The sequence below is a fragment of the Pseudomonas khavaziana genome (genome assembly GCF_036704165.1).
GTDB classification, from domain to species: domain Bacteria; phylum Pseudomonadota; class Gammaproteobacteria; order Pseudomonadales; family Pseudomonadaceae; genus Aquipseudomonas; species Aquipseudomonas khavaziana.
Genome location: NZ_CP129946.1, coordinates 5195706 through 5252817, shown reverse-complemented (window position 1 = coordinate 5252817; position 57112 = coordinate 5195706). Strand labels below are relative to the sequence as shown.

Here is a 57112-nt window from a genome sequence, read left to right as displayed (position 1 = left end):
GAGTCAGTTCTAGCCATGTAACACTATAACGCCCCTTATTTTCGCCACCCCTGAGCCCCGTATCTGCTTATGTTGTCCAGAACCCTGTTGTGCCTTGCTGTTTTCAGTGCTTCCACGCCCTTGCTCGCCGACACCGTGTGGTTGAAAAACGGTGACCGCCTGACCGGCAAGATCAAAGTCTTCGACGGCGGTAAATTGCTGATCCAAACCACCTACGCAGGCTCCATCCCGGTGGACTGGAAACAGGTCAAGACCCTGGAAAGCGACCAGGAACTGCTGGTCAAGCAGGACGCCTACAGCGGCGAAAAGGCCAAGTCCTTGCACGCCTCGGATGACGGCAAGGTGGTGCTGGCCAATGGCGAGGCGCCCAAGACCGTGGAGCTGGCAAGTATCCAGCAGATCATGAAGCCCAAGCCAGTGATCGAAGACTTGGTGTGGAAGGGCAACGTCGACCTGGCGCTGGACTACAAGCGTGCCGACAAAGACACCAACGACTACGACATCGACTTCAAGACCTCGGCCCGTCACGGCCAGTGGCGTCATACGGGCAAGGGCGAATACAACCGCGAGTTCCAGGATGACGTCACCACCACCGACAACTGGGCGCTGGAATACAACCTGGACCGCTTCATCACCGAGCACTGGTTCTGGCAGGGCCGCTTGACCTACAAGCGCGACAAGGTCGAAGACCTGGCTCGCCAGCGCGTTGTCGGTACCGGCCCGGGCTATCAGTTCTGGGACGATGAGCTGGGCGCCTTCTCCCTGGGTTCGCTGGTCAACCGCACCGATTATGAATATGCCGACGGCGGCAAGGACAACTTCTATTCCCTGGCCATGAAGTGGAACTACAACCGCTACCTGGTGGGCAAGACCGTCGAGTTCTTCACCAACGGTGAATTGGGCAAACCCCTGGCCGGACCGGCCGAGTATTCCCTGGATGCCGAAATGGGCCTGCGCTACAAGGTCACCGAGTGGGCTTCGCTGAACTTGAAGGCTGAGCGCAACGAGGTCAGCGGCAACTCTGACAGCAGCTTGAGCAAGACCCGCTACACCGCAGGCTTTGGTGTGGCCTGGTAAAACCTGCGTCGGCCAGCCTGGCAACCTGCGCGGATATTGATTACCTTGTGTTGAGATCCATTCCCATATGCCATGGACGGCGCAACACCCGAGGAGTCATACGTTGAGCGCGCACGTTGCCAAGAACGCCCGAGAGCTGTTGCTCAAGGAATACCGTGGGGCTCTCTCCACATTGTCCAAAGCCATGCCCGGGTTTCCCTTCGGCTCGGTCGTGCCCTACTGCCTCGACGAACAGGGGCGCCCGCTGATCCTGATCAGCCGCATCGCCCAGCACACCCACAACCTGCAAAAAGATCCCAAGTGCTCTCTGCTGGTAGGTGAGCGCGGGGCCGATGATGTGCAGGCCGTGGGGCGCCTGACCTACCTGGGCGAAGCCGAAAAGCTTGAAGACGAAGCGGCGATTGAAGCCGCTGCCGAGCGCTATTACCGCTATTTCCCCGATTCGGCCAACTACCACAAGGCCCACGATTTCGACTTCTGGGTACTCAAGCCGGTACGCCACCGTTACATCGGCGGGTTTGGCGCGATTCACTGGGTCGATCAGTTGACCTTGGCCAACCCGTTTGCCGGGAAAGCCGAGCGCAGCATGATCGAGCACATGAACAGCGATCACACCAAAGCCATTGCCCATTACGTCGAGCTCAGCGGCTTGCCCACCACCGAGCCTGCGCAATTGGCTGGCATCGACAGTGAGGGCATGCACCTGCGTATCGGCCAGTGCCTGCACTGGTTGCCTTTTGCAGAGGTTTGCAACACCCCGACACAAGTACGCGAAGCCCTGGTTTCACTGGCTCATGCCCAAGCCTGGCCGAAAAAAACCGCCGCCAATGCTTGAATTCACGAAATGGCGACGTCATCTAAGGTGAACTGGCAAGGCATTCTTGCGTTGAGGAACCATTTGATGCGCCCTTTTTTATTGCTCTTTCTGCTGTTCCCGGTGTTGGAGCTGTTCGTATTCGTTCAAGTCAGCGGTGCGATCGGGTTTTTCCCGGCATTGCTGTTGATCATCGCCGGCTCGATGCTCGGCGTCCTCGTGCTGCGCGTCGCCGGCCTGGCTACGGCGCTGCGTGCCCGTGAAAGCCTGAACCGCGGCGAGTTACCCGCCCAGACCATGCTGGAGGGCTTGATGATGGCGCTGGCAGGTGGCTTGTTGATCCTGCCGGGCTTTGTCAGCGATGTGGTCGGCTTGGTCCTGCTGCTGCCGTTCACGCGCAAGCTGCTGGCCGGCAAGATGCGCCAGCGTGCCGAAGAGGCCGCGATTCGCCAACGCGCCTTCGCCGACGACCTGCAACCCCGTGGCGGCCCGGCACCGCGCCAGCCCCTGGGACGTGAAGGCGATGTGATCGAAGGCGAATTCGAACACCGCGACAGCAAATAACCGCTTCACTGGCACGGCACCCTCGGGTGCCGTGTTGCATTCACCCTGCGGCCGACACAAAAAATTTCATCCTCGGCCCCTTGTAATAACCACAGCCGCCCTTATGTAACGGTCACCGCAAGGTTTCTGGTGGTGACATCAGACAGACTTCCGCGATTTGCCCTGCGAGTCGCGACCGGCACCGCCGGAATTTAACCCGCCGGAATTGATACCGGCCGATGAAAATCACAATTAGGAGAGATCGACAATGAAGCTTCGTCCTCTGCATGACCGCGTCGTCATCCGTCGCAGTGAAGAAGAAAAGAAAACCGCTGGCGGCATCGTCCTGCCAGGTTCGGCTGCTGAAAAAGCCAACCACGGTGTGATTCTTGCTGCGGGTCCAGGCAAGGCTCTGGAAAACGGTGAAGTACGTGCGCTGGCCGTGAAAGTGGGTGACAAGGTTGTTTTCGGCCCTTACTCCGGCAGCAACACTGTGAAAATCGACGGCGAAGACCTGTTGGTCATGAGCGAGAGCGAGATTCTCGCCGTTCTGGAAGACTGATTCCCCGTTCATTTTCCCGTTACTACAAAGTATTTAAGGAATATCGATCATGGCTGCTAAAGAAGTTAAATTCGGCGATTCCGCCCGCAAGAAAATGCTCACCGGTGTCAACGTCCTGGCTGACGCAGTAAAAGCGACCCTCGGCCCGAAAGGTCGTAACGTGATCATCGAGAAGAGCTTCGGCGCTCCGACCATCACCAAGGACGGCGTTTCCGTAGCCAAAGAGATCGAACTGGAAGACCGTTTCGAAAACATGGGCGCGCAGCTGGTCAAAGACGTTGCCTCCCGTGCCAACGATGACGCAGGCGACGGCACCACCACCGCTACCGTCCTGGCCCAGGCGATCGTCAACGAAGGCTACAAGGCCGTCGCTGCCGGCATGAACCCGATGGACCTCAAGCGCGGCATCGACAAGGCGACCATCGCCGTCGTCGCTGAGCTGAAGAACCTGTCCAAGCCATGCGCGGACACCAAGGCCATTGCCCAGGTTGGTACCATCTCTGCCAACTCCGACAGCTCCATCGGCGACATCATTGCCGAAGCCATGGAAAAAGTCGGTAAAGAAGGCGTGATCACCGTTGAAGAAGGCTCGGGCCTGGAAAACGAACTGTCGGTTGTAGAAGGCATGCAGTTCGACCGTGGCTACCTGTCCCCGTACTTCGTCAACAAGCCGGAAACCATGGTTGCCGAGCTGGACAACCCGCTGATCCTGCTGGTCGACAAGAAGATCTCCAACATCCGCGAAATGCTGCCAGTCTTGGAAGCCGTTGCCAAAGCCGGCCGCCCACTGCTGATCGTTTCCGAAGACGTTGAAGGCGAAGCCTTGGCGACCCTGGTCGTGAACAACATGCGTGGCATCGTTAAGGTCGCGGCCGTCAAGGCTCCAGGCTTCGGCGATCGTCGCAAGGCCATGCTGCAGGACATCGCCGTATTGACCGGCGGTACCGTTATCTCCGAAGAGATCGGCCTGAGCCTGGAAAGCGCCACCCTGGAAAACCTGGGTAGCGCCAAGCGCGTGACCATCTCCAAGGAAAACACCATCATCGTTGACGGTGCTGGCGTTGAAGGCGACATCGAGTCCCGTATCGCCCAGATCCGTGCACAGGTTGCTGAAACCTCCTCGGACTACGATCGTGAAAAACTGCAAGAGCGCCTGGCCAAGCTGTCCGGCGGCGTTGCAGTGATCAAGGTTGGCGCTGGTTCCGAAGTCGAAATGAAAGAGAAGAAAGCCCGCGTTGAAGACGCCCTGCACGCAACCCGTGCGGCCGTTGAAGAAGGCGTGGTACCTGGCGGTGGCGTTGCCCTGATCCGCGCCCTGGAAGCGCTGACTAACCTGACCGGCGACAACGCTGACCAGAACGTCGGTATCGCGGTACTGCGTCGTGCTGTTGAAGCACCGCTGCGCCAGATCGCTGCCAACTCCGGTGACGAGCCAAGTGTTGTGGTCAACGAAGTCAAGAACGGCAAAGGTAACTACGGTTACAACGCTGCGACTGGCATCTACGGCGACATGATCGAAATGGGCATCCTGGACCCTACCAAGGTGACCCGTTCCGCGCTGCAAGCAGCAGCCTCCATCGGTGGCCTGATCCTGACCACCGAAGCCGCAATCGCTGACAAGCCGAAGGCTGAAGGCGCAGCTGGCGGTGGTATGCCAGACATGGGCGGCATGGGTGGCATGGGCGGCATGATGTAAGCCAGCCTCACCCGGCACTGAAAAACCCCGCCTGCAGTGATGCAGGCGGGTTTTTTTGTTGTCTCGGCCTGGCCGGTGATAATGCGGGTGTACTCGTTCAAAAATGTGGGAGAGGGCTTGCCCCCGATGGCCATAGGTATTTACACAACTGACCGTGCTGACTTGCTCTTGCTCTGCTTTTGATTTTAGGCGCCCCGTTAAACCACGCTGGCCGGAATTCGACAGGGATTTGGGGGGTAAACCGGCAGGGATGCCGGTTTAGCCGCCCCGCGCCATGGATGGCGCGTGGCGGCGGCCCCCCAAATCACTGGCGGATTACGGGCACACCGAGCCTGGGCGAGGTGCCGAGTGGTGGGGCAAGAGCCTTTTGGTTACTTTTGGGCTCTTTTCAAAAGTGACCCGCTGTAAAAGCGGAACCAATAGTGGCCGTAACCTAAATAACGGATATGTACTCGGTCCGATCCAGCATTCTGGTCGGCTGTCAGGCCGCCATCGGGGGCAAGCCCCCTCCCACAGGTCCAGCGGCGTAACCAAAGTTGTGTAGATACCCATGCCCCGATCGCGGTGTGTCAGTTTAATATTTATTAACTGGCCCACCCTCATCGAGAGCAAGCCCCCACCCACTTTTTTCTTCATTTAAATGTGCGACGATTTTCCCTGCGCGGCTGTAGCAAGTCTGTGAAGTTATAGTGAAAATCTCGTTCAATTCAAATATCGGTTGAAAACCAATATCAAGGGCCTTTGCAGGTCTATCCCTGAATCCCGCTTGGCCTTAAGCTGCGCGAGCCAACACGGCTGTTACCGCGTACGGAGACACTGCCCATGCGAATTCTATTGGTTGAAGACAACCGCGATATCCTCGCCAACCTGGCCGATTACCTGGGGCTCAAAGGCTACACAGTGGACTGTGCGCAGGACGGTTTGTCGGGCCTGCACCTGGCGGCCACCGAGCATTACGACCTGATCGTGCTCGATATCATGCTGCCCGGCATCGATGGCTACACCCTGTGCAAACGCCTGCGCGAAGACGCGCGCCGCGATACGCCGGTGATCATGCTCACCGCCCGTGACCAGTTGGACGACCGCCTGCAGGGCTTCAAGTCTGGCGCCGATGATTACTTGCTCAAGCCATTCGCCTTGTCGGAACTGGCCGCGCGTATCGAGGCGGTGCTGCGTCGTGCACAGGGTGGCGGGCGCCGTGCCCTGCAGGTGGGTGACCTGAACTACGATCTCGATACATTGGAAGTCACCCGCGAAGGGCGCCTGCTCAAGCTCAACCCCGTGGGCCTTAAACTGCTGGCGGTGTTGATGCAGAAGAGCCCGCACGTACTGCGCCGGGAAATACTCGAAGAAGCGCTATGGGGCGACGATTGCCCGGACAGCGACAGCCTGCGCAGCCATGTTCACCAATTACGCCAGGTGATCGATAAGCCATTCGCCAAGCCGTTGCTGCAAACGGTGCATGGCGTGGGTTACCGGTTGGCCGAGGGTCGTGATGGAGTTTAAGCAGAGCCTTGCCCAGCGGATCATCATCGCTTTTGCCTTGATGAGTGCGTTGGTGGCGGGAGCCTTCGCCATGGGGATCGTTGCGACGGTGCACCTGGTGGAAGAGAAGTTGATTTCGGCGGGCCTGGGCGGTGACCTGCAACGCCTGCTGTTGATGGACAGCATGGAAGACTGGCGACATCGACCGGAGCCGGACCAGCTGTTTTACTTCAGCGGCGGGCGCGGCGATTTCGAACTGCCCAAGGACCTGCGCCACCTGGAGCCGGGCTTTCACGAAGTGTTTCGCGAATCGCTGTCGTACCACGCCATGGTCGAAGTGATCGACGGTCGGCGTTATGTGCTGCTGCAAGACCAAAGCGATTTCGAAGAGCGTGAGCGTGTGCTGTTTGCCGTGGTGTTGGTGGGGTTCGTGCTCAGTCTGGCACTGGCAGTGTTCCTCGGTTGGGTGCTGGCCCGCAAGGTAATGGCTCCAGTGGTGCGGCTGGCTCGCCAGGTGCGTCACCGTGACCAACTGCTGGGCCTGGCCCCGCCCCTGGCTCCGGATTATGCCGCCGATGAAGTGGGCGAGCTGGCGGTGGCGTTCGACGCTACCTTGGGCCGCTTGCGCCAGGCGCTGTCCCGCGAGCAGCTGTTTACCAGCGATGTAAGTCACGAGTTGCGCACGCCCTTGATGGTATTGGCCAGTTCCTGCGAACTGCTGCTGGAAAACCCCGCCATCGATGAGCGTGGCCGCCGCCAGGTGGAGCGCATCGCCCGTGCCTGTGAAGAAATGCGCGAGCTGGTGCAGACCTTCCTGATGCTGGCTCGCGCCAAACACGACGATGCGGCCGCATCGCCCCAAGGCAGCCTGACCCAAGTCGCCGAAGACCTGCTCGGTATCTGGCGCGAGCCTATCGAGAAAAAAGGTCTGGAGTTGATCTACCGGCCAGGCAATCCCCTGGACACCCGCTACAACACCACCTTCTTGCACGCGGTGATGGGCAATCTTCTGCGCAATGCCCTGCACTACACCGAGCACGGGTTTATCCGCCTCACGTTGGAGCCCAGTGGCTTCGTAGTGGAGGACACCGGTGTCGGCATCCCCGAAGAAAAGCGCGAAGCGATGTTCGAGCCGTTTGTACGCGGCAGCGAGAACCGCGGCGAGGGCCTGGGACTCGGATTGTCACTGGTGCAGCGGATCTGCGAGAGCCAAGGTTGGAACGTGAGTTTGAGCACCATGGAGCCCAATGGCTGCCGATTTCACGTGGAGTTGAGCCAGGTCAAATCTTGACCGTTCAGTCTGTCGTTTTACTAATGCAGACTGCGCGCTTTTCAGCGAAGATGGCCCCATGCTACTGAATGTTTCTGTAAAGTCTTGAAATGTATACAGTTGGACAGGACAAGATTTTCACAATGAGTTGACCTGTTGATCACAGTTCGCTGCATAAGGTTGTAGGCATCAGTTACTGGAGACGTGCGATGCCTTCCCCAATCAAGTTGGAATTTTCCGAAAAGTACGACGATCAACACGCGCAACAATATTTGCTCAAACATCAGGACAATCTGGCTCGCCGGTTGTCCCACAAACGCGACGAGCAACTGGCGCGCGGTGCGCTGGCCATGGCCGGTGAACCCGGCCTGGTGCTGGATCTGCCTTGTGGCGCTGGACGCTTCTGGCCGTTGCTGGCCGAAAAACCCAACCGTGTAATTATCGGGGCTGACAATTCGGCGTCGATGTTGAAGATCGCCACCACCGCACAACCGGCGGATGTGGTGAAACGGGTACGCCCTTTGCAGACATCTGCCTTTGATATCGATTTGCCAGATAACTCCGTCGACAGTATTTTCTGCATGCGCTTGATGCACCACATCGGTGAACCTGAGCACAGGCTGACAATATTGCGCGAGTTTCAGCGGGTTACCCGAGACAGTGTGATTATTTCGCTGTGGGTAGACGGTAATTTCAAGGCCTGGAAGCGCAAGCGCAACGAAGTACGTCGTCGCAAACGAGGTGAGCAGGAAGGTTACCAAAACCGGTTTGTGTTACCGGCTGCTACTGTCGAGGCAGAATTCGAGCAGGCCGGTTTCCGTGTTCAGGAATCCCTGGACTTCATACCGCTCTACGCCATGTGGCGAGTATATGTATTGCGCAAGAGGTAACAGGATGGCAGTTGAGTGCGTAGCAGGCAGTCATGTAGCTCCCGAAGAACGATTTGATTTTTTCTGGCGTCAGCAAGGTGAGTGGGTTGAAGAGCCCAACCGTCGACGTGGTGGCGAAAGTGGCGTGCAGCGGGTGGTAGGCCCCAATGGGCGGTTGCTCTATAGCAAGCGCCAGACTGGCCACATTTATCGCAGTTGGCTGCACCCCTTCGGTCGCCCGACCGTGCTGCGTGAACGTGATGCCCTCAAGGGCCTGCGTTTGCTGGATGTGCGCGTGCCGGAGCTGGTGTTCTGCGAGGCGCGACGCGACCCGGAGCACCAGTGGAAAGCGTTGCTGGTCACTGCGTCCCTGGACGGTTTCGACGAGATCGAAAACTGGTACGCCGCTGGCGGCCGTGAACAGTATGGCGAGGCTGTCCACGAGCGCTTGCTGCAGGAATTGGCCGGCACCCTGGCCCGCATGCACAAAGGCCGCTGGCAGCACGGTTGCTTGTATATCAAGCACATCTTCGTGCGGGTCACCGGCGAACCCGAGGCGGCGACTGTAGAAGTGGCCCTGTTGGACTTTGAAAAATGTCGCCAGCGCTTGACCGCTTATCGGGCCGCTTCCCATGACATGCTGCAATTGCGCCGCCATTCGTCGTGGAATGATACCGACTGGAAAAAACTCAGCTACTTTTACGAGACGGCGTTTGGCAGCGCTATCAAAGGTTTAACCAGATGAAGCTAGAAATAGCACGAGGTTTGTTCCTGGTCGGGGCGTTGGGCGTTTCAGCCCTGGCCCTGGCTGTGTGGGAACAACCTCGCACACAAGTGCTCAGTGCGGTAGACGGTGGCGGGCAATGCCTGCTGCCACGCATTGCCAAGGCGAGTGTGGCGGCCAAGCCTGATCATGAATTGCTGTTATTCATGTTCGGGATGTCTCAAGCGATGAAGCCGCAGAGTTGAAACGATTGCCCCCCCAAAAAGGGCCTTGCGATGCGAGGCCCTTTTTTTACGCCTGAGGCTTTAACTGTAGGAGCGAGCTTGCTCGCGAAAAACCTGAGAACGGCGCGTATCCAAAATGGGCGCGTTATCGTTGGCGACCTTCGCGAGCAAGCTCGCTCCTACAGAGGGGAATTTCAGATCAGGTGCAGATGGTTATCCCAAAACCCCGCCGGTAGTTCCAATGGCTTGGCCATCAGTTGGTCCTGACGACAATCATAGAAGCGGCAACGCCCTTGGCCTGACGTGACGACGAATCCATCGGCCACTGCACCCACACCGGCGCAGTCGGGGAGCGGCCCATCCAGGCGCAGCTCGGCGCTGTCCATGTCCCAAATGAAGAAACGATTGCCCCGTGGCGCGGTTAATGCCACCAGGCGCAGTTCGCTGTGCACCGCCACGCTGGCGGTGTAGTGCCCCATCGCCTGCAACTGCTCATCAGCCACCGGGAACGCCACGAAAGGCTGGCCCGGGCGCTTGATCGCCAGCAACTCGGAGCGTTCCTGGGACGGCCCCATGAACTGCTGCCCGGTGAGGATAGTGCCATCGCTGGCGATACCCATATGGCGCACGCTGTTCATCTGCTGGCCCAGGGTTTCCTTGCTGATCAAGGTGCCATCGCGGTGCATCAGCACCAGGCTGGGCTCCATGGCGTTGAGGTTCATCTCTACCCGGCTTTCGGCTTCGGTACGAATGCCGCCGTTGGCCACCACCAGGGTTTCGCCGTCGGGCATCCAGGAGACCTGATGCGGGCCGATGCCGTGGGTGGAAATCTCGCCACTATGCACCAGCCGCTCGCCCTCGAACTTATACACACCCAACAGGCCGCGGCCGGGGTCGGACGTGTCGTTCTCGGTGGCGTACAGCCAGTCGCCGCTCTTATGGATGACCGCATGCCCGTAGAAATGGCGGTTGGCGTTCGAACTGATGGTTTGCAGCAGCGCGCCATCACGCAGGTCGATCAGGTAACTTTCGGTGCCCGGGCGGCGGGCGACGAACAGCGCTATCGGCAACGTCGGATGGTTGACGATGTCGTGGCAACGCTGGCCGACCTGGGTGGCAAATACCTGCTTGCCATCCAGGCGATAGCCGACGGCGTAGTGCTTGCCGTCGGCATCATCCCGCGCCGACAGCAGCAGCGGGCCTTTGTCTTTGCCTTTGAACAGCGTCCAGCCGCCCAACGTAAGGGCGCTGAGCAGCACGCTGCCCACCGCCAAAGCCTGTCGCCTGAGCATCATCAGTCACCGTCGTTGGCGTTGAAGCCCAGTTGGATTCCCAGGGCCTTGGCCAGCTCGCCTTCGTGCAGGCGGTGGACCACGTTGAGGCTGTCGTAGATGTCGTTGAGCTGCTGGCGCCCGGCGTCATCGTTCAACAGTTCGTTGAGGCTACGCTGGTTGCTGGCGAACAGTTTCAAGGACGCGGCATAGGCGGCGTCGATCTTCTCGGCCAACGGCTTCTGGTCCGCCGGCAGCAGGCCACGCAAGCCTTTGTTGTCAACGCCGACCCACACGGTCTGGGCCGCGGCGAGGCTCGCCTCCAGGCTTTGCAGTGACGACTGGCTGCGCCATGCATCGGCCTGGAACGGTTGCGCGATGCCCTTGGTCTGGCGACCCATGGGCGTGCCGAGTTTTTTCTTCAGAGTGTCCAGGGCAGTCACTTGCACGCGCAGCAGGTCGGCAATGGCCTCGTGGGAATCAGCGTAGCGCTGGTTCGGGAACTTGGTCATCTGCGCGAGCATGCCGTCGGTGCTGTTCCAGCTGGCGAGAATCTCTTCAGCCAGGACTTTCTGGCGCTCGCCGATCGCCATCAACAGTGGGCAGTAGCGGGCTTTCTGCGCTTCGTCGGCGACGTCTGGCTTGGCGTCGTAGAGGATGTATTCGTAGGCCGACAGGCCCTGCACCACAACACTGGATTTAGCCAGGGCGGCGGCATCGATCTGCGGCTGGGCGCTGACCAGTTGCTCGACCTGGCGACCGACCAGGTTCTTCTTGTCCGGCCAGAACTGCACCTGCCAGGCACGGTTGCCCTCGGCCAGCGGACCGATCAGCAGTGGTTGCAACTCGGCCCAGGCTTTTTGCGCGTGCAGGAAGTCGGCGCGGGCGGTGTCCAGGCTTTCCTTGCCCTGGCAGTAGGCCAGGGCGCTGACGGCCAGTTGGCGGTCGGCTTCAACCCAACGGCTGTAGGTCGGCAGGATCACTTGCTTAGCGATGGCCGCCGAGGTCACCGCTTGCGGGTCCTGGGGCGAGCAGGCGCCGAGCGCCAGGGCGGCCAGGCTGGTGAACAACAACTTGGGACGAAACATGTCGAGCTCCCTTCTGTAAGTGGGGCAAAGCTTATAAAGAATTCAGGAACGCCAGCAACGCGGCACGCTGCTCGGCATTGAACGACAACACATGCTGCTGCGCCGCTTGTGCTTCACCGCCATGCCACAGCACGGCCTCGAGCAGGTTGCGGGCCCGGCCGTCATGCAAGAACTGGGTGTGGCCACTCACGGCTTGCGTCAGGCCGATACCCCACAACGGCGGGGTGCGCCAATCGCGGCCAGAGGCTTTGAATTCGGTACGGTTATCGGCGAGGCCTTCGCCCATGTCGTGCAACAACAGGTCGCTGTAAGGGCGTATCACCTGATTGGCCAGCTCAGGCTCGGCAGCGTTGGCGGCCGTGGTGAATGTCGGCTTGTGGCAGCCCTGGCAACCGGCCTGGTAGAACAGGTTCTTGCCGGCCAGCACCTGCGGGGTATTGACGTCTCGGCGTGCGGGTACCGCGAGGTTGCGGGTATAGAACAGCACCAGGCGCAGGATGTTATCGCTGACTTCCGGCTCGCCATCTGGGCCATTGCCGTTGGGCGCCTGCTTGCAGGCCACTTGGGCGTCGGTGCAGTCATCGAAGGGTCTCAGGGAGGTCGTGAGGCCCATATCACCAGAAAACGCGTGAACATTTTGTTGGTTGAGGTTGGGTTGTCCGGCTTTCCAGCCGAAACGCCCGAGTACGGTTTTATGCAGGGCGTCATCCCAGACCCAATTGGCGTGGCCGACGATGGCCTCTTTGTCGGCGGTCTTGGGGTCGGTGTTGCGCAGGATATCGGCGTCGCTGATCGCTTCGAGCAGGCCCAGGCCGATCATTGGCGGTGCTACCCGGGCGGAGAAGCGTGTATCAGGATGCATCGGGCCGTAGCCGAGCTGGGTTATTTGCAGGTCGGGTTTGCGCAGCTCGACGACGGTGCCGTCCTTGAAGCTGACCTGGACAGGGCTGTAGTCGACCCGCACCTTGCCTTCCGGCACGACGCCCGGCACGGACATGTCCTGCAACTGCCCGCCATACACCGGCTCGGGGACCACGCCGAGCTGTTCGATGAGCTTGGCGTAGGGGGGCTGCTCTGTAATGGAGAGAGGGATGGAGAGGCGCACCAGCATCGACACCGCATTCGGCGCATCAGGCAGCGGCGGATGGCCCCTTCCGTCCTTGATATGGCAGTTCTGGCAGGCGTTGGTATTGAACAGCGGGCCCAGGCCATCCCGTGCCGTGGTGGTGGACGGCGCAATCACCCAAGGGCTGCGGAAGAAACTGTTACCGACGCTGAAATCCAGGCGGCGGGTGGGCGCCAGGTTGGCCGAGGGCAACGAAAAAGCGTTCTGGTCGCGCTTGTTCACCGTCGCCGCGCCACCGGACCGCGACTCACCAGGCTCGGCCTTGGTGAAGCGGGGGGCGTCGTCGCAAGCGGTCAGGCTTAAAGCCATCAACGCTGCGGACAGGCAAAAAAGCGCACGGAACATCGAGATTCCTGGAAACGGTCGGAAAATGTGGTCGCAAAGTCTAACAGGGCAGGGCGGTTTGAATAAGAGCAATTATCGTTTGGTGGCATCCGGATTCTTTCCCGCTAGAATGACCGCACATTTTTTTCTGGAGGTGGCCAATGCAGGCTCTCGACGCTTTGCTCAACCGTGTATCCGTGCCACGTTTGCTGGAACCGGCACCGACCCAGGAGCAGCGCGACCTGTTGTTCGCCGCCGCCATGCGTGCGCCCGACCACGGTCAGCTGCGCCCTTGGCGTTTCCTTACCGTAGAAGGCGCAGCCCGTGAGCAGATGGGCACGCTGTTGGCCGAGGCCGCGCGCCTGCAGGATGCCGACGCTCCCCAGGCGGTCATCGACAAGGCCCAGAACGGCCCGCTGCGTGCGCCGTTGGTGGTGGTGGTGATCGCGCGCCTGCAAGAGCACTTCAAGGTGCCCAAGTCCGAGCAATTGCTGGCGGCGGCCTGCGCAGCCCACGGCATCCTGTTGGCGGCCTATGCCCAGGGGATTGGTGCAGTGTGGCGGACCGGGGAATTGTCCTACTCGGCCCATGTGGCCAAAGGGTTGGGGCTGACGGCGGATGAAGAAGTAATTGGCTTTCTTTACCTCGGTACGCCGCAGAACCCGCCGCGTACGGCGCCGAAGGAAGACCTGACGCCGTTCGTCCAGGCCTGGACTGGCCTTTGAGACAAAAAATGCTTTAAATGTGGGAGGGGGCTTGCTCCCGATAGTGGTGTATCAGCTACAGATAAGTGACTGGCACACCGCAATCGGGAGCAAGCCCCCTCCCACATTTGACCCCAGTGTCTGTGAAATCGATTACACCCTGAACTGATCCATCAACTTCATCTGCTGGCTGGCCAGTGCATTGAGCTGGCTGCTGATCGCCGCCGACTCGGTGGCCTGGCCGGTGAGGGTTTCGGTCACGGTGCGAATCGCCGAGACGTTGCGGTTGACCTCTTCGGCCACTGCGCTCTGCTCTTCGGCGGCACTGGCGATTTGCAGGTTCATGTCGCTGATCACCGTGACCGCGTCACTGATCTTGCCCAGGGCCTGCACCGCCTGGTGGATCTGCCCGGCATTGCTCTGGGCCTGTTGCTGGCTGGAGTGCATGGTCGCCACCACGCCTCGGGTGCCGCTCTGGATACGTTCGATCACCAGGCGGATTTCCTCGACCGAATCCTGGGTGCGCTTGGCCAGGTTGCGTACTTCGTCGGCCACCACCGCAAAGCCACGCCCGCTTTCGCCGGCGCGTGCCGCTTCAATCGCGGCGTTCAATGCGAGCAGGTTGGTTTGTTCGGCGATGCTGCGGATCACCTCCAGGACCGAGCCGATCTGTTCGCTGTTGACCGCCAGGGCTTCGACTTCGCTCACCGCTTTGCTGACTTCCTCGGCAAGGGTGGTGATATCACGGGTGCTCTGCTCGATGATCGACATGCCTTCGCGGGCCGACTGATCGGCGCCGCGTGCCGCGCTGGCGGCATTCGAGGCACTGTTGGCGACGTCGTGGGCGGTGGCGCTCATTTCATTCGACGCGGTCGCCACCTGGTCGATTTCGCGGAACTGCACCTGCATGCCTTCGCTGGTCTGGCGCGCAATGGCCGAGGACTGATCCGCCGTACCACGGGCTTCGGTAATGCTTTGCTTGATCTGCGCTATGGTCGGTTGCAGCTTGTCGAGGAAGCGGTTGAACCAGTTCACCAACTCGCCCAGTTCGTCTTTCTTCGCGTACGCCAGGCGTTGGGTGAGGTCGCCGTCGCCGCTGGCGATGTCCTTGAGCATGGCGGCCACGCTGTTGATCGGCCGGGTGACGCCGGTGGCGGTCAGCCAGATCAGCAGCAAGCCCAACAGGCCGGCAGCCGCTGCTACCAGCAAGGCTTTGAGGGTACCGCTGGCCTGGGCCTCATCGAGCACCGCTTGCAGCTTGACGTTATCGGCCAGCATCACGGCTTTCGGCAGTTTGATTACCACGCCCCAGGACTTGGAATCGGCAATCGGCTTGACCGGGTATACGGCGTGAATGATGTCGTTCTGCCCGCGGATCACTGGCCGGTCATTGGCGAGCAGTTGCACAATTTCCTTGCCTTCGGCGCCGAGGCTATCGATCAGGTTCTTGCCTACCTTGGCCGGTTCACCGCTATAGGCCGCGATCAAGCCGGTGCTGGACAGAATCTCTAGGTGCGCTGCGCCGTTGAACAGATCTTTCTGCGCCGCATCGGTGGTCGCTTGCAGGGCCGTGAGGGCGATATCGATGCCGACGACGCCGATGACTTTGCCATCAACGATCAGTGGCAGGGAAATGGTGGTCATCAGCACAGGTTTGCCGGCCACTGTGTCTTCGTAGGGGTCCAGCAGACAGGTGCTGCGGGTGTCCCGTGGGCAGGTATACCAAATGTTATAGGGCGTGCCGCTGAGGTTGAGGGTGGTCTTGGTCAGGTCATCCTCGACCATGATGGTGTTGAGGCCTTCACCGCCGGCACGGCTCCAGTAGCTGGAAAAGCGGCCTTTTTCGTTGGAAACGCGCGCTTTGTCGTCGACGAATTCGCTGTCTTTGCCATCCAGCCCGTTGGGTTCGAACGACAGCCAGATGCCCAGCACCTTGGTGTTGCGTTCGAATGCGGTTTTTACGCTCTGGTTGATTTCTTCGCGCAGGGCGCCGGCTTCAAGAGAGCGCTTGGTCCCCAGCTGACGCAAGTCTTTGATCTGGTCGGCGAGGGCCGTGACCACCAGCAGATTTTCACCAAAAGTTGTTTGCAAGTGCCCGGCCTGTTCGGCTGCCTTGGCCTGCAGCAGTTGTTCCACGCTGGCGGTCAGCATTCGTGAGCTTGAGTCACTGACCAATAGGTCGTTCTGGTTGGTGTTGTAGATATTGATGCCGACCACCAGTGCAATGACCCCCAACAGGCAAAGACCGGACAGCAGCACGATTTTCAAGCGAATGGAGAGGGTGTCGAACATAGGGTCACTCACGAATGACTTGTTGGAATGCGGGCAGCAGAGCCAAGTCCATTCGGCGCCATGTCTGAAACATCGGCGTCACAAATCGATTCATGAGGAATAGGCGATGAGCGGTAGGATACCGCCTACATGGAGCCCTATATGGGGCGTGCCAGCTGCTCGGGGCGGGACCAGATCCACAGGTTGCCCAGGCTCATACCGGCAATGGCCAGATACACCGGCCAGCCGTGATCCAGCATCACCAGCATCAGGACGGCACACAGCAACATACTCACGGTGGCGCTGACCTTGGCCCGACGCGCAATGATCTTGCCGTTGCGCCAGTTGAACAGGATAGGCCCGAACAGGCGGTGGTTTTCCAGCCAGGCGCTCAGGCGTGGTGAGCTTTTGGTGGCGGCCCAGGCGGCGAGGAGGATGAATTCGGTGGTCGGCAAACCCGGTATGACAATCGCCACCAGGCCGATCCCCAGGCTGACGTAGGCCAGCAGGCCGAAGAGGAGCTGGGCGATTTTGGAGGAAGATTGGGGTTTGCCGGTCATAGGTAGGAATATCACAAAAAATCAATGTGAAATGAGTGCTCAGTGTGGGAGGGGGCTTGCTCCCGATGGCAGAGTGTCAGTCAGCTTATGTTTAGCTGGCACACTGCCATCGGGAGCAAGTCGAATCGTCGCACCGCCCCTCCCACATTTTCTGATTGCATTTCAATCTGGAGGTCAGGCCATTTCAGGGGCGCTAGCGTACGCCTGTTCCAGCAACACGGTGAAGCGCACAAACGCATCGATCGCGCCTTTTTCTACCGCAGCTTCTTCTTCGGCGCTGAATTCCAGGCTGTCGAGGGTGCGGGTGAAGCTTTTCCAGCCTTCGGCGCGACCGCCGGCCGGTTCGCCCAGGTGGCGGGCACCGAAGGTTTCACTCAGTCCCAGGCCCACGGCGCGCTTGATCAGGAACGCGGCGCCCAGCTTGGAGCCTTCGGACACGAACAGCCAGCCCAGGGCCTCGGCTTTACTCGGATTCTTCACCGCACCAGCCACCGGGGCCGGGATTTCAGTGTCCAGGTCTGCCAGGTCGAGCTTGGCGGCTTCGGCGCGGCAGCGTGCGGCCAGGTCCGGGACGATCTTGATCAGTTCGGCATCGTTGTACAGCGCTACCAGTTCTGACTGGAACAGGTACTGGGCCACTACGAAGCGGGCGAAGTTGGCTTGGGTTTCGAACGGCGCATGAGCCTTCACCAACGCATCCAGCTTGGTGTGCGGTTCATTGGTGATCTGGTTCAGGCGCTGGGAGCGCAGGCTCGGGCGTTCTGCGGTAGGAGAAGCGGTCATGTAAAAAGTCCTTGAGAAGGTAAGCGCCTGGGTGCCCTTAAAGAGAGCTGTTATCAACTAGACGAACAAGAAGACGCGGCACAGTAAAAAATCCTCACCCCGCCACTGTGGATTCCGGCGAGGTGAGGCGGGTGGGTCAGATGTCCCAGATCAGGTTGATCGCAAAGTTGCGACCTGGCTGGGTCAGGCGGTCGAGGTTGGCCGGGCCGGTTACGCCAGCTTCGCCGACGCTGTCGTAGCTGCGCACGTCATCCCAGTTCCAGTACTTCTTGTCGGTGAGGTTGTAGAGGCCACCGTTGACGGTCACGTCGTTGCTGACCTTGTAGTAGGCGGTCAGGTCGAGGATGCCGAAGCCTGGGGTCTTGAACGGGCCGTCGGTGCTGCCGTCGGGGGCGTGGAAGGTGGTGCTGTCGACGCGGTTCTGTTTCTTCACCAGGGTCCAGCTCAGCAGGCCGCCATAGTTGTCCTGGTCGTAGCCCAGGCCAAACACGCCCTTGAGCGGGTTGACGCTGTTCAATGGCTCGCCATTGTCGTCGTTGCGGCCATGGGCGTAGGCAATGGAACCCTGGGTATACAGACCTTTTGGCGCGCCGAAGGCGTCCAGGTCCAGGCGGCCCTTGGCTTCCATGCCCTTGATGGTGGCGCGCTTGATGTTCACGGCCTGGAACTGCTCCACGGTGCCACCGACCATGGCGTTGTCTTCGTCGATAAAGTCACGGTACTTGTTGTAGTACACCGCGATATCAAAGGAGCCTTGGTCAAACTTGCCGCGAATCCCGGTTTCGATGCCCTTGCTGGTTTCCGGCTTGAGGTCGGGGTTGGGTTCGACGGTGTAACCCAGGTTGAGGTTTTCGAAGCGGCCGTACAGGGCCTTGGCGGACGGCGTGCGGAAGCCCTCGGCGTATTGGCCGAACCAGGTGTAGTGATCGGTCAAGGCGTAGGTCAGGCCGAACTTGGGTGTTACGCGGTGCCAGGTCTTGTCCTTGCCGTCGACGGTATAGGCGCCGGTCGGGTTGACGGTGTTGAGGAATTCCTGGGTCAGCTTGGGCTTGAGCCGGGTGTAGTCATAACGCACGGCGGGCAGGAAGGTCCATTTGTCCCAGGTGATCTGGTCCTGGGCGAACAGCGAGTAGGTGTTGATGGTCGGGTCGGGGAAGTCACTGGCCTTTTTCACGCTATCACCGGCTGAAGGGCTGGGCGCGCCGATGGCCGTGCAACCGGCGCCAACCGCCAGGCATGAGGCCGAGCCTTCGCGGGAGCCGGTGACTTTCTGCTGTTTGAGGGTGGTGCCGTAGGTCACCTGGTGATCGGTCTCACCCAGGCTGAAAGCCTTGTCCAACTGGGCATCGAAGACCCACTGTTTTTCTTCGTAAAGGGTATCGCGAGTACGCAGGACACGACGGCCAGCCTGGTAGATCTCGGCGGTGGTCTGGTCGGTCTTGGCGATCTGGTAGTTGAGGCTGGTCTTGATGCGGTCGGCAATCGGCGACTCCAGGGCAAAGCTGTTTTCCAGCCCGAAGCGCTCGCGGGTGATGGTGTCGTTGCCTGAGCGGGCACGGTAGAGGTTCATGCCCCGACCGCCGATGAACGGGCCGCCCACGGCGTTCTTCAGGTTGACGTCGCGATCATCCTTGAACTTCTCGTAGGTCAGGCCCAGGCGGTTGTCATCGCCGTAGTTCCACCCCAGTTTGGCCAGTACGTTGGTGGTGCGCGCATCTTCCGGGTTGGCGCCGGTACGGGCCAGGCCGGTAGCGTTATTGCCATCGTAGGATTCGGTCTCGTGGCCGTTGCGCTGGCTCAGGTGCAGCAAACCGTCGAAGTTCTGTACGCGCCCGGCGAAGGTGCCGGAGGTCAGCCAGCTTTCGTCGGCGGAGCTGTAGCCGGTCTTCAGGCGGGCGCCGACGTCTTTGCCAGGCTTGATGATGTCGTCCGGGTCGAGGGTGAAATAACTTACCGCGCCGCCGATGGCGTTGCTGCCGTACAGGGCCGAGGCCGGGCCGCGCAGGATCTCCACGCGCTTGACGATTTCCGGGTCGACGTAGTTGCGACGGGTCTTGGCGTAGGGGCCGTTGAAGAAGTTGTTGGGCACTTCGACGCCGTCGACCTGGGTGAGGATGCGGTCACCGTCGATACCACGGATGTTGTAGCCCGAGTTACCCGAGCGGGTACCGGCGCCGCCGACGGAGACACCGGGCTCGTAGCGCACCAGTTCGCGGATGTTGTTGGTGTTCTGGCGGTCCAGTTCCTCGCGGTCGTGCACGCTGACGGTGCTCGGTACGCTGTTCACATCCTGTTCGTTACGGGTGGCGCTGATGGTCACCTGTTGCAGGTTGAGCGCGCCGCCCGCGGCACGTTTTTCCAGCACGATGTTGTTATTGCTCAACTTGCGGTAGCTCAGGTTGGTCCCCACCAACAGCCGGTCCAAGGCTTTTTCCGGCGGCAGCGGGCCGCGTACGCCTGGGGATAACACACCCTGGCCGAGCTCGGCCGGCAGGCCGACTTGCCAGCCTGTTACCGCAGTAAAGGCATTGAGTGCCGACACGAGCGGCTGCTGCTCGATGCTGAAATTGTAATTTGCATGGCTGCGCGGGGTCGGCTCGGCGGCGGTGGCGGCCATGACAGGCGCGCCAGCCAGCAGGATCGCGGCGGCCAGCAAGGACAAGACGGGCGAAGAACACCGGCGGTTGAAACGAGAGGACATCGAGAGCGCTCCGGGGATACGAATCTTATAGTTGCGAACCGAACCAAATAGGAATCAGTTGCATTGGCTATAACGAGACGTATTGCCGGTTAACATCGAGTAAAAATAATTCTCATTTAGTTCAGGATCACCAACGCCGGGTACTCCGACAGCTTGGCCGAGGTGATGTGGGCCAGGGAGCGCACCACATCCAGAGGCTGGTCGAGGCGATAGTTGCCGGTGACGGCGACGCTGGCCAGTTGCTCGTTGTTGTTGACGATCCAGCCTGGGTAATAGCGCCGCAGTTCGGCCAGCACTTCGCTCAGCGGGCAGTTTTCGAATACCAGGCGGCCCTGGATCCAGGCCAGGTCCTTGCCGGCATCCAGCTTGGCCGGCTGGCCGAACCCCTTAGGCCCGATGCGGATGCTTTGCCCGGCGCTCAGTCGCACGCGGGCATCGTCGAAAGTGTTGCTCAAGTCGACATCGCCACGCTGCACCTGTACCTGTGCTTCGCCATTGAGGTAGCGCACGGCGAACGCCGTGTCGCGCACGCTGGCGCGCACGGGGCCGGCGTCGATTTCCAGGGGCAGGCCACGGGTGGGGGCGATTTCGAAAAACGCTTCGCCCTGGTACAGGCGGGCAATGCGCTGGTGGTCTTTGAAGCTGCTGGAAAGCGCCGAGTTGGTGTTCAACAGCACCTTGGAGCCATCGTCCAGTTGCAGGCGCTGGCGCTCGCCGACCACGGTGAGGTGGTCAGCCTGCAGGCGCACCGGCAGGTTGCTGAAGCTGAACAGGCCGATCAGCAGCACGGCGGCGGTAGCGAGGGGTTTCCAATGCGGTTTGACCCGGCGCCAACCCCTTGGCTTGCGCGGCGCAGCGAGGGCCACGGCGGCACTGTGTACTGGCGCGCCACCCCAGGCGGCATGGGCCTTGCTGAAGGCGTGGACGTGGGCCGGATCTGCGGCCAGCCAAGCGTCGAACGCGGCCTGCTGCCCGGGTTGTGGGCACTGCAAGGCGATCAGCCAATCGAGGGCTTGATCCATGGCCGCGTCTTGCAACACCTCATGAGCCAGCTCATGGGGGGGCAGTTTATTCGGGTCCGTCACGGTGTTCCTCGGGTCTTCGCCACGTTCTATTCATCTTTCCTACAGCTTGGATCGATAGCTCTGTCGGGTGAAGCTTAAGGCTGATCCAACCGTTCGGCCACACCTACACAGATGGCCATGATCAATTTCAGTTCCTTTTGCACGGTGCTCAAGGACACGTTCAACTGATCGGCAATTTCCTGATAGCTGCAACCGTGCAGGCGGCTGAGGATGAAAATTCGTTGCTGGCGGGCGCTCAACTGGCCGAGGCTGACGCTCAGGTGTTCCAGCAGTTGTTCGGCCTGGGTGGCCTCTTCGGGCGTACTGACCGGGGCGGCCACGCTTTGCAGCACGTCCAGTGGCACATCTTCCTGCAACGTGCGGGCCTGGATCCGGCGTGAACGCAGGTGGTCCAGCGCCAGGTTGCGCGCTGTCTGGTAGACAAAAGGTTCGAGGTGGTCGATTGGCCGCTCGTTCAGGGCCCGAGTCACGCGCAGGTAGGTTTCCTGCAACAGGTCCTCGGCCGTGCTGTGGTTATTGACCATGCGCTGCAGAGTGCGAAGCAGAATCACCCGTTGGGTGAGAAAGACGTGGTTGAAGCGAGATTGGCTCACAGTGATACCAGACCGATTTGCAGTGAATGATAATGCTTATCATCAACTGAAATGGCAAGTGGCTATTTCTGTGGATTGCCGCTCGTTCCCATGCTCTGCGTGGGAACACATCCTGTGACGCTCCGCGTCACAACTTTAAGAGCAGGACGCGGAGCGTCCGGGGTGGCATTCCCACGCAGAGCGTGGGAACGATCTGGTCGATCTTGTGGAGTTACTCGGCGTTGCACAGCGCCAGGCAGTTATCCAGCATGCGGTTAGAGAAGCCCCATTCGTTGTCGTACCAGGCCAGTACCTTGAGCAGCTTGCCGCTGACCTTGGTGTGGTTGGCGTCGAAGATCGACGACAGCGGGTTATGGTTGAAGTCACTGGAAACCAGCGGCAGGGTGTTGTAGCCGAGGATCTTCGAATGCTGGCTGGCCTGTTTGAGCAGGGCATTGACCTCATCGGCCGTGGCTTCTTTCTTCAATTGCACGGTGAGGTCGACCAGGGACACGTTGATCACCGGTACACGCACCGCCATGCCGGTCAGCTTGCCCGCCAGTTCCGGCAGCACCAGGCCCACCGCTTCGGCGGCGCCGGTCTTGCTCGGGATCATGTTCTGGGTGGCCGAACGCGCGCGGTAGGGGTCGGTGTGGTAGACGTCGGTAAGGTTTTGGTCGTTGGTATAGGCGTGAATGGTGGTCATCAGGCCGCTTTCGATACCCAGCTCACGGTGCAGCACCTGGGCTACCGGTGCCAGGCAGTTGGTGGTGCAAGAAGCGTTGGAGATGATCTGGTGGGACTGACGCAAAATGTCATGGTTGACCCCGTAGACCACAGTGGCATCTGCGCCCTTGGCCGGTGCTGAGATGATCACCTTGCGTGCGCCGGCGGTAATATGGGCGGCAGCCTTGTCGCGGTCGGTGAACAGACCGGTGCATTCGAACACCACGTCGATCTTGTGTGCAGCCCACGGCAGGTCGGCGGGGTTGCGAATGGCGCTGACGGCAATCCGGTCACCATTGACGGTCAGGCTTTCCTGATCGTGGGCGACCTCTGCATCGAAAGTGCCGTGTACGGTGTCGTACTTGAGCAGGTGGGCATTGATCGAGCTGTCGCCCAGATCATTGATGGCGACGATCTGCAAATCCTGGCGATAGCCTTGGGTATACAGTGCGCGCAGGACATTACGGCCGATACGGCCAAAACCATTGATTGCGATACGTAGAGTCATTGGAAAGTGCCTGTCGTCGATTTGTTGTAAGAATTACAAGATTATTCGCATAAAAATAGAAAACAAGCCTTTTTAGTGGCAATATTTTGTTCAATCTACAACGAGTGACCTGAATCAACTGGTCCGATGATCCAAACGACCCCCTGCCATCCCGTGAGCCGTGGGCGTTTGATCAGCATAGACACTCAGGTCGCCACATCCGTTAGCCTGGAGTTCTATACATGCATCCCCGCGTCCTTGAGGTCACCGAACGGCTTATCGCCCGCAGCCGCGCCACCCGCGAGGCTTACCTTGCGCTCATTCGCGGCGCCGCCAGCGACGGGCCGATGCGCGGCAAGCTGCAATGCGCCAACTTCGCCCACGGCGTGGCCGGTTGCGGCACCGAAGATAAAAACAGCCTGCGCATGATGAATGCCGCCAACGTGGCAATTGTTTCTTCGTATAACGACATGCTCTCGGCGCACCAGCCCTACGAACATTTCCCTGAACAAATAAAGAAAGCCCTACGTGAAGTGGGCTCGGTCGGCCAGTTCGCCGGCGGCACGCCCGCCATGTGCGACGGCGTGACCCAGGGTGAGCCAGGCATGGAACTGAGCCTGCTCAGCCGTGAAGTCATCGCCATGTCCACGGCGGTAGCGCTGTCCCACAACATGTTCGACGCCGCGCTGATGCTGGGGATCTGCGACAAGATCGTCCCCGGCCTGATGATGGGCGCGCTGCGCTATGGCCACCTGCCGATGATCTTCGTGCCCGGCGGGCCGATGCCGTCGGGTATCTCCAACAAGCAGAAGGCCGATGTGCGCCAGCGCTATGCCGAAGGCAAGGCCAGCCGCGAAGAACTGCTGGAATCGGAGATGAAGTCCTATCACAGCCCCGGCACCTGCACCTTCTACGGCACCGCCAACACCAACCAGCTGCTGATGGAAGTGATGGGCCTGCACTTGCCGGGCGCGTCGTTCGTCAACCCGTACACGCCGCTGCGTGATGCGTTGACCCGCGAAGCCGCCCATCAGGTCACCCGCTTGACCAAGGCCAATGGCAACTTCACGCCGATCGGCGAGATTGTCGACGAGAAGTCCATCGTCAACTCCATCGTTGCGCTCAACGCCACGGGTGGTTCCACCAACCACACCCTGCACATGCCGGCCATCGCCATGTCGGCGGGCATCATCCTGACCTGGCAGGACATGGCCGACCTCTCCGAGGTGGTGCCGACCCTGTCCCACGTGTACCCAAACGGCAAGGCCGACATCAACCACTTCCAGGCGGCGGGCGGCATGTCGTTCCTGATCCGTGAACTGCTCGAAGCCGGCCTGCTCCACGAAGACGTCAATACCGTGGCCGGCAAGGGCTTGAGCCGGTACATCCAGGAACCGTTCCTGGTCGATGGCGAGCTGGTCTGGCGCGACGGCCCCATCGAAAGCCTCGACGAAACCATCCTGCGCCCGGTGGCTCGGGCGTTCTCGCCCGAAGGCGGCCTGCGCGTGATGGAAGGCAACCTTGGCCGTGGCGTGATGAAAGTCTCGGCGGTGGCGCCGGAGCATCAGGTTGTCGAAGCGCCGGCGGTGGTGTTCCAGGACCAACAGGACCTGGCGGACGCTTTCAAGGCCGGCCTGCTGGAAAAAGACTTCGTCGCGGTGATGCGCTTTCAGGGCCCGCGCTCCAACGGCATGCCCGAATTGCACAAAATGACGCCGTTCCTCGGCGTGTTGCAGGACCGGGGTTTCAAAGTCGCATTGGTGACAGACGGGCGTATGTCCGGCGCCTCGGGTAAGATCCCCGCCGCGATTCACGTCAACCCCGAAGCCCAGAGCGGCGGGCCGCTGGCGCGAGTGCAGGATGGCGATATCATTCGTGTGGATGGCGTTACCGGCACCTTGGAGCTTAAGGTAGACGCCGCAACCTTTGCAGCGCGCACGCCTGCCACGGGCCTGTTGGGCAATAACGTAGGCGCCGGTCGTGAGCTGTTTGCATTCATGCGCTTGGCCGCAAGCTCCGCAGAGCAGGGCGCCAGCGCCTTTACCTGTGCCTTGGAGACGCTTAAGTGAAACTTGCGCTGGTCGGTGACATCGGGGGTACCAACGCCCGCTTTGCGTTGTGGCGGGACCAGGAACTGCATTCGATCCGCGTGCATGCCACCGCAGATCACTCGAGCCCTGAGGAGGCTATCAAGGTCTACCTCAAGGAAGAGGGCCTGCAAGTCGGCGATATCGGCGCGGTGTGCCTTTCGGTAGCCGGGCCGGTGAGCGGTGATGAATTTAAATTCACCAACAATCATTGGCGCTTGAGCAAGACTGCGTTTTGCCAGGCGTTGCAGGTGGATGAACTGCTGCTGGTCAACGATTTCTCCGCCATGGCCTTGGGCATGACCCGCCTCAAGCCCGACGAATTCCGCGTGGTCTGCCAAGGCACGCCGGAACCGTTGCGCCCGGCCGTAGTGATTGGCCCGGGCACCGGCCTCGGTGTGGGGACGTTGCTGGATTTGGGCGCTGGCCGCTTCGCGGCGCTGCCGGGGGAGGGCGGGCATGTCGACCTGCCCCTGAGCAGCCCGCGGGAAACCCAGCTGTGGCAGCACATTTACAACGAGATTGGCCATGTCAGCGCCGAAACCGCGTTGAGTGGCGGTGGGTTGCCGCGTCTGTACCGCGCTATCTGTGCGGTCGACGGGCATACTCCGGTGCTGGACAGTCCCGAGGCTATTACCGCAGCGGGGTTGGCCGGTGACCCGGTGGCCATGGAAGTGTTGGACCAGTTCAGCATCTGGCTGGGCCGGGTGGCGGGCAATAACGTACTGACCACCGGTGGGCGCGGTGGCGTTTACATCGTGGGTGGGGTAATACCGAGGTTTGCCGACTTCTTTATCGCCAGCGGTTTCGCCAAGAGCTTTGCGGATAAAGGCTGCATGAGCGACTACTTCAAGGGCATTCCGGTGTGGTTGGTGACCGCGCCATATTCCGGGTTGACCGGGGCGGGTGTGGCGCTTGAGCAGGCTTTTGCGTAGGCAGTGATGGCCTCATCGGGGGCCAGCCCCCGATGAGGCCCTGAAGAGCCCCCCATAACAACAAGGAGGACCCCGTGAGCGTAATCAGTAAATCCATTCTCCTCGTCGACGACGACCAGGAAATCCGCGAATTGCTGCAAACCTACCTCAGTCGCGCCGGCTTCCAGGTGCGTGGCGTGCCGGATGGCGCGGGGTTCCGCCAGGCGATGAACGAGGCGCCGTGCGACCTGGTCATCCTCGATGTGATGCTGCCGGACGAAGACGGTTTCAGCCTTTGTCGCTGGATCCGCCAGCACCCGCGCCAGGCGCAGGTGCCGATCATCATGCTCACCGCCAGTTCCGACGAAGCCGACCGGGTGATCGGCCTGGAGCTGGGCGCCGATGACTATATCGGCAAGCCATTCAGCCCCCGCGAATTGCAGGCGCGGATCAAGGCCCTGCTGCGTCGTTGCCAGTTTGGCCAGGAGCGCGGCAGCAGTAGCGACGTGCTGGTGTTCGACGATTGGCGCCTGGATACGATCAGCCATCGGCTGTTCCACGTTGACGGTGAAGAGGTGATCCTCTCCGGCGCCGACTTCGCCTTGCTCAAATTGTTTCTCGACCACCCGCAACAGATCCTCGACCGCGATACCATCGGCAACGCCACCCGTGGCCGCGACCTGATGCCCTTGGACCGTATCGTCGACATGGCCGTCAGCCGCCTGCGTCAACGCCTGCGCGATACCGAAAAACCCCCGCGGCTGATCCGCACTGTGCGCGGCAGCGGTTATCAACTGGCAGCCAGCGTGGTTGCCGGCAATGCCCACTGACCACCCGGCCGAACGACGCCGCCGCTTTCCGGTGCCGCGCTCGCTGTTGGGGCGCATGCTGCTGCTGACCTTGCTGGTGGTGCTGTTCGCCCAGGCATTGTCCAGCGTGATCTGGGTCTCGCAGTTGCGCGCCACCCAACTTGAGGGCCTGGTCACCAGCGCCCGTAGCCTGGCGCATTCGATGACCGCCAGCGTGAGTTATTTCCGTTCGCTGCCGGTGGCCTATCGGCCCTTGGTGCTCGACCAGTTGCGCAGCATGGGCGGCACGCGTTTTGTCGTGACTCTCAATGATCGCCCGCTGGATATGGCCTTGCTGCCGCAAACTCCGCGCAAACAGGCGGTGCTGGAAGCGGTCGATGACGTGTTGCGCCAGACCCTGGGCGCCAGCGTGCTTATCTCGGTGGAGTTTGTCAGCGCCGAAGACCTGCGTATCTTCAATGCCGGCTTGAAGCTCGACGAGCTGCCGCGTTCCTGGGCGCATTACGCCTTGACCCTGGAACCGGTAAACCCGCCGGTACTGGTCACCCAGATCCAGCTTGCCCCCGGAGAATGGCTGTACATCGCCTCGCTGCTGCCCGAGCCTTATACCAGCCTTGAAGAACAGGGCCTGCCGTCCCAGCAGGTGTGGTTTATCGTGCTGACCAGCGGCTTGCTGCTGCTGTTCATCGGCTTGCTGGTGCACTGGCAAAGCCGGCCACTCAAGCGCCTGGCGCGGGCGGCGCGGGACATGTCCCTGGGCGCCGATGTGGAACCGGTGGCCGAAGGCGGCGGCAGTGAAGTGGTGGAGGTGGGCCGTGCCTTTAATGCGATGCGCGAACGCATCAGCCGTTACCTGACCGAACGCAGCCAGTTGTTCAGCGCGATTTCCCACGACTTGCGCACGCCGATTACCCGCCTGCGTCTGCGTGTGGAACTGCTTGAAGACGAAAACCTGCAAGCCAAGTTCGGCCGCGATCTGGATGAATTGGAGTTGCTGGTCAAGGGCGCGCTGCAATGCGTGAAAGACACCGACATTCACGAAAACATCCAGCCGGTAGACCTCAACCACGTACTCGAATGCCTGGTGGAGCCCTACCTGGCGCCCAATGGCAATGGTCGCGTGACTCTGGATGGTGCGGCCTTGGCGCCTTATCCGGGCAAGCCGCTGGCGCTCAAACGCTGCATCGGCAACCTGATCGACAACGCCTTGAAGTATGGGCAGAACGCGCATTTGCATATCGAGGACGATGGCGCACTGTTCACCCTGCATGTGGATGATGAAGGCCCGGGTGTGCCGGAACAGCGCCTGGAGCAAGTCTTCGAACCGCACTTTCGCCTGGCCGGCCAGCAGCAGGGGTATGGGTTGGGATTGGGGATTGCGCGCAACATCGCCCATAGCCATGGAGGGGAAGTGAGTTTGCAAAACCTGCGCGAAGGCGGCCTTCGCGTCACCCTGCAACTGCCCCGCGGACTTGACTGAACACACGCTGATTAAACGTGGGAGGGGGCAAGCCCTAATGCCAGTCAGTTAAGCGGTCATCGCCTTCTGTAGGAGCGAGCTTGCTCGCGAAAAACGTCACCGATAACGCGTGTTTGCTGAATGAGCGCGGCGCCTGTAAGTTTTTCGCGAGCAAGCTCGCTCCTACAAAAAAGCCTTAACTGACTGGCATTAGGGCAAGCCCCCTCCCACATTTTGATCTCCATCCGTTTAAATACTTTGGCGCAGCCGGGCCAGGTCTCTCAGCGGCGGCGCGCCAAACAACCGGCTGTATTCCCGGCTGAACTGCGACGGGCTTTCATACCCTACCCGATAGCCCGCCGCCGAAGCTTCCAACCCTTCGGCAATCATCAGTCGTCGGGCTTCCTGCAAACGCAGTTGTTTCTGGTATTGCAGGGGGCTCATGGCAGTGATCGCCTTGAAACGATGGTGCAAGGTCGAGACGCTCAGGTTCACTTCCTTGGCCAGGTCGTCGATGCGCAGCGGTTGTTCATAGTTGCCGTTCAGCCACTTGATGGCCTGGCTGACACGGTGGCTCTGACTATTGGCCACAGCAATCTCATACAGGCGATAACCCTGGGGGCCACGCAGCAAGCGGTAGAGAATTTCACGGTTGATCAACGGCGCGAGCATGGCGATGTCTTTGGGCGTATCCAGCAGCCGGGTCAGGCGCAGCACGGCGTCGAGCAATTGGTGGTCGATGCGGTCGACGTACATTCCGCGGGTCGACGGGCGCGAAGGCACGCCCATGGGCCCGGCCTCTGCGATCAAGGCCGTCAGTTGCGTCGGGTCGATGTTGATACGCACCGACAGGTTGGGATTCTCGGCGCTGGCATCGATAATCCGCCCGGCTACCGGCATCGCCACCGAGAACACCAGGTAGTTGAGCGGGTCGTAGGCGAAGATTTCGTCGGCCAGGCGCACTTCCTTGCTGCCGCTGGCCAGGATGCACAGCGCAGGTTCCACCAGCACCGGCATGAAATCCCGCGGTGTGTTGTGGCGGTTCAGGTACAGCGAGGTAATCGCCGTGCCGTAGGAGCCGTCTTCCCAGGTGTGGCGGTGCACGATACCGGCCAACTCGGCGCGTTGCTTTTCCATCTCGGCATCGAGGGGAGTGGACTTTGGATCGGGCGACGGCATGGGGCGTCCTCTACACGCTGCTTTGATGGGCTCAGCTTAGCGGCAGCTTTTCAAATAGTGTTACGTCGATTCTGCCTGATCCTTGCCTGATCCTGCGATCTGTCGTGAATCAGGCAAGCGCCAGGCCTGTCATCTCTCTGAAACACTGGGCGGACGCGTGGAATAAATCCTGGGGGCAAACGTCCTATCTAGGCTTTTCGCAGGATTGTGCAATAAGCCTGCAGGAATCGACTAACCGCGCCCGTACCCGCGCCGTTATCTTTGATCCTGTGGCAACACGCCCCCACAGTGCTTGCCGAGCATCACTTCTCAACGGGAGAGTCGAACATGTCCACCCCCATTCCCGCGAGCCATATGGCCTTTATCCGCGCCCGTAGCGGGTGCAGCACCGAACTCGGTGCACGCTTGAGCAGTTTGATCGAACCAGGACGCCAGGCCGAGGGTTGCCTGCAATTCTCGTTGCAGCATTCACAGGTCGACCCCGATGTGTGGCTGGTCTCGGGGTTCTGGAGCAGCGAACAGGCCATGAGCGCCTACTTCAACTCGCCGGCCCTGATGATCCTCACCGAGCTGTTGAACGACATGGTGATCCGCAGCATGGACTTCCAGACCTTCACCGATGCATCTGCCGCCCATGCCTACGGCGAGTACCTGCAACTGGCCGGTTGAGGGTTACAATGGCCGACTTTCCATTGGCCAGGACCTGCAACATGGCACGTAGACAATTTGCCCACCACGAAGCCGTTTCCGCCGTAGTACCGGGAGAAGATGGCTACAGCGCCGCCGTCGCCGTCAAGGCACTGGATGGCATGGGCGCCCCGCAGTTCCACAAGATCCTCGACGGGCAGACGTTCAAGACGGCGTCCGATGCCGATGACGCGGCGACGCTGCAACTTGAGTGCCTGATCGATGTGGATGCAGAAGGCCAACTGAGCTGGGCACCTGCTGCGAACTAAACAACGCAGATGAGCAAATGTGGGAGGGGGCTTGCTCCCGATAGCGGTGGGTCAGTCAGCTTATCTTTCGCTGACACACTGCTATCGGGGGCAAGTCGAATCGTCGCACCGCCCCTCCCACATTTTTATTGCATTTCAATCAGGGTTTTGTGGCGCCTGGGCGGTACATCTTGAATAGGGCCTCAGGGCCCAGCTGGAAGTAATCAGCGGGTCCCCCGCCACGCAAAATCGGCTCGGCGGCAGCGGTGTCGTAGATACCATCCTTGAGCAACCACTTGGCAATATGCACCGCCACCACTTCGCCCAGCACCAGCCAGCTCGGCACCAGCTCTTTGTCAGCACGTTGCAGCTGAATGATCTGCGTCACCTTGCATTCGAACGACACCGGACTCTCGCCCACCCGTGGCACGCTGACGATTTTCGAGGCCACCGGCGTCAGGCCGGATAACTCGAATTCATTCACCTCGGGCGAGACCGCCGCGCAGCTCTGGTTCATCTGCTCGGCCAGCGGGCGGGTGGCCAGGTTCCATACGAACTCGCCGGTCTGTTCGATATTGTTCAGGCTGTCTTTGCGCCCGACACTGGAAAAACCAATGATCGGCGGAATGTAGTTGAACGCATTGAAGAAACTGTAGGGCGCCAGGTTCAGGCGACCCTCGCGGTCGTGTGACGAAATCCAGCCAATCGGCCGCGGGCCGACAATCGCGTTGAACGGATCATGGGGCAGGCCGTGGCCGTTGGCGGGTTCGTAGAAGTGGATATCGTCGGACATGACCTGTTCTGCTCTCAGTTCTGAAGCCCACATCATATCCAATATGAGAAGGGGGTTGCCCCCCTCCCAGATTTTTAGTCCGTGGTAATCCGCGAATGCTTGCGCGTGTCCTTCATGGTCACGTAGACCATCAGCGACACTGCGATACACGCGGTCACGTACCAGTAGTAGCCGGTTTCCATGCCGATGCTCTTGAACCACAGGGCGATGTATTCAGCGGTACCGCCGAAGATCGACACGGTCAGGGCATAGGGCAGGCCCACGCCCAGGGCGCGAATTTCGGTAGGGAACAGTTCGGCTTTCACCACGGCGTTGATCGAGGTGTAGCCGCTGACGATGATCAGCGCCGCCATGATCAGGAAGAACGCCCCCCACCAGGACTGGATGGTGTGCAGGGTGGTGAGGATCGGCACGGTGAACAGGGTGCCGAGGATACCGAAGGCGATCAGGATCGGCCGCCGGCCAATCTTGTCCGACAGCCCGCCGACCAAGGGTTGCAGGCACATGAACAGGAACAGCGTCGCCGCCGAGATGGTGGTGGAGTCGGAGATGCTCATGCCGACCGTGTTCACCAGGTATTTCTGCATGTAGGTGGTGTAGGTGTAGAACGCCAGGGTGCCACCCATGGTCAAGCCGACCACGGTCATCAGTTCCTTGGGGTGGCGCATCAAGGTGCGCATGGCGCTTTCCTTGGCTTTTTCCTTCTTGGTGAACGATTCGGTTTCTTCCATGCCACGACGCAGGTACAGCGCGACCACTGCACACAAGGCGCCGATGGCGAACGGGATACGCCAGCCCCAGGCATACAGTTGCTCGGTGGTCAGCAGTTGTTGCAGCACGATCAGCACCGCCAACGCGATGAGCTGGCCGGAGATCAGGGTCACGTACTGGAAGCTGGAGTAAAAGCCACGGCGTTCCTTGGTCGCCATTTCGCTGAGGTACGTGGCAGAGGTGCCGTATTCGCCACCGACCGACAGGCCCTGCAGCAAGCGGGCAAACACCAGTAGGATTGGCGCGCCGATACCAATGACTTCATAGCTTGGGCTCAGGGCGATCAGCAGGGAGCCGAAGCACATCAGGTAGACCGAGGCCATCAGGGCTTTTTTACGCCCGACTTTGTCGGCATACAGGCCCATCAGCCAGCCACCGATCGGGCGCATCAGGAAGCCCACGGCGAAGATCGCGGCGGTGTTGAGCAATTGGGCGGTGGTGTCGCCCTTGGGGAAGAAGGTCTTGGCAAAGTACAGCGAGAAGGCGGCGTAGACGTACCAGTCGTACCACTCGACCATGTTGCCGACCGACCCGCTGAAGATCGATTTGATTCGGCTGGAAGTGGTGCGCTCTTTTGCCGGCGCAGTTGCCGACCCCAGAGGCAAGGTATTGGAGTTATCCATTGAAGGATCCTTCATCTAGTTGTTTTTATGGAGCGTGCTTGAGCACTGCCTGGTTCGGGCTATAGCAGGAGCTGTGCCAGGTAGATGAAGGCCCGGAATAGAAGGGTTGCAGGATTTTTTTGAGCGGAAAGTTGCCGATGATTTTTGGCTGGTAAGCGGAAATCCGCTTATGGTTGCTGACGCCATCGGGGGCAAGCCCTGATGCCGGTCAGTCAAGCGCAGATCCCCTGTGGTAGGGGGCTTGCCCCCGATGGCGATCGGAAGGTCGCTAGAGAAACATCTCCCTTGCCAACCCATGCCGCTGCATCTTTTCATTGAGGGTCCTGCGCGGCAGTTGCAGCTCGGCCAGCACTGCCTTGATATCGCCTTTATGCCGGGTTAACGCGGCTTTCAGGCAATGTGCCTCGAACGCTTCCTGTTGCGCCGCCAACGATTGCCCGGCTTCGATCCCTTCCGGTTCCGGATCGCCGAGCCCCAACACCTGGCGCTCGGCGACGTTGGCCAGTTCACGCACGTTCCCCGGCCAGTCATGACTGAGCAGGCGCCCCAACTGTGGCCCACTCAAGGGTTCGACATGACGGCCCAAACGTTCAGCAGCACTTTGCGCGAAATGGTCGTACAGCAACGGAATATCCTCGCGGCGCTCGCGCAACGGCGGCAGGCGCAGTTGCGCGACGTTCAGGCGATAGGCCAGGTCTTCACGAAAACGCCCGGCTCGGGCCTCTTCCAGAAGGTCAGGCTTGGTGGCGGCGATGATGCGCAGATCCACGTGGATGCTTTGGTTGGAACCCAGCCGCTCCAGCTTCTGTTCCTGCAACACCCGCAGCAGTTTCACCTGTTGGGCCAGGGGCATGCTTTCGATCTCATCCAGGAACAACGTGCCGCCATGGGCATATTCCAGCTTGCCGATGCGTTTGCCCTGGGCGCCGGTAAAGGCGCCGCTTTCGTGGCCGAACAACTCGGCTTCAAACAGCTGCTCGGGAATGGCGGCACAGTTGAGTGCTACAAACGGCTTTTTCGCCCTGGGGCCAAAGTCGTGCAGGCAGCGAGCAACCAACTCCTTGCCGCTGCCAGTCTCGCCGCGGATCAGCACATTGACCGGCAGGGTCGCCAGGTCCAGCACCTGACGACGTAGGTTTTGCAGGCCCTTGGACACCCCCAGCAGGCTGGATTCCAGCTGTGCGCGGTGATCGGCCTGTTGATGCAGGCGACGGTTTTCCAGGATCAGGCCACGCTTGTCCAAAGCCCGGCGCAGGCTGTTGAGCAGGGCCTCGGGGCTGAAGGGTTTCTCCAGGAAATCGTAGGCACCGTCGCGCATGGCTTCGACGGCCATCGGCACATCGCCATGGCCGGTGAGCAAAATCACCGGCAGGTCGGCATCGCGCCGCTGCACCTCGGCCAGCAGTTCAAGGCCGCTGAGCCCGGGCATGCGCACGTCGCTCAAAATCACCCCGGGAAAGTCTTTGGGCAGGTGCGCCAGGCATTCTTCGGCGCGACTGAACAATTGCACCTCAAACCCCGAAAGGCTCAGCCATTGCTCGACGGCGGTGCGAATGCTGGCTTCGTCATCGACCACAATTACGGCGTTCAACATGGCGCTGGCGTCTCCAATGCAATCGGCAAGGTCAGGGTAAACACTGCGCCGTCGCCACGGTTGCCGGCGCTCAGGCGCCCGCCCAATTCATGCACGATTGCGTAGGACACCGCCAGCCCCAAACCGAGGCCGTCGCCCACCGGCTTGGTGGTGAAGAACGGATCGAACACGCTGTTCAGGTGTGCTTCGGCGATCCCGCCGCCGCTGTCGCTGACAGTCAACTGCCACAGCTGCTGATCGGCATGCAGGCGGATTTCCAGGCGCTTGCGCGGCTTGTCGGCCATGGCGTCCAGCGCGTTGCGCAGCAGGTTGATCAATACCTGTTCCAGGCGGATCGCGTCGCCGCGTACCCAGGCCGGGCGCGTCAGGTCCAGCACGACGCCGATGGCTTCATCACGCAGGCGCGCGTCGAGCAGGTGCAAGGACTGATCGACCACGGTGGCCAGGTCCAGGCGTTCACGCAGGCCGCTGGGACTCTTGCGGGCGAAGGTCTTGAGGTGCCCGGTGAGCGCGGCCATGCGCGTGAGCATGTCATCGAGCGGCGTGAGCGCCTTGTAGGCATCGTCCACCCGGCCATGGTCGAGCAACAACCGCAGCGTCGCCAGTTGCATGCGTTGGGCCGTCAACGGTTGGTTGATTTCATGGGCAAGGGCAGCGGACATCTGCCCCAGTGCCGCCAGCTTGGCCGACTGCACCAGGCCATCCTGGGCGGTGCGCAGCGCCTGGGTGCGTTCCTCGACCAACTGTTCCAGCTCTTCGCGGCTGCGCTGACGCAAGCGGGCCAGTCGCCAGCGTTGGCTGAGGAACAGCGCCAGGAATACCAGCGCCAGCCAGGATCCCGCGGCGGCGAGACCGGCGTTGCGTTGGTCTTCAAACGGGAACTGGGGTTTGCGCAGCAGGTGCAGGGTCCAACCCTCGGCTTTCAACGGCAGGGACTCCCAGATGTAATTGGCATTACCGTCGGGGCCATTGACGCGCATCAAATGGCTGTTTTCGTCGAAGCGCTGCAGAACGCTGGTCTCCAGCGGCTGCAGGTGTTTCTTGTCGTATTGGCGGGTGGCCTTGAGTTCAGCCAGGTCGCTTTCGGACAACGGCCGCAGGTTGCGATAACGCCAGCCCGGCTGGTTGGCGATAAACACAATGCCCCGCGCATCGCTGACCAGCAGCAAGTCATTACCCTGGGCCCATTCGCGTTCAAGCTCAGGGAATTCCAGCTTGACCACCATGGCGCCGAGGAACTGCTCGTGCTCATCGACCACCGCACTGGAAAGGAAGTAACCGGGAATGCCAGTCGTCACACCCACCGCGTAAAAACGCCCGGTGCCTTGGCTCAGGGTCTGGCTGAAATACGGGCGAAATGCGTAGTTGTGGCCGACATAGCTGCTGGGCAGATTCCAGTTACTGGCGGCCACCGCCAGGCCGGTGCGGTCCATCAGCTCCAGGGTGGATGATTGGGCGGCGCCGTTGATGCGCTCGAGCTTGCGATTGAGCACGTCCTGGGTGGTGCCATCCAGCGGGCCCTTCAAGGCGCGGATCATTTCCGAGTCCAGGGCCAGCACGGCGGGCAGGGCGCGGTAGCGTTCGATCAGGGTGTGCAGGGAGTTGGCATACAGCGCAAGCTGCTGATTGGCGCGAGCGGCGTCATCCACCAGGGCCTGGCGTTCGGCATGGCGTGTGGCCAAGGCAGCGGCCAGCACCGCACCGGCGATGATCAATAACGAGTAAAAGGTCAGGCGCAGGGGGCGAGGGATCACGATCATACGATGATGAACAGGCACGGTAAGGGCGAGCACCATACCATGAGCTGTCTGGGACGTGTGTGGGAGGGGCAAGCCCCTCCCACATCGACTTACTGTACTTCTACCGCCAGGCTCTCACTGATCTTTTTCTGCCAGATGGCAGGACCGGTGATGTGCACTGACTCACCCTGGCTGTCGACCGCCACGGTGACCGGCATGTCTTTCACGTCGAACTCGTAGATGGCTTCCATGCCCAGTTCGGCGAACGCCACCACGCGCGATTTCTTGATGGCTTGCGCCACCAGGTAAGCGGCGCCGCCCACGGCCATCAGGTACACGGCCTTGTGGTCCTTGATCGCTTCGATGGCGGTCGGGCCGCGCTCGGATTTGCCGATCATGCCCAGCAGGCCGGTTTGCTCGAGGATCTGACGGGTGAACTTGTCCATCCGCGTCGCGGTGGTCGGGCCAGCCGGGCCAACCACTTCTTCGCGCACCGGATCAACCGGGCCGACGTAGTAGATAAAGCGGCCCTTGAGGTCCACCGGCAGGGTTTCGCCCTTGTTGAGCATCTCGACCATGCGCTTGTGCGCGGCGTCTCGACCGGTGAGCATCTTGCCGTTGAGCAACACGGTTTCGCCCGGCTTCCAGCTTTGCACTTCTTCCGGGGTCAGGGTGTCGAGGTTGACGCGGCGGGCCGACGGGCCGGCTTCCCAGACGATTTCCGGGTAGGCGTCCAGCGATGGCGCCTCCAGCGACGCCGGGCCGGAACCGTCGAGCACGAAGTGCGCATGACGGGTGGCGGCGCAGTTGGGGATCATGCACACCGGCAGGGAGGCGGCATGGGTCGGGTAGTCCATGATCTTCACGTCGAGCACGGTGGTCAGGCCACCCAGGCCCTGGGCACCGATGCCCAGTTGGTTGACCTTCTCGAACAGCTCCAGGCGCATCTCTTCAATACGGTTCTGCGGGCCGCGCTTTTTCAGCTCGTGGATGTCGATGGATTCCATCAACACTTCCTTGGCCATCACCGCGGCTTTCTCGGCGGTGCCGCCGATGCCGATGCCGAGCATGCCCGGTGGGCACCAGCCGGCGCCCATGGTCGGAACGGTCTTGAGCACCCAGTCGACAATGGAGTCGGACGGGTTGAGCATGGCCATTTTCGACTTGTTCTCGGAACCACCGCCCTTGGCCGCTACGTCCACTTCCACGGTGTTGCCCGGGACGATGGAGTAGTGGATCACCGCCGGGGTGTTGTCCTTGGTGTTTTTCCGCGCGCCCGCCGGGTCGGCGAGGATGGATGCACGCAGGACGTTTTCCGGCAGGTTGTAGGCGCGACGCACGCCTTCGTTGATCATGTCGTCCAGGCTCATGGTGGCGCCGTCCCAGCGTACATCCATGCCTACGCGCACGAACACGGTGACGATACCGGTGTCCTGGCAGATCGGGCGATGGCCGGTGGCGCACATGCGCGAGTTGATCAGGATCTGGGCGATGGAGTCACGGGCTGCCGGCGATTCTTCGCGCAGGTAGGCTTCGTGCATGGCCTGGATGAAGTCAACGGGGTGGTAATAGGAAATGAATTGCAGGGCGTCGGCAACGCTCTGAATCAGGTCGTCTTGCTTGATCACGGTCATGAGTCGCGCTCCTCTATAAGGGAACATTCAATAAAGGTGGCTTCAGTGTTGCGTCGGTCGGCTGAAACCATCTTTCCAAGGCACGCCAAAGTGGTGCAGGCGCGACGCTAAAAAGGCGCGGCAGTATAACCCGGCGCGGTGACCGATACACCCGACTATGGTCACGAATGCCCGGCCCAGTTATCTGTAGGAGCGAGCTTGCTCGCGAAAAGCGTGAATCTGGTGGGTTTCATCAGGTTGTCCGCGTTATCGTTAGCGATCTTCGCGAGCAAGCTCGCTCCTACCAATAGAGGTAACGGTGTTATGCCTGAACTGCACGTCGGCGAACGCCATTGGTCGGTGCCCACCGGCACTAACCTGCTGGATGCCTTGAACCAGGCGGGAGTCGCCGTGCCCTACAGTTGCCGGGCCGGCAGCTGCCATGCGTGCCTGGTGCGTTGCCAGGGCGAGGTTGAAGACCAGCAGCCCGACGCCCTGAGCCCGGCGCAACGTCAGCAAGGTTGGCGCCTGGCGTGCCAATGCCGGGTCAGCGGCGATCTCCAGGTCGAAGCCTTTGATCCGTTGCGTGACGGTGTGGCGGCCCAGGTGGTGGGGGCCGACTGGCTGAGTTCGACAGTGCTGCGCCTGCGCCTGCAACCGGAGCGTGGCTTGCGGTATCGGGCCGGGCAGCATCTGGTGTTGTGGGCGGGGCAGGTGGCGCGCCCGTATTCCCTGGCGAGCTTGCCCCAGCAGGATGCATACCTGGAGTTTCATATCGATTGCCGCCAACACGGTGAATTCAGCGATGCCGCTCGCCATTTCAAGGTTGGTGAGCCTCTGCGCCTGGGCGAGTTGCGGGGCGGGGCGCTGCACTATGACCCTGACTGGCAATCGCGGCCGTTGTGGCTGCTGGCCGCCGGTACCGGCCTGGGTCCGTTGTGGGGCGTATTGCGCGAAGCGCTGCGCCAGGATCATCAAGGTGCCATCCGCGTCATTCACCTGGCCCATGATGCCGAGGCTCATTACCTGGCCGCCCCCCTGGCGGCGCTGGCCACGCAGCATGGGAACCTGACGGTGGAGCTATGGACGGCGGCAGAGTTAAACCAGGCATTGGCGCAACTGCGGCTTGTTTCGCGGCAAACGCTGGCTTTACTCTGCGGTCACCCTGTCAGCGTCGAGGCCTTTTCCAAGCGCCTGTTCCTGGCCGGGCTGCCGCGCAACCAACTGCTGGCCGATGTGTTCCTGCCCCGTGGTTGAGCGCTGAATCCCTTTGCCGCGAGATTCGCCATGAACGACGCCATCCTGCAGCAGCGCGAACGCGGGTTGCTGACCTTGCAGCTCAATCGCCCTGACAAGAAAAACGCCCTGACCCGTGCCATGTATACGCAACTGGCCGAGGCGCTGGAACAGGCCGATGCAGATTCGGATATTTGCGCCGTACTGCTCCAGGGCAGCAGCGAGTGTTTTACCGCCGGCAATGACATCAGCGATTTTCTCGACCAACCACCCAACGATCTCGACAGCCCACCGTTTCACTTTATGAAAAGCCTGCTCAACTGCCGCAAACCGGTGATCGCCGCCGTGGCTGGAGCGGCGGTGGGCATTGGCACCACGCTGTTGCTGCATTGCGACCTGGTGTATATCAGCCGCGATGCACGCTTGCGCATGCCATTCGTTAACCTGGGTTTGTGCCCTGAGTTTGGTTCGAGCCTGATCCTGCCGCGGTTGCTGGGGCATGCGAAGGCGGCTGAACTGCTGTTGTTGGGCGAGGGTTTCACTGGCGAACAAGCCGCAGCGTGGGGGATTGCCACCGAGGCGTTGGGCAGTGGCGAGGCGGCCTTGGCCAAGGCGCGAGAAATGGCCGAACGTTTTGAAAGCCTGGCGCCGGGCGCGGTGCAGGTCACCAAGCAACTGATGAAAAGCGTGGATCGCGAGCAGTTGCGGCTGGTGATCGAGGAGGAGGGGGCGTTGTTTACCCAACGCTTGAGATCGCCGGAGGCGATTGCGGCGTTGTCGGGGTTTATCGCCCGGCGATAGAACGGTGTTGGCTGTTCTGGCGCCATCGCGGGCTAGCCCGGCTCCCACAGTTGACCGCATTCCAATGTGGGAGTCGGGCTTGTCCGCGGTGGGCATAGGTATCTGCTCCCGGCCAGGTTATAGCTATCTAACTGATGCACCGCAATCCAAATGTGGGAGGGGGCTTGCTCCCGATGGCGGCCTTCAGACCGAGTACATATCCGTTGCTGCGGTAACGGCTGCTATTGGTTCCGCCCTTACGGCGGCTCACTTTTGAAAAGCGCAAAAGTAAGCAAAACGCTCTTGCCGGTATGACTCACCCACATGGGTTACAAATCAGTTCACGCACATAGGTAACAGTTATTAACTAGCACGGTTGACTTCGAGAGGATCTGACCGTGCCCTGGAAAGAGCTGAAACCAATGGATCTTAAAGTGATGTTCATAGCCTCCTATCTGGAGGGCAAACACACCTTTAGTAAACTGTGCAGCGACTATGAAATCAGTCGAAAGACTGGCTACAAATGGGTCGAACGATACGAATCTGAGGGGCCAGGCGGGCTTGAGGAGCGCAGTCGTTGTCGACACAATCAGAGCTATGTAGTGCCCGTCGCCGTCAGGCAGGCAATCATTGAGCTTCGCTCTATCGGAGAAACGACTCCAGGACCGAAGAAAATCCAGAATGACTTGCTCAAGCGTTTTCCGGATCAGGATCCACCGTCAAAAACGACCATCTACAACATCCTCAAAGCTGCTGACCTGATTACGCCCCAACGCATTCGGCGGCGTGTAGCGGTCTACCCCAAACCCTTGAGCAAGGCGGAAACGCCCAATCAGCTTTTCAGCGCTGACTATAAAGGCCAGTTTCTGACAGGCGCGGGGGTGTGGTGCTATCCGCTGACGATCATGGATCACGCCAGCCGTTTCCTACTGGCCTGTCAGAGCATGCCCAGCACTAACCTTAAGGAAACTCAACAGACCTTTGAACGGGTTTTTCGCGAGTACGGTTTACCGGAACGCATCAGGACAGACAACGGCGTGCCATTTGCTAGTACGGGCCAGGCCGGCTTATCGCAGCTGTCGATCTGGTGGCTGCGGTTAGGGATTATTCCTGAGCGAATTGAACCCGGCAGACCAGATCAGAATGGGCGTCACGAACGCATGCACCGAACGCTGAAAAGCACCCTGCCACAACCGCCAGCGATTCCTTGGGAGGCTCAGCAGAAACACTTTAACCGTTTTATGCAGCACTACAATTACGAGCGAGGGCACGAGGCGCTTGATCAAAAAACGCCTGCTTCCTGCTATTCGCCCTCGACCCGGGCTTACCCAGAAAAGCTACCCGAAATGAGTTATCCAAGTCACATAGAGTGTTACCTGGCTGACAGCAATGGAATTATCAATCGATCAGGTCTGCGGATTTACATCGCTAATGTGCTTAAGCATCAGACCATTGGAATGGAGATGATTGGTGAGGATATATGGGAGGTGATCTTCGGTCCGGTGATCCTAGGCCGGGTCTATGCTAGAGAGGCAAAGAACGGGTACGTTTCGATAAAAGTGTCACCTATGTAGAGATACTTTTTTGTAACCCATGTGGTTGTCCCGTACATGCCCCACCACTCGGCACCTCGCCTAGGCTCGGTGTGCCCGTAATCCGCCAGGGATTTGGGGGGCCGCCGCCACGCGCCATCCATGGCGCGGGGCGGCTAAACCGGCATCCCTGCCGGTTTACCCCCCAAATCCCTGTCGAATTCCGGCCAGCGTGGTTTAACGGGGCGCCTGAGATCAAAAGCAGATCAAGATCAAGAGAGGCTCGCTGCGCATCGTGGTTACCTTCGGCTGCTACACAGTGGTGTAGAAACCCATGCCGAGATGGGCATAGGTATTTGCTCCCGGGCAGGTTATAGCTATCTAACTGATGCACCGCAATCAAGATGTGGGAGGGGGCTTGCCCCCGATGGCGGCCTTAGGGTCGACGAGGATGTGGGCTTAGATATGAGTACATATCCATGCCGCGATGAGGCCCTTATATCCAGCAGCTGACTCTGATTTGAAATGCAAAAAGCCCCGCCATTCACATGGCAGGGCTTTTGTTTTTCAGCGTGTCACTCAGACCTGCGGGTCGCCCACGTGCAGGATCTTCATGCCATTGGTGCCACCAGTGGTGTGGTAGCTGTCGCCCTTGGTGAGGATGACCCAGTCGCCTTTCTCTACCACGCCGCGCTTGACCAGCTCGTCGATAGCCTTCTGGCTGACTTCGTTCGGTGCCAGCGAAGCCGGGTCGAACGGGATGGTGTACACACCACGGAACAACGCCGCGCGGGCCTGGGCTTCGCGGTGAGGGGTAAACGCGTAGATCGGCACCGAGGAACGGATGCGCGACATGATCAACGGTGTGTAGCCACTTTCGGTCAGGGCGATGATCGCCTTCACGCCCGGGAAGTGGTTGGCGGTGTACATGGCAGCCAGGGCGATGCTCTGGTCGCAGCTTTCGAAGACCTTGCCGATGCGGTGGCTGGAGGTCTTGCTGGTCGGGTGCTTTTCAGCACCGACGCAGATGCGCGCCATGGCCTGCACGGCTTCCAGCGGGTACGGGCCGGCGGCGCTTTCAGCCGAGAGCATCACGGCGTCGGTGTAGTCGAGCACGGCGTTGGCCACGTCGGACACTTCGGCACGGGTCGGCATCGGGTTCTGGATCATCGACTCCATCATCTGGGTCGCAACGATCACGGCCTTGTTGTGGCGACGTGCGTGCAGGATGATCTTCTTCTGGATACCGATCAGTTCGGCGTCACCGATTTCCACGCCCAGGTCGCCACGGGCAACCATCACCGCGTCGGACGCCTTGATCAGGCCGTCGAGGGTTTCGTCGTCGGCCACGGCTTCGGCGCGTTCGATCTTCGCCACCAGCCAGGCGGTGCCGCCGGCTTCGTCGCGCAGTTTACGGGCGTATTCCATGTCGGCGGCGTCGCGTGGGAAGGACACGGCGAGGTAGTCGACTTCCATTTCAGCGGCGAGCTTGATGTCGGCCTTGTCTTTTTCAGTCAGGGCTGGCGCCGTCAGGCCACCGCCGCGGCGGTTGATACCTTTGTGATCGGACAGCGGGCCGCCGATGATCACGGTGCAGTGCAGCTCGGTCGGGGTCGCGGTGTCGACGCGCATGACCACGCGGCCATCGTCCAGCAGCAGTTCGTCACCGACGCCGCAATCCTTGACCAGGTCCGGGTAGTCGATACCCACGACGTCCTGGGTGCCTTCGGTCAGCGGGTGGCTGGTGGAGAAGGTGAATTTGTCACCAATCTTCAGCTCGATCCGCTTGTTGGCAAATTTGGCGATACGGATTTTCGGGCCTTGCAGGTCACCCAGCAGTGCAACGAAGCGGCCATGCTTGGCGGCCAGGTCACGCACCAGCTTGGCGCGAGCCTTGTGCTCGTCCGGGGTGCCGTGGGAGAAGTTCAGACGGGCGACGTCCAAACCAGCCAGAATCAGCTGTTCGAGGACTTCCGGCGAGTTGCTGGCCGGGCCAAGGGTGGCGACGATTTTGGTGCGACGGACGGACATGCACAGACTCCTGAGTTCAAGCGCTGGAGAAGGCTACTATGCTCTTTCGTTGTAGTCATTGTTCGTTTGCACTACTTATCGACGATTGGCTTGTTTTTGCTGCGCTTGACTGGGCAAACATCCTTGAAGATTTTCGGACAGGGGTCGATACACTGCACAAGACAGGAGAACCCCCATGCGAATTTTGCTCGTTGCTGCCCTGGCCGTCAGTGTTGTCGGCTGTACTCGCTGGTCGATGGACCACCATTTGAACAACGCTTACCGTGCCTATGGGGTGGGCGATTGCGCGCGCGTCACCCTGGAGTTGTCCCAGGTCGATCGCGAAAGCCGTACCCGCCGTTATGTGCAGCCGGAGGTGTCGATGCTGCGCGGGCAGTGCCTGGAACGGCAGAAACTGTTTGTTGATGCCGCACAAACCTATCAGTTCATCATCAGCCAATACCCTTCAAGTGAGTACGCCTATCGCGCCCGTGCGCGGCTCGATACCTTGCAACAACTGGGGCATTTCCCGAGTGCAGGTGCCGTAAAACCACGGCCGGCATCTTTATAATGAAATTTGTCATTTTGTAGCTGGCCCGTCGCCAGTCCTGGGCTATTCTTTGAATGTTCGTTTGTACAAGTTTCTATTCGAACGAATGCAGGGCCTGGATTCGGCAGCTGTCTGGTGACAAACGCTACCGGTTGTCACACCGATCTCCAGGGAGAGCGAGCGACTGCTCGTTCCGAATCACTGGCACGGCCAGACTATTGGCTATTGGATGGCGACTTCATCATGTTTACCGAGCGACGGATCGAACGGCATCAACTGCCTTATTTTTTGCAGGTGTTCAATCGTGTTACCGACAAACCGATTGGGTTCTTGGGCAATGTGTCTGAAAATGGGCTGATGCTGATCAGCCAATTACCCATGATGGTCGATGTGGATTTTCAGCTGTGTTTGAAAATTCCGGTGGCGCAAGGCGAATTCCAGACGGTTGATCTGACGGCGACCTGCTTGTGGAGCCATGAAGATGTTAACCCGCAGCATTACGACTCCGGGTTCACGGTGCATCAGCCACCCGAAGCGTATGGGCAACTGATCAACGCGCTGGTGCAGTACTTCAGCTTTGATCCCCAGCAGGCCCCCGTCTGAATGCAGGCATATTAGAACGTACCGGCTTTTTTCCACCCCAGGTAACGCGTCACCAACGTGGCGCCCAAGTCTGATGGCAGCGTATCCAATACTGCAAGCCCATGGGCGCTCAAACGATCATGGAGTTGATTGCGGGTGTTGAGGTAATCAACCGTGCCACTGTAAGCCAGGGCTTCGGGCAAGGTCTGCACGGGGGCTTGGCGTAACTGGTCGAGGACTTCCTCCCGCAGGCTCGCCACAAGTACCCGATGTTGTCGGCCAATACGTTTGACGGCCGTCATCAGCGCTTCATCATCCTCATCGCGCAGGTTGGTGACGATGATCACCAGTGCCCGGCGCTTTTGACGCACCAGTAATTGGCTGGCGGCAGCCTGGTAGTCAGCGGTTCTACGGGTGGTGTCCAGGTCGTAGACCGCATTGAGCAAGCTATTCAACTGGCCACTGCCCTTGACCGGCTTGAGGTAGCGCGGCTGGTCGCTGGCGAAGGTGCACAGCCCTACGGCATCGCCCTGGCGCAAGGCGACATAACTGAGCAGCAGGCAGGCGTTGAGGGCGTGGTCGAAATGGGACAGTTCATCGTCCTGGCTGCGCATGCGCTGGCCGCAATCGAGCATGAACACGATCTGCTGGTCGCGTTCATCCTGGTATTCACGGGCAATCGGCGTGCGTTGGCGAGCGGTGGCCTTCCAGTCGATCTGGCGCAGGCTGTCACCTTCACGAAACTCGCGCAGTTGATGAAACTCCAGGCCCAACCCTCGGCGCTGATGTTGGCGCACCCCCAGTTGGCTCAGCCAGTTATCCACCCCCAGCAACTGCGCGCCGTATAAACGGGCGAAGTCCGGGTAAACCCGGGTGGCATCATGGGTTTCGACGAATCTGCGCGCCGACCACAACCCCAATGGGCTGGGCAGCAGCAGTTCGCAGTGACTGAAGGCGAAATGCCCGCGGCGCACGGGGCGAACGCGATAGCCCAGCTCAGCGCGTGCGCCGGGGTGCAATTGGATGGATTGGGGCAGGTTATCCACACTCAAGCCGTCGGGCACGTGGTCGAACACCCCTACAGTCAGTGGTTGAGGGTAGTCATGCTCCAGGCACAGGCGCACCTCTTCCCAGCGCCCCAGCGCCAGGCTGCCGGGCAGTTTCCTGTTTACACGCGCCGAGGGCCGGCGGCGCAAGCGTGCCGCATCCAGCGTCGCCAATAGCAGCAGGGCCAGAAGCAGGCCCCAGGCGATGGAATGCAAGGTTTGAGGTAGCTTGACCTGCAGCGCCATCGAAGCGCCCAACAGGGTGTTCAGGCCAAGTAGCACACCCAGCCAGATCAGCAACAGACGGGTCGGCTTCATGGCTGCGTCATTGCCTTGGTGCAGCAATCTGGTCAAGTAGCTGCTGGAGCACCTGGTCAACTTCCAGGCCGTCGATGTCCAGTTCCGGCGCAATGCGCACCCGGTGACGCAGCACTGCCAGCGCACAGCCCTTGATGTCATCGGGCGTCACGAACTCGCCACCGCGCAATAGCGCCCGGGCGCGGGCGCCGCGTACCAGGGCGATGGAGGCCCTGGGACCGGCGCCGATGGTCAGCCCCGGCCAACTGCGTGTGGCCCGCGCCAGCCGCACCGCGTAGTCGAGTACCTGTTCATCCAGGGGCAGTGCGCTGGCAATTTCCTGCATCAGCACCACGTCCTCGGCTTGCAGCACCGTGCGCAACGGCTGTACATCCAGCATGTCGGCCCTGGACGAGCGGGTCACTTCGCGGACCATCTCCAGTTCCTGCCGGGCGTCGGGGTAGTCCATGCGCACCTTGAGCATGAACCGGTCCAGCTCGGCCTCAGGCAACGGGTAGGTACCTTCCTGCTCGATGGGGTTCTGGGTCGCCAGCACCATGAAGGGCTGGCCGATGGGCAGCGCCTCGCCCTCCAGGGTAACCTGGCGCTCCTGCATGGCTTCGAGCAGTGCCGCCTGGGTCTTGGCCGGGGCGCGATTGATTTCGTCGGCCAGCAACAGGTGGGTGAACAATGGCCCCTTGCGCAGCTTGAACTGTTCGGTCTGCAGGTCGTACACCGCATGGCCGGTGACATCGCTGGGCATCAGGTCCGGGGTGAACTGGATACGTGCGAAATCACCGCCAAAGCAACGGGCCAGGGCACGCACCAGCAAGGTCTTGCCCAGGCCTGGCACGCCTTCGAGCAGCACATGACCACCCGCTATCAAGGCGGTGAGCACGTCGTCAATCACCGGGTCCTGGCCTATCACAGCCTTGCGCAATTCCACACGCAGGGCCTGGGCCTGCTGGCTGGCACGTAGAAGGTTGTCGGCGGTCAGGGGGGTGGCCATTGGAGAGTCGCTCATAAGGCATTCCTGAGGGTTTGCAGGCACGCTACCTGTCGGCTGAAATCGGCACTGGAGAGCCGTTTCAGCGCTAGTGGTTCAAGCGCCTGGCTGATGATATGGGAAGGTTGCCGTGTCAGGTGTTCCAGCACCTGCCGTTGCTCTGCGCTGTCGAGGTGTTCAAAGCCTGGGTGGTGGCGCCGGGCGGCGCGCAGGAGGTCGAGCTGCAAGGCTCGCAGCAAGGTGCCCTGGCCGCTGCGGCGCAGCAGGAAATCGGCACTGGCCTTCAAGTGTTCCTGTAGCTGCCGACGAGCCTTGGGCGCCGGAGCCTGGGCGGGGCCGTGGCGCATGCCGGCCTGCCACAGCGCCAGGACAACCAGTGCTGCGAGGGCGACGAGGGCCTGGGGGAAATAACGCAGCAACAGGGTAAACAGATCGTCCACGTCACTGTTGAACAGCAAGGTTACCTGGGTGCCCTGGTTCAGGTACCAGAGCAGCCAGGCGTTATCGTGGTTGCCGATGCCAGGGGTTTTCCACAGGTCGCTGTCGGTCACCACCGTGACACGGCCTTGTCCCAGGTTCAGTTGCATCAGATGGCTGGACTGCGCGCTGTTGGCAGAGAACTGTGCCAGGTGCTTGGGGTCGATGAGGTTGAAGTCGGTGTCAAAACTGAAGTGCGCAGGGGCGGTTTCGTTGTCGACGTAGAGTTTGGTCAGGTCCGGTGCCGGCTTTTTACGAGGCCGTGGCGGATCGTCGAAGGTCTCGCTCAAGGTTTGACGGATATTGAGTCGATCAAGCAACAGATCGCCACTTTTGCCGGTTTCTTCGTCCCACAAGGCCTCGGCGACCAAGAGCAGGTGGCCCCCGGCCTTGGCCCACTCGAGCAGTTGCTCGACCTGGCGTGGAGTCATGTTGCTGCGATCCCCCAGCAGCAACAGACTATGGCCTTTGGCGGGCAGGTCGGCGAGGCGTTCAAGACCGTTGGCGTGCTCCACTGTGAGGCCTTGCTCGCCCAGGAAATGCTCGGCAGCCAGATAGGGGTTGGCCCGCGCATCAGGCGATGGGCCGCGATCCACCACTTCGTCGTAGGGAATTGCCTTGTGCCAGGCATACAAGCCGCCCATACCCAGCAGGCACACCAGCAGCAGTGCTACCCACACTAATGGGCGGTTCATTGGCCCGCTCCGTCACTGAACAGTCCACGCCAGTCGTTGCATAGCTTCTTCTGGGCCGAGGAGGGAGGCAGGCGATGACCATAGGCGAGGTTTTGCCAGTGCCGTGTCAGTTCGTCACTGAATGCCAGTAACTGCGGCTGCTGCAAGCGATGCACGTGCTCCAGCACCTGGCCTTCGGTGTCGGCGCTTTTCAGCGGCAGGTTGAATTCGTGCAGCAGCCGGCTGAGCAGGCCGCGATACAGCAGACCGAGGGCTTCCCGTGGCTGGGTGGGCCATAGCTGTTCGGCGGCGCCGGCAAGGTCATCGGGCAATGTGTCGGTGCCCAATTCCAAGCCGAACAGCTGGGTGGGCATGGCACTGGCTGTTTTCGGGCGAGGCCGTCGGCTGCGACTGACAAAGGTGCGCAACCATTCGCGGTAACGCCACACCACCAGCGCCAGCCCGCCAATCACCAGGCTCCATAGCAGTATTTCCAAGGCGTTAGCGACGTGCCCGAAGGCATCGCTGTTGAGGTTGTCGAGCAAGGCCTGGAGCCAGCGGGGTAGTTTTCCATCGCCATGGCCTTGGTTTCCGACCGGCGCCTTTTCTTCGCCAAACCGATAGCGTGTGACGGTTTCCGGATTCTTGAACGGTGGCTTTTCCAGCATCGCCTTGATGGATTGGCTGGCGGCCTGGGTACTGAGCGACTTGGGGCCAGGCGGTTCCTGGGCCATGGCTGATGGGCTGAGCTGCAGCAGTGCCAGGCCCACGACCAGCAACAATGCTGGCGCAACACTGCTCAGGCGCTGGCGCAAGCGCCGGAATATCAACTCCAGGTCCCAGGCCTCCAGGACCGTACGCCGATTGAGGTACAGGCTGAAACCGCAGGCGACGTAGATGGGCTCCCAGAACACCAGCGCCATGGCATAGAACGCGTTGCCCAGGTGTTCCAGCCATAGCACGTCCGAGCCCGTTGCCAAGGCCATCCGTTGCCAATCCCAGTCCAGTTCCACGTTTTGCGGGATGAACAGATAGAACAGGGCCATGGCGCCGAACCACAGGCCGATTTCCAGGTGTACACCGATGATCGTCAGCCAGCGTGCGGCTCCGGCATCGCGTTGCAGTAATACCCCCAGGCGCTGTTGGCGTGCATTACCATCGAGGCCTTCAAGTTGGCTGACCGGCAGGGTAAAGCTGCGACTCAGGCTCAGTCGCCGCCAGGTCAGGCTGGCGAACAGTTGCTCCTTCAGCAGGTGCGGCCAATGGCGAACGGCCTGTTTGAGGCTGGGTGTTTCGCCAAACAGGGCCTTGGACAGGATGTACAGCGGCAAGCGGTCAAAGGCCGGCTTGAGCCACCAGAACAGGAACATGGCCAGCGACGGGTAACGCCACAGCAGCACAGTGAGCAGCATAAACACCGGCAGGCTTACCAGTGCCCAACTGCCCATCAGCAGGAATCGGTGTTGCCTGGCCATCAACACACCCAGGTCCATGGCTTCCCAGGCGGTACGCGGGCGAATCATCACGCAGGAGTCAGTCAGGCGCATGATGAGTCCGCCCGGCGAATATCAGGTAGGCGGCCACCAGCAGCCAGAGCGCGGCGCCCACCAGGTATTTGATCCAGGGGGCAATGCTGGTGGTGGAGGACCAGTAGGCTTCGATAAACGCAGCGATGAGCAGGAGCACCATGACACCGCAGAGCATCCGCACACTTTTACGAGCCGCCAGGCGCAGGGCCTCGCCGCGTGCCAACCGGCCCGGCGCGACCAGTGACCAGCCCAATTGCAGGCCCGCGGCACCTGCCAGGGTGATGGCGGTGAGCTCGAATGCGCCATGGCCAATGGCAAATGACCAGAAGGTCTGGCCATAGCCAATCTCCGTAAGGTGCCCGGAGACCGCGCCGATGACCAAGCCGTTGAAAATCAGGAAGAACACGCTGCCCAGGCCGAACAGCAGGCCGGCCGCAAATGTCTGGAAGGCGATGCCGATGTTGTGCATCACGTAGTAGCCAAACATCATCCAGTCTTCGCTGGCGGCACGCTCGGCTGCACGGCCCAGGCGGCTGGCCTGGGGGTCGTACATGCCCTGCATTTCGGCTACTTGTTGGGGGCTGACGATGCTGTAGATAAGGTCGGGAAACAGGTAGACCAGCAGCGCTACACCCATCATGCTGCCAAAGAACAGCAGGCCGGCGATCAGCACGAAGCGCCACTGCTGGCGTACCAGGCGTGGGAAGTCGGCGAGGATGAACGCCAGCGTGTTTGCCGGCAGCTGGCTGCGATGGCGATACAGTTGTTGGTGGCCGCGCAGCGCCAGTTGTTGCAGCGGGTCTACCAGGTAACTGCTGTAGCCGCGCTCCTGGGCCAGGGCCAGGTGCTGGCACAGACGTCGGTATTGATGAGGGAAGCCCGCGACATCGGCGGCCTTGGCTTTGCCTTGCTCCAATTGCTTGAGCTGTTCGGCAAAGGCTTGCCATTGTGGCTGGTGGCGGGTTTCAAAAAGGCTCTGCTTCATGTCGGCCCCAACAAGCCACGGGCCACACCGTTGAGCTGCTCCACGGCGCGGGCCGGGGGTACTTGCAGGGGCTCGGCGAGGATCGCGGCCAGTTCATGCACCCGTTCGGCAGAGAGCTCGGCCTGACGCTCGGCGAAACCGAGGATGGCCCGCTGCTCGCTCAGTTGCAGTGCGAAGGGCAGGCGCAGGGCGGTGGCTTGAGGGATTCGCGGGCGCACCAGCGGCAGTTCGCGGTAGACCACCAGCGTGCCCGCGGCCAGGTCGCCAAGCCGCTTGAAATGCGGGTGTTGCAGGCAACTGATCGCACCGAGGAAGTAACCGAAGGGCAGCATGTCGACAAAGCGCAAAAGGTTGCGGATCAACGACCCCGACCAGCCAATCGGCGTGCCGTCGTCCTGTACCACCCGCAGGCCCATCACCTGTTTGCCTGGGGAGGAACCCTGGTTGAGGACTTCGAACAGCACCATGTACCACCAGCTCATCAGGAACAGCAGCAGCGAGCCTAGCCCGACGCCAATGTTGCCAAGCAGCGCCAGGGGCACCAGCAGGATACCCATGATGATCCCACGCACGCCCAGGTCGAAGGCAAAGGCCAATGCCCGGGGTGGCAGGCCGGCAGGACGCAAGGGCAGGTCGATCCCTTCCGGCGTCTCGATCTGGTAGTGGGTATCCAGGGGTGTTGTTGCCATTGCGATCCTTTGCACCGCGACTAAGAGACACGGATGCTAGCAGTGTCGACGGTGGAAGCAACCCTTCAAGGTTTTGCTGGGTATTTATACAGTAAAGGTATCGCTGGCCCCGAGCACCTTGCAGCGCCTAGACTTTGTCGGTCTTCAGCACAGGAATAGCCCGTGACCTCGATTTTCTGGTACGACTATGAAACCACCGGTATCAACCCGCGCAACGATCGCCCGCTCCAGGTAGCGGGTATCCGCACTGATCTGGACCTCAACGAGGTCGGTGCGCCGATCAACCTTTATTGCCAGCCCAGCGACGATATCCTGCCCCATCCGGCTGCGTGCGCGATCACCGGGATTACCCCTGGCGTCCTGATGCAACAAGGCCTTGCCGAAGCCGACTTCATGACCCGGGTGCACGCCGAACTGGCCACTCCAGGCACCTGCGGCGCCGGCTACAACACTCTGCGATTTGACGATGAAATGACGCGCTACAGCCTGTATCGCAACTTTTTCGATCCTTATGCGCGGGAGTGGCAAGGCGGCAACAGCCGTTGGGACTTGATCGATGTGATGCGTACTGCCTATGCATTGCGGCCCGAGGGCATTACCTGGCCTGAACAAGACGGGCGCGTGACGCTCAAGCTCGAGCGGTTGACCGAAGCCAACGGTATCGAGCATGGCCAGGCCCACGATGCGTTATCTGATGTGCGAGCAACTATCGCCCTGGCGCGCCTGGTCCGGGAAAAACAGCCCAAGCTATATGAATGGTTGTTTCAACTGCGCAGCAAGCAGCGGGTCATGGATCAGGTGCGGTTGCTGCAACCGATGGTGCATATCTCCGGACGCTTTTCTGCCGAGCGCCATTACCTGGGGGTGGTATTGCCACTGGCCTGGCACCCGCGCAATCGCAATGCCTTGATCGTCTGTGACCTGGGGCTCGACCCGCAGGGGTTGTTGGACCTGGATGCCGAGACCCTGCGCGAGCGCCTTTACACGCGCCGTGACGAGTTGGCCGAAGGTGAACTGCCGGTACCCCTCAAGTTGTTGCATATCAACCGCTGCCCGGTGGTCGCGCCGTTGAAGGTGCTGCGCCCGCAAGATCGCGAGCGTCTGCAATTGGATATGGATACTTTTCAGGCACGGGCGCTGCGGCTAACTGACGCACAAGCAGTTTGGCGTGACAAGTTGGCGGCCATTTACGCCGAGGAAGATTTTGCGGCGAACCAAGACCCGGAGCAGCAGCTCTACGATGGCTTTATTGGCGACCGTGACCGGCGTTTATGTGAACAAGTTCGCATGGCAGAGCCCGCGCAGTTAGCGCGTCAGCAGTGGCCGTTCGATGATCATCGTTTGCCGGAATTATTATTTCGCTACCGCGCGCGTAACTTTCCTGAAACCTTGAACAATGAGGAGCAACAGCGCTGGAAACTGTTCTGCCAGCAACGCTTGTCGGATCCGCAGTGGGGGGCACCGAATACCTTGCTGGCATTTAAGCAGGCGCGTGAGGAGTTGGCCGTTAGTGCTACATCGTTTCAGTGCAGGGTACTCGAGCAATGGCAGGACTATGCCGACTCTTTAGCCGCTCGACTGAACCTGTAGGTGGATAACTACAGAATATCCTGACAATAAAAAACGCCAGCAATCTGGCGTTTTTTAATGTGTTGCGTATCGGGCGAAGGTCCGACCAGGCTTAGCCCAGCAGGGTAGCCCAACCTTCAACGACATCACCGCCCCACTTGGCTTTCCACTCTTTCAGAGTCTTGTGGTTGCCACCTTTGGTTTCAATCACTTCACCGTTGTGCGGGTTTTTGTACTGCTTGACCTTGCGAGCACGCTTGGTGCCGGTAGTTTTTACAGCGCCGCGTGGTGCTTTAACTTTCGACTCTGGATCCAGCAGCGCGATGATGTCACGCAGGGATTTGGAGTATTCACCCATCAGGGTGCGCAATTTACCTTCGAATTCCAGCTCGGTTTGCAGCTTGTCGTCTTGGGACAGGTTCTTCAAACGAGCTTGCAGCTCTTTGATGGCTTCTTCGGTGGCGCGGTATTCGTTGATCAGAGACATGTGGACTACCTTATGTAGAACGCTGATTGGCAGGGTGAGTGGCCCAATAATAGTCAGCCAATTTCGCCAAGTAAACATTTAAGACGGTGATTATGTGAATTAGATTGAATGTTTGTGGCAAAGCGCTGCAAACGAGTTAATTAATAGGCGCTGGGCAGAAAGATAATCGCGTTAATTTCCGGTTAACTGCTCGTGTTTGCCTTATACGATCAAACAGCGGTGGTAAAACCTTACGCGATTAAGGGGTGTTGCCAGGACCAGCGCCGCGAATAAGGCGTCAGGAATACTGCAGTTTTTCTGCGCAATCGCTAGAATAGCGGCCTTTGCGAAGTTCTGGAGTTTCCCCCTAATGCGCACTTTTCGGCTGGTGATTGCTTGCCCGGACCGGGTTGGCATCGTTGCCAAGGTCAGTAACTTTCTGGCTTCCCACAATGGCTGGATCACCGAAGCGAGCCATCACTCGGATGATCTCAGCGGTTGGTTTTTCATGCGTCACGAAATTCGTGCCGACACCTTGCCCTTTGGCCTGCAAGCCTTCCGCGAGGCGTTTGCGCCCATCGCCGAAGAGTTTTCGATGACCTGGCACATCACCGACACGGAGCAGAAGAAGCGCGTGGTGCTGATGGCCAGCCGCGAATCCCACTGTCTGGCGGACCTGCTGCACCGGTGGCACAGCGATGAGCTGGACTGCGAGATTGCCTGTGTGATCTCCAACCATGACGATCTGCGCAGCATGGTCGAATGGCATGGCATCCCGTACTACCACGTGCCGGTCAATCCCCAGGACAAGGAGCCTGCGTTCGCCGAGGTATCGCGCCTGGTCAAGCAGCACGATGCAGACGTGGTAGTGCTGGCGCGCTACATGCAGATCCTGCCGCCGGAACTGTGCCGTGAATACGCCGGCAAGGTGATCAATATTCATCACAGCTTCCTGCCGTCGTTTGTCGGGGCCAAGCCCTATCACCAGGCTTCCCTGCGCGGCGTGAAGTTGATTGGCGCGACCTGCCACTACGTCACTGAAGAGCTGGATGCCGGCCCGATCATCGAACAGGACGTCGTACGCGTCAGCCACAGCGACAGTATCGAAGACATGGTGCGTTTCGGCCGTGACGTCGAGAAGATGGTGCTGGCCCGTGGCCTGCGTTATCACCTGGAAGACCGCGTGTTGGTGCATGGCAACAAGACCGTGGTGTTCTGACCAGCCCGTTGGGTTGAATAAGAAAGGGCCTGGGGGTAAAACTCCCCAGGCCCTTTTTATTTGTAGGACACCCACATGACCGACCCCCTAGATAAAGCCACCTCCAGGGCGCCCGCTACCTTGGGCGAGGGCTGTCTGAGTCGCTACGACCCGGATGCGCTGGATGCCGAGGATGGTACTGATTTCCCCGGGGCTGCCCGCTTGTGGGAACAGCTGCAACAGGACGAGCCTTGCGTGCCCCCCGAAAAAGACGTTTGAGCAGCGGTTTGCCGACCATCAATAGAAACACCGGTGCGCCGGCCAGCAGGTAGAAGTAATAGGTCACCGCCCGCCAGATCAGAATCGCCGCCGCGGCCGTGGACTTGCCCACCATGGGCGCCAACAGTGCCGCCGAGGTCAGCTCGGCCGCCCCGGCCCCGCCCGGCAACAGGCTGAACTGCCCCGCCGTCAATGCCAGCATCTGGATCAGGAAGCTCCAGGCCCACTGCACATCGCCGCCCAGGCCACGCAGCGCCAGGTACAACACGCTGTAGCGCAATAACCAATGCAGGCTGGTCAGCGCAAACACCCGTAACAGCGTGCGCCAAGGCAATTTCAGGGTTTGGGTAAAGGCCGCGAGAAAGCGCAGTAATTTGCGCGCCCAGCGTCGGCGGGTGCTGGCGCGTACTTTCAGGGTTTTGAGCGCCAGGCCGGTCAGGCGAATCAGGCGGCGATGATAACGCACCACCAGCCAGCCGCTGATGATCCCTCCTACCATCGATACCGCGCTGAGCCCCAGCAGCCACTCCATGCGTGGGTTGAGGCTATGGAACAGCGCATACAAGAGAATGCCCGCCAGCGCGCAGAGAAAAAACAGCAAGTCGCTCAACTGGTCCATGGCAAACACCGCGCTGCCATGGGCAGGACGTATGCCATTGCGCGCCAGCAGCGCCATCAGTGTCAGGGGCCCACCGCTGCCCCCGGGCGTAGCGCACATCGCGAACTCGGTGGAGATCACCACGCCAAGGCTTTTGAACGGCCCCAACTGGCCGCGCTGCTCGCCGAGCAGCAGACGGATGCGCAGGCTGTTGATCAGCCAGCAGCCGATAATCATGGCAAACATTCCCAGCAATTGGGGCAAGGGGAACTGCCGCAGGCGCAAGAGGGTTTCGCCGCCGCCCAGCCACACGGGAATCACCAGCGCGATGAGCAGGGCCAGCACTAGCCAGATCAGTCGGCTCATGGCTGCGTCGCCAGCCAGACGGCCTTGGTCTGTGGAGTGCGCCCAGCATTGAGCAGGCGTTGCAGGGTTTGTAGCCAGGCACGACGAGAAAACTCGTGGCGCATGTCCACCGGGTGCAGCCCCAACCGGATCACCGGGGCGGTCTGCCAGCGCTGCTCCCGTTGGTCGCTGAGGACTTTGGACAGGCCGCGGCGCCATGCGCTGCGGGCGCTCCAGACCAGGCCTGGGGCGTCGATGCGTGTGAAGTCAGGCAGTCGATAAAGATGCTGCGGGTCGCTGGTGTAGCTCAGCGGCAACTGGCGCAATGCCTGGCGGGTGCCGTCGCTCATTAGCCAGGCGGGGGCGACAAACCCGTGCAGCGGCCAGTCATTGCGCTGGAATACCTCGATGCCGGCGGTAAGCCGCTTTAATGCTTCGGCCTGGGACAACTGGTAAAACTCGCCTTCATGGGTATAGATGCGCCGCATGAACCAGTCTTTTGGTGTACGTGGCCTGGGCTGGTCGTCGCAATGATAGTAGCCGTGCAAGGTCAGTTCATCGCCCCTGGCTACGCGGCTGTCGAGCAAGCGGCGAAAGTCGGCGTGGGCGGCCAGGTCGTCATGGCGATGGAAGTCCGGCACTACCAGCCAGGTGATGGGTACGTTGCCCAGCGCATCCACGGCCTCGACAAACGGCCGATAGTCGGCCCAGGTGCTCGGTGCTACATCGTGCAACACCAGAATGACCGAACGCTCAGCCATGGGCGAGCATCGGTTTGTGCGTGCCCAGCACGGCGTGATAATGGCCCAGCAGGCTATCGACTACGGTGTCCCACGCATAATGCTGCTCAACGTGCTGCCGCGCCTGGGCGCCCAAGCGTCGGCTGTCGGCACCGAACAGTTCGCGCACCGCGTCAGCCATCGCCTTGGGGTTGTTGGGCGCACACAGCAGGCCACAGCGTTCGTCGACAATTTCAGTGAAGGCCCCGGCCGCAACGGCGACGACCGGGATGCCACAGGCCATGGCCTCCAGGATCACCAGGCCGAAGGTTTCCTGGTCGCCGCCATGCAGCAAGGCGTCGGCGCTGGCCATCAGCCGGGCGACATGCTGGGCAGGGCGGAATCCATCGACTACGGTGACATTATCCGGCACGTTGGCCGGCATGCCCGAACCCACCAGCAGCAAATGGTAGCCGTCGCCCAGGCGCTTCATGCAATTGAGCAGCACCGACAGGTTTTTCTCCTTCGAACCGCGCCCGGCGAAGATTAACAATCGGGTGTCTTCGCCTATCCCCAGCTCGGCGCGCAGGCCAGGATCGCGCACGTCGGGGGTGAAGGTTTGCAGGTCCACCCCCAGCGGTTGGACGAAGACATTTCTGACCCCGAGGCCGGTGAGTTTGTCGGCCATCACCTTACTGGGGGCCAGTACCCGATCGAAATTCCCGTAGAGCTTGCTGACATAGGCCTCGACGTTGGGCGTAAACCAGGGCCCCATGCGGTTGCTTACCAGCAGCGGCAGGTCGGAGTGGTAAAAGCCGATCACCGGCACGTCCAGCTGGCGCCGGGCATCGAGCGCGGCCCAGGCGGTGAGGTAGGGGTCGCCGACTTCGATAAGATCGGGCTGTAGATCGTGCAGCACATTTCGCCAGGGCGCCAAGCGCAGGGGGAAGCGATAGCCCTTGCCAAAGGGCAGGGCAGGCGCCGGCACCTTGAAGATCCCGTCGTGCTCGCTCAAGTGAGCGCCAGGCACCAGCAGGCTGTGGCGAATCCCAGGCTTGAGCGCCAGG

51 protein-coding genes and 1 pseudogene (1 of these 52 running past the window's edge) are annotated in these 57112 nt (G+C 60.6%); 24 read left to right on the top strand and 28 right to left on the bottom strand.

Annotated elements, in window-relative coordinates; all coding sequences use genetic code 11:
- Positions 1-69 precede the first annotated feature (69 nt).
- The 10 genes from QYQ93_RS23560 to QYQ93_RS23515 all read left to right on the top strand — a co-directional run bounded on the left by QYQ93_RS23560 (position 70) and on the right by QYQ93_RS23515 (position 9285).
- Positions 70-1077, top strand: a complete 1008-nt coding sequence (locus tag QYQ93_RS23560) for a DUF481 domain-containing protein (protein ID WP_043051601.1) — start codon at positions 70-72, stop codon at positions 1075-1077.
- A gap of 103 nt (positions 1078-1180) precedes the next feature.
- Positions 1181-1912, top strand: coding sequence for a HugZ family protein (locus QYQ93_RS23555; RefSeq protein ID WP_043051600.1), 732 nt, complete (start codon positions 1181-1183; stop codon positions 1910-1912).
- Positions 1913-1978: 66 nt separating this feature from the next.
- Entirely contained in the window at positions 1979-2455 is a 477-nt protein-coding gene (locus tag QYQ93_RS23550; protein ID WP_043051599.1) for an FxsA family protein, read from the top strand.
- Positions 2456-2702: 247 nt separating this feature from the next.
- Entirely contained in the window at positions 2703-2996 is a 294-nt protein-coding gene (locus QYQ93_RS23545; protein ID WP_043051598.1) for a co-chaperone GroES, read from the top strand.
- Positions 2997-3045: 49 nt separating this feature from the next.
- A complete protein-coding gene (groL, locus tag QYQ93_RS23540; protein ID WP_043051597.1) occupies positions 3046-4692 on the top strand; it encodes a chaperonin GroEL in 1647 nt (548 codons plus the stop codon).
- A gap of 822 nt (positions 4693-5514) precedes the next feature.
- Positions 5515-6198, top strand: a complete 684-nt coding sequence (colR, locus tag QYQ93_RS23535; protein ID WP_003208587.1) for a two-component system response regulator ColR — start codon at positions 5515-5517, stop codon at positions 6196-6198.
- A complete protein-coding gene (locus QYQ93_RS23530; RefSeq protein ID WP_043051095.1) occupies positions 6188-7468 on the top strand; it encodes a sensor histidine kinase in 1281 nt (426 codons plus the stop codon). The genes colR and QYQ93_RS23530 overlap by 11 nt, the downstream gene beginning before the upstream one ends.
- Positions 7469-7656: 188 nt before the next feature.
- Entirely contained in the window at positions 7657-8337 is a 681-nt protein-coding gene (locus QYQ93_RS23525; RefSeq protein WP_043051096.1) for a class I SAM-dependent methyltransferase, read from the top strand.
- Between the two features lie 4 nt (positions 8338-8341).
- Positions 8342-9061, top strand: a complete 720-nt coding sequence (locus tag QYQ93_RS23520; protein ID WP_043051097.1) for a lipopolysaccharide kinase InaA family protein — start codon at positions 8342-8344, stop codon at positions 9059-9061.
- Positions 9058-9285 (top strand): hypothetical protein, encoded by a 228-nt coding sequence (locus QYQ93_RS23515; RefSeq protein WP_043051098.1) that lies wholly within the window; start codon positions 9058-9060, stop codon positions 9283-9285. Before QYQ93_RS23520 ends, QYQ93_RS23515 begins: the two co-directional genes overlap by 4 nt.
- Before the next feature lie 173 nt (positions 9286-9458).
- Here the strand turns inward: QYQ93_RS23515 and QYQ93_RS23510 are convergent, their stop codons facing one another.
- From QYQ93_RS23510 to QYQ93_RS23500, 3 genes are read right to left on the bottom strand one after another with little or no spacing between them, the layout of a single operon-like run.
- Complete coding sequence (locus QYQ93_RS23510) at positions 9459-10556, bottom strand: DUF1513 domain-containing protein (protein ID WP_043051099.1); 1098 nt, start codon at positions 10554-10556, stop codon at positions 9459-9461.
- Positions 10557-10558: 2 nt separating this feature from the next.
- Positions 10559-11623, bottom strand: coding sequence for an imelysin family protein (locus QYQ93_RS23505; RefSeq protein ID WP_338475573.1), 1065 nt, complete (start codon positions 11621-11623; stop codon positions 10559-10561).
- A gap of 31 nt (positions 11624-11654) precedes the next feature.
- Positions 11655-13094 carry a di-heme oxidoredictase family protein gene (locus QYQ93_RS23500; protein ID WP_338475572.1) on the bottom strand — a complete coding sequence of 480 codons (1440 nt, stop codon included), beginning with the start codon at positions 13092-13094 and terminating at the stop codon, positions 11655-11657.
- Between the two features lie 140 nt (positions 13095-13234).
- Here QYQ93_RS23500 and QYQ93_RS23495 point away from each other — a divergent pair, with 140 nt between their 5' ends.
- Positions 13235-13798, top strand: coding sequence for an NAD(P)H nitroreductase (locus tag QYQ93_RS23495; protein ID WP_034115818.1), 564 nt, complete (start codon positions 13235-13237; stop codon positions 13796-13798).
- A 132-nt stretch (positions 13799-13930) separates the two neighbouring features.
- Here the strand turns inward: QYQ93_RS23495 and QYQ93_RS28635 are convergent, their stop codons facing one another.
- The 8 genes and pseudogenes from QYQ93_RS28635 to gap form a co-directional block, all read right to left on the bottom strand.
- Positions 13931-14686, bottom strand: coding sequence for a methyl-accepting chemotaxis protein (locus QYQ93_RS28635; protein ID WP_404822068.1), 756 nt, complete (start codon positions 14684-14686; stop codon positions 13931-13933).
- 102 nt (positions 14687-14788) lie between these two features.
- Positions 14789-15928, bottom strand: a pseudogene (locus QYQ93_RS28630) (HAMP domain-containing protein); the annotation flags it as partial.
- 278 nt (positions 15929-16206) lie between these two features.
- Positions 16207-16608: a YbaN family protein gene (locus tag QYQ93_RS23485; protein ID WP_338475571.1), complete on the bottom strand. Its 402-nt coding sequence runs from the start codon at positions 16606-16608 to the stop codon at positions 16207-16209.
- A 174-nt stretch (positions 16609-16782) separates the two neighbouring features.
- Positions 16783-17391 carry a biliverdin-producing heme oxygenase gene (locus tag QYQ93_RS23480; RefSeq protein ID WP_046069376.1) on the bottom strand — a complete coding sequence of 203 codons (609 nt, stop codon included), beginning with the start codon at positions 17389-17391 and terminating at the stop codon, positions 16783-16785.
- 136 nt (positions 17392-17527) lie between these two features.
- On the bottom strand, positions 17528-20092 hold the full coding sequence (locus QYQ93_RS23475; RefSeq protein WP_338475570.1) for a TonB-dependent receptor: 2565 nt from the start codon (positions 20090-20092) through the stop codon (positions 17528-17530).
- Positions 20093-20208: 116 nt separating this feature from the next.
- Positions 20209-21177 carry a FecR family protein gene (locus tag QYQ93_RS23470; protein ID WP_043051107.1) on the bottom strand — a complete coding sequence of 323 codons (969 nt, stop codon included), beginning with the start codon at positions 21175-21177 and terminating at the stop codon, positions 20209-20211.
- 74 nt (positions 21178-21251) lie between these two features.
- Positions 21252-21770, bottom strand: coding sequence for a sigma-70 family RNA polymerase sigma factor (locus tag QYQ93_RS23465; protein WP_338475569.1), 519 nt, complete (start codon positions 21768-21770; stop codon positions 21252-21254).
- A 211-nt stretch (positions 21771-21981) separates the two neighbouring features.
- Complete coding sequence (gap, locus tag QYQ93_RS23460) at positions 21982-22983, bottom strand: type I glyceraldehyde-3-phosphate dehydrogenase (RefSeq protein WP_005791003.1); 1002 nt, start codon at positions 22981-22983, stop codon at positions 21982-21984.
- Positions 22984-23204: 221 nt separating this feature from the next.
- Here gap and edd point away from each other — a divergent pair, with 221 nt between their 5' ends.
- From edd to QYQ93_RS23440, 4 genes are all read left to right on the top strand, one after another.
- Entirely contained in the window at positions 23205-25031 is a 1827-nt protein-coding gene (gene edd, locus QYQ93_RS23455; RefSeq protein ID WP_057021643.1) for a phosphogluconate dehydratase, read from the top strand.
- A complete protein-coding gene (locus QYQ93_RS23450; RefSeq protein ID WP_056847602.1) occupies positions 25028-25984 on the top strand; it encodes a glucokinase in 957 nt (318 codons plus the stop codon). Before edd ends, QYQ93_RS23450 begins: the two co-directional genes overlap by 4 nt.
- A 74-nt stretch (positions 25985-26058) precedes the next feature.
- Complete coding sequence (locus QYQ93_RS23445; RefSeq protein WP_043051111.1) at positions 26059-26793, top strand: response regulator; 735 nt, start codon at positions 26059-26061, stop codon at positions 26791-26793.
- A gap of 31 nt (positions 26794-26824) precedes the next feature.
- Positions 26825-28252, top strand: coding sequence for an ATP-binding protein (locus tag QYQ93_RS23440; protein ID WP_200893595.1), 1428 nt, complete (start codon positions 26825-26827; stop codon positions 28250-28252).
- 228 nt (positions 28253-28480) lie between these two features.
- On the opposite strand, the gene QYQ93_RS23435 is transcribed toward QYQ93_RS23440, so the two are convergent.
- Positions 28481-29410: an AraC family transcriptional regulator gene (locus QYQ93_RS23435; RefSeq protein WP_338475568.1), complete on the bottom strand. Its 930-nt coding sequence runs from the start codon at positions 29408-29410 to the stop codon at positions 28481-28483.
- 327 nt (positions 29411-29737) lie between these two features.
- Between QYQ93_RS23435 and QYQ93_RS23430 the strand changes: the two genes are divergently transcribed.
- The gene (locus tag QYQ93_RS23430; protein ID WP_043050050.1) at positions 29738-30079 is read left to right on the top strand and encodes an antibiotic biosynthesis monooxygenase family protein; all 342 of its coding nucleotides are present in this window, start codon (positions 29738-29740) and stop codon (positions 30077-30079) included.
- 41 nt (positions 30080-30120) lie between these two features.
- Entirely contained in the window at positions 30121-30366 is a 246-nt protein-coding gene (locus tag QYQ93_RS23425; RefSeq protein WP_043050049.1) for a hypothetical protein, read from the top strand.
- Between the two features lie 139 nt (positions 30367-30505).
- Here the strand turns inward: QYQ93_RS23425 and QYQ93_RS23420 are convergent, their stop codons facing one another.
- The 5 genes from QYQ93_RS23420 to QYQ93_RS23400 all read right to left on the bottom strand — a co-directional run bounded on the left by QYQ93_RS23420 (position 30506) and on the right by QYQ93_RS23400 (position 37499).
- Positions 30506-31138, bottom strand: a complete 633-nt coding sequence (locus QYQ93_RS23420; protein WP_043050048.1) for a flavin reductase family protein — start codon at positions 31136-31138, stop codon at positions 30506-30508.
- 74 nt (positions 31139-31212) lie between these two features.
- Positions 31213-32532 (bottom strand): MFS transporter, encoded by a 1320-nt coding sequence (locus tag QYQ93_RS23415; protein WP_217881894.1) that lies wholly within the window; start codon positions 32530-32532, stop codon positions 31213-31215.
- Between the two features lie 268 nt (positions 32533-32800).
- The gene (locus QYQ93_RS23410) at positions 32801-34126 is read right to left on the bottom strand and encodes a sigma-54-dependent transcriptional regulator (protein ID WP_217881895.1); all 1326 of its coding nucleotides are present in this window, start codon (positions 34124-34126) and stop codon (positions 32801-32803) included.
- Positions 34120-35886, bottom strand: a complete 1767-nt coding sequence (locus QYQ93_RS23405; RefSeq protein WP_338475567.1) for an ATP-binding protein — start codon at positions 35884-35886, stop codon at positions 34120-34122. Before QYQ93_RS23405 ends, QYQ93_RS23410 begins: the two co-directional genes overlap by 7 nt.
- A gap of 89 nt (positions 35887-35975) precedes the next feature.
- On the bottom strand, positions 35976-37499 hold the full coding sequence (locus tag QYQ93_RS23400) for a fumarate hydratase (RefSeq protein WP_043050044.1): 1524 nt from the start codon (positions 37497-37499) through the stop codon (positions 35976-35978).
- Positions 37500-37802: 303 nt separating this feature from the next.
- Here QYQ93_RS23400 and QYQ93_RS23395 point away from each other — a divergent pair, with 303 nt between their 5' ends.
- The 3 genes from QYQ93_RS23395 (at position 37803) to QYQ93_RS23385 (ending at position 41068) form a co-directional block, all read left to right on the top strand.
- Positions 37803-38735, top strand: coding sequence for an iron-sulfur-binding ferredoxin reductase (locus QYQ93_RS23395; RefSeq protein WP_338475566.1), 933 nt, complete (start codon positions 37803-37805; stop codon positions 38733-38735).
- Between the two features lie 30 nt (positions 38736-38765).
- Positions 38766-39515, top strand: coding sequence for an enoyl-CoA hydratase-related protein (locus QYQ93_RS23390; protein WP_043050042.1), 750 nt, complete (start codon positions 38766-38768; stop codon positions 39513-39515).
- 377 nt (positions 39516-39892) lie between these two features.
- On the top strand, positions 39893-41068 hold the full coding sequence (locus tag QYQ93_RS23385; RefSeq protein WP_338474990.1) for an IS481 family transposase: 1176 nt from the start codon (positions 39893-39895) through the stop codon (positions 41066-41068).
- Positions 41069-41605: 537 nt separating this feature from the next.
- Here QYQ93_RS23385 and pyk read toward each other — a convergent pair.
- Positions 41606-43057, bottom strand: coding sequence for a pyruvate kinase (pyk, locus tag QYQ93_RS23380; RefSeq protein ID WP_043050041.1), 1452 nt, complete (start codon positions 43055-43057; stop codon positions 41606-41608).
- Positions 43058-43232: 175 nt separating this feature from the next.
- On the opposite strand from pyk, the gene QYQ93_RS23375 reads away from it, so the two are divergent.
- Together QYQ93_RS23375 and QYQ93_RS23370 are read left to right on the top strand one after the other, a co-directional pair.
- On the top strand, positions 43233-43607 hold the full coding sequence (locus tag QYQ93_RS23375; RefSeq protein WP_043050040.1) for a tetratricopeptide repeat protein: 375 nt from the start codon (positions 43233-43235) through the stop codon (positions 43605-43607).
- A gap of 222 nt (positions 43608-43829) precedes the next feature.
- Positions 43830-44189, top strand: coding sequence for a PilZ domain-containing protein (locus tag QYQ93_RS23370; RefSeq protein ID WP_043050039.1), 360 nt, complete (start codon positions 43830-43832; stop codon positions 44187-44189).
- Positions 44190-44200: 11 nt separating this feature from the next.
- On the opposite strand, the gene QYQ93_RS23365 is transcribed toward QYQ93_RS23370, so the two are convergent.
- The 6 genes from QYQ93_RS23365 to QYQ93_RS23340 are packed head-to-tail and all read right to left on the bottom strand — an operon-like array spanning position 44201 to position 50871.
- On the bottom strand, positions 44201-45532 hold the full coding sequence (locus tag QYQ93_RS23365; RefSeq protein ID WP_043050038.1) for a DUF58 domain-containing protein: 1332 nt from the start codon (positions 45530-45532) through the stop codon (positions 44201-44203).
- A 7-nt stretch (positions 45533-45539) separates the two neighbouring features.
- Entirely contained in the window at positions 45540-46535 is a 996-nt protein-coding gene (locus tag QYQ93_RS23360) for an AAA family ATPase (RefSeq protein WP_043050037.1), read from the bottom strand.
- A complete protein-coding gene (locus tag QYQ93_RS23355) occupies positions 46532-47689 on the bottom strand; it encodes a DUF4350 domain-containing protein (protein WP_338475565.1) in 1158 nt (385 codons plus the stop codon). The genes QYQ93_RS23360 and QYQ93_RS23355 overlap by 4 nt, the downstream gene beginning before the upstream one ends.
- Positions 47686-49215, bottom strand: coding sequence for a DUF4129 domain-containing protein (locus QYQ93_RS23350; protein WP_338475564.1), 1530 nt, complete (start codon positions 49213-49215; stop codon positions 47686-47688). The genes QYQ93_RS23355 and QYQ93_RS23350 overlap by 4 nt, the downstream gene beginning before the upstream one ends.
- Positions 49202-50182, bottom strand: coding sequence for a stage II sporulation protein M (locus QYQ93_RS23345; RefSeq protein WP_043050027.1), 981 nt, complete (start codon positions 50180-50182; stop codon positions 49202-49204). The genes QYQ93_RS23350 and QYQ93_RS23345 overlap by 14 nt, the downstream gene beginning before the upstream one ends.
- A complete protein-coding gene (locus QYQ93_RS23340; RefSeq protein WP_043050026.1) occupies positions 50179-50871 on the bottom strand; it encodes an RDD family protein in 693 nt (230 codons plus the stop codon). Before QYQ93_RS23340 ends, QYQ93_RS23345 begins: the two co-directional genes overlap by 4 nt.
- Positions 50872-51033: 162 nt before the next feature.
- On the opposite strand from QYQ93_RS23340, the gene sbcB reads away from it, so the two are divergent.
- The gene (gene sbcB / locus QYQ93_RS23335; protein ID WP_043050025.1) at positions 51034-52461 is read left to right on the top strand and encodes an exodeoxyribonuclease I; all 1428 of its coding nucleotides are present in this window, start codon (positions 51034-51036) and stop codon (positions 52459-52461) included.
- A gap of 91 nt (positions 52462-52552) precedes the next feature.
- Here sbcB and mvaT read toward each other — a convergent pair whose 3' ends face one another.
- Complete coding sequence (gene mvaT, locus QYQ93_RS23330; protein WP_005790963.1) at positions 52553-52927, bottom strand: histone-like nucleoid-structuring protein MvaT; 375 nt, start codon at positions 52925-52927, stop codon at positions 52553-52555.
- Between the two features lie 349 nt (positions 52928-53276).
- Between mvaT and purU the strand changes: the two genes are divergently transcribed.
- Positions 53277-54125: a formyltetrahydrofolate deformylase gene (purU, locus tag QYQ93_RS23325; RefSeq protein ID WP_043050024.1), complete on the top strand. Its 849-nt coding sequence runs from the start codon at positions 53277-53279 to the stop codon at positions 54123-54125.
- 115 nt (positions 54126-54240) lie between these two features.
- Here purU and QYQ93_RS23320 read toward each other — a convergent pair whose 3' ends face one another.
- The 3 genes in view from QYQ93_RS23320 to QYQ93_RS23310 are tightly spaced (each overlapping or abutting the next) and all read right to left on the bottom strand, a layout consistent with a single transcriptional unit that may run on beyond the window.
- Complete coding sequence (locus tag QYQ93_RS23320) at positions 54241-55347, bottom strand: lysylphosphatidylglycerol synthase transmembrane domain-containing protein (RefSeq protein ID WP_043050023.1); 1107 nt, start codon at positions 55345-55347, stop codon at positions 54241-54243.
- On the bottom strand, positions 55344-56087 hold the full coding sequence (locus tag QYQ93_RS23315) for a polysaccharide deacetylase family protein (protein WP_338475563.1): 744 nt from the start codon (positions 56085-56087) through the stop codon (positions 55344-55346). The genes QYQ93_RS23320 and QYQ93_RS23315 overlap by 4 nt, the downstream gene beginning before the upstream one ends.
- A protein-coding gene (locus QYQ93_RS23310; RefSeq protein WP_338475562.1) for a glycosyltransferase family 1 protein crosses the window boundary here: on the bottom strand, positions 56080-57112 show its 3' portion. It continues 89 nt past the right edge of the window; the window shows 1033 of its 1122 coding nt (coding positions 90-1122); the start codon falls outside the window, past its right edge; the stop codon is at positions 56080-56082. The genes QYQ93_RS23315 and QYQ93_RS23310 overlap by 8 nt, the downstream gene beginning before the upstream one ends.

Bases quoted from the DNA above. Each gene is read 5' to 3' on its own strand.
- QYQ93_RS23560 (WP_043051601.1), top strand. From the start codon at position 70: ATGTTGTCCAGAACCCTGTTGTGCCTTGCTGTTTTCAGTGCTTCCACG.
- QYQ93_RS23550 (WP_043051599.1), top strand. From the start codon at position 1,979: ATGCGCCCTTTTTTATTGCTCTTTCTGCTGTTCCCGGTGTTGGAGCTG.
- QYQ93_RS23545 (WP_043051598.1), top strand. From the start codon at position 2,703: ATGAAGCTTCGTCCTCTGCATGACCGCGTCGTCATCCGTCGCAGTGAA.
- groL (WP_043051597.1), top strand. From the start codon at position 3,046: ATGGCTGCTAAAGAAGTTAAATTCGGCGATTCCGCCCGCAAGAAAATG.
- colR (WP_003208587.1), top strand. From the start codon at position 5,515: ATGCGAATTCTATTGGTTGAAGACAACCGCGATATCCTCGCCAACCTG.
- QYQ93_RS23530 (WP_043051095.1), top strand. From the start codon at position 6,188: ATGGAGTTTAAGCAGAGCCTTGCCCAGCGGATCATCATCGCTTTTGCC.
- QYQ93_RS23525 (WP_043051096.1), top strand. From the start codon at position 7,657: ATGCCTTCCCCAATCAAGTTGGAATTTTCCGAAAAGTACGACGATCAA.
- QYQ93_RS23520 (WP_043051097.1), top strand. From the start codon at position 8,342: ATGGCAGTTGAGTGCGTAGCAGGCAGTCATGTAGCTCCCGAAGAACGA.
- QYQ93_RS23515 (WP_043051098.1), top strand. From the start codon at position 9,058: ATGAAGCTAGAAATAGCACGAGGTTTGTTCCTGGTCGGGGCGTTGGGC.
- QYQ93_RS23510 (WP_043051099.1), bottom strand. From the start codon at position 10,556: ATGCTCAGGCGACAGGCTTTGGCGGTGGGCAGCGTGCTGCTCAGCGCC.
- QYQ93_RS23505 (WP_338475573.1), bottom strand. From the start codon at position 11,623: ATGTTTCGTCCCAAGTTGTTGTTCACCAGCCTGGCCGCCCTGGCGCTC.
- QYQ93_RS23500 (WP_338475572.1), bottom strand. From the start codon at position 13,094: ATGTTCCGTGCGCTTTTTTGCCTGTCCGCAGCGTTGATGGCTTTAAGC.
- QYQ93_RS23495 (WP_034115818.1), top strand. From the start codon at position 13,235: ATGCAGGCTCTCGACGCTTTGCTCAACCGTGTATCCGTGCCACGTTTG.
- QYQ93_RS28635 (WP_404822068.1), bottom strand. From the start codon at position 14,686: ATGCAGGTGCAGTTCCGCGAAATCGACCAGGTGGCGACCGCGTCGAAT.
- QYQ93_RS23485 (WP_338475571.1), bottom strand. From the start codon at position 16,608: ATGACCGGCAAACCCCAATCTTCCTCCAAAATCGCCCAGCTCCTCTTC.
- QYQ93_RS23480 (WP_046069376.1), bottom strand. From the start codon at position 17,391: ATGACCGCTTCTCCTACCGCAGAACGCCCGAGCCTGCGCTCCCAGCGC.
- QYQ93_RS23475 (WP_338475570.1), bottom strand. From the start codon at position 20,092: ATGTCCTCTCGTTTCAACCGCCGGTGTTCTTCGCCCGTCTTGTCCTTG.
- gap (WP_005791003.1), bottom strand. From the start codon at position 22,983: ATGACTCTACGTATCGCAATCAATGGTTTTGGCCGTATCGGCCGTAAT.
- edd (WP_057021643.1), top strand. From the start codon at position 23,205: ATGCATCCCCGCGTCCTTGAGGTCACCGAACGGCTTATCGCCCGCAGC.
- QYQ93_RS23435 (WP_338475568.1), bottom strand. From the start codon at position 29,410: ATGCCGTCGCCCGATCCAAAGTCCACTCCCCTCGATGCCGAGATGGAA.
- QYQ93_RS23430 (WP_043050050.1), top strand. From the start codon at position 29,738: ATGTCCACCCCCATTCCCGCGAGCCATATGGCCTTTATCCGCGCCCGT.
- QYQ93_RS23425 (WP_043050049.1), top strand. From the start codon at position 30,121: ATGGCACGTAGACAATTTGCCCACCACGAAGCCGTTTCCGCCGTAGTA.
- QYQ93_RS23420 (WP_043050048.1), bottom strand. From the start codon at position 31,138: ATGTCCGACGATATCCACTTCTACGAACCCGCCAACGGCCACGGCCTG.
- QYQ93_RS23415 (WP_217881894.1), bottom strand. From the start codon at position 32,532: ATGGATAACTCCAATACCTTGCCTCTGGGGTCGGCAACTGCGCCGGCA.
- QYQ93_RS23410 (WP_217881895.1), bottom strand. From the start codon at position 34,126: ATGTTGAACGCCGTAATTGTGGTCGATGACGAAGCCAGCATTCGCACC.
- QYQ93_RS23405 (WP_338475567.1), bottom strand. From the start codon at position 35,886: ATGATCGTGATCCCTCGCCCCCTGCGCCTGACCTTTTACTCGTTATTG.
- QYQ93_RS23400 (WP_043050044.1), bottom strand. From the start codon at position 37,499: ATGACCGTGATCAAGCAAGACGACCTGATTCAGAGCGTTGCCGACGCC.
- QYQ93_RS23395 (WP_338475566.1), top strand. From the start codon at position 37,803: ATGCCTGAACTGCACGTCGGCGAACGCCATTGGTCGGTGCCCACCGGC.
- QYQ93_RS23390 (WP_043050042.1), top strand. From the start codon at position 38,766: ATGAACGACGCCATCCTGCAGCAGCGCGAACGCGGGTTGCTGACCTTG.
- pyk (WP_043050041.1), bottom strand. From the start codon at position 43,057: ATGTCCGTCCGTCGCACCAAAATCGTCGCCACCCTTGGCCCGGCCAGC.
- QYQ93_RS23375 (WP_043050040.1), top strand. From the start codon at position 43,233: ATGCGAATTTTGCTCGTTGCTGCCCTGGCCGTCAGTGTTGTCGGCTGT.
- QYQ93_RS23370 (WP_043050039.1), top strand. From the start codon at position 43,830: ATGTTTACCGAGCGACGGATCGAACGGCATCAACTGCCTTATTTTTTG.
- QYQ93_RS23365 (WP_043050038.1), bottom strand. From the start codon at position 45,532: ATGAAGCCGACCCGTCTGTTGCTGATCTGGCTGGGTGTGCTACTTGGC.
- QYQ93_RS23360 (WP_043050037.1), bottom strand. From the start codon at position 46,535: ATGAGCGACTCTCCAATGGCCACCCCCCTGACCGCCGACAACCTTCTA.
- QYQ93_RS23355 (WP_338475565.1), bottom strand. From the start codon at position 47,689: ATGAACCGCCCATTAGTGTGGGTAGCACTGCTGCTGGTGTGCCTGCTG.
- QYQ93_RS23350 (WP_338475564.1), bottom strand. From the start codon at position 49,215: ATGCGCCTGACTGACTCCTGCGTGATGATTCGCCCGCGTACCGCCTGG.
- QYQ93_RS23345 (WP_043050027.1), bottom strand. From the start codon at position 50,182: ATGAAGCAGAGCCTTTTTGAAACCCGCCACCAGCCACAATGGCAAGCC.
- QYQ93_RS23340 (WP_043050026.1), bottom strand. From the start codon at position 50,871: ATGGCAACAACACCCCTGGATACCCACTACCAGATCGAGACGCCGGAA.
- mvaT (WP_005790963.1), bottom strand. From the start codon at position 52,927: ATGTCTCTGATCAACGAATACCGCGCCACCGAAGAAGCCATCAAAGAG.
- purU (WP_043050024.1), top strand. From the start codon at position 53,277: ATGCGCACTTTTCGGCTGGTGATTGCTTGCCCGGACCGGGTTGGCATC.
- QYQ93_RS23320 (WP_043050023.1), bottom strand. From the start codon at position 55,347: ATGAGCCGACTGATCTGGCTAGTGCTGGCCCTGCTCATCGCGCTGGTG.
- QYQ93_RS23315 (WP_338475563.1), bottom strand. From the start codon at position 56,087: ATGGCTGAGCGTTCGGTCATTCTGGTGTTGCACGATGTAGCACCGAGC.